The following is a 57,671-nucleotide window of genomic DNA, read 5'->3' as shown; positions in this document are numbered from 1 at the left end:
TCACGCCGCGCTCTTTCGCCACCTCGATGGCCTCCGGGTAGCCCGCGTCCGCGTGGCGCAGCACGCCCATGCCGGGGTCGCTGGTGAGCACGCGCTCGATGCGGCGCGCGGCCTCCGGCGTTCCGTCCGCGACGATGACCTGACCGGCGTGCAGCGAGTAGCCCATGCCCACGCCGCCGCCGTGGTGGAAGGACACCCACGAGGCGCCGTTCACCGCGTTCACCAGCGCGTTGAGGATGGGCCAGTCCGCGACCGCGTCCGTGCCGTCCTTCATCGCCTCCGTCTCGCGGTTGGGCGACGCCACCGAGCCGCAGTCCAGGTGGTCCCGGCCGATGACGATGGGCGCCTTCACCTCGCCCTTGCGCACCAGCTCGTTGAACGCGAGGCCCGCCTTGGCGCGCTCGCCATACCCCAGCCAGCAGATGCGCGAGGGCAGGCCCTGGAACGCCACGCGCTCCTCGGCCATGTTCAGCCAGCGCTGGAGCGAGGCCTTCTGGGGGAACAGCTCGCGCACCACGCGGTCGGTGACGCGGATGTCCTCCGGGTCCCCGGAGAGCGCCACCCAGCGGAAGGGCCCCATGCCCTCGCAGAAGAGGGGACGGATGTAGGCGGGGACGAAGCCGGGGAACTCGAAGGCGTTCTCCATGCCGCCCAGCTCCGCCTGGCCGCGCAGGTTGTTGCCGTAGTCGAAGACGTGGCTGCCGGCCTTCTGGAAGTCGTTCATCGCCTGCACGTGCATCATCATCGACTCGCGCGCGCGGCGGACGTACGCCTCCGGATCCCGCTGCCGCAGCTCGGCGGCGGCCTCCAGCGACAGGTCCGTGGGGATGTAGCCGTTGAGCGGGTCGTGGGCGCTCGTCTGGTCCGTGACGAGGTCCGGCTTGATGCCGCGGCGGTACAGCTCGCGGAACACCGACGCCGCGTTGCCGATGACGGCGATGGAGCGGCCCACGCGCTTCTCCTGGGCGTCCTTCACCAGGGCCAGCGCCTCATCCAGGTCCTTGGCGACGACGTCCAGGTAGCGCGTCTCCACGCGGCGGCGAGCGCGCGTGGGGTCGATCTCCACGCCGAGGAACACCGCGTTGTTCATGGTGGCGGCCAGCGGCTGCGCGCCACCCATGCCACCCAGACCGCCGGAGAGGATGAGGCGGCCCGCCAGGTCGTCGGTGCCGAAGTGGAAGCGGCCGGCGGCGGCGAAGGTCTCGTAGGTGCCCTGGAGGATGCCCTGCGTGCCGATGTAGATCCACGAGCCCGCGGTCATCTGGCCGTACATCATCAGGCCCTTCTTCTCCAACTCGTGGAAGTGCTCCCAGGTGGCCCAGCGGCCCACGAGGTTGGAGTTGGCGATGAGCACGCGCGGCGCGTCCGGGTGCGTGCGGAAGATGCCCACGGGCTTGCCGGACTGGACGAGCAGGGTCTCATCGTCGCCCAGGTTCTGGAGGCTCGACACGATGCGGTCGAAGGAGGGCCAGTCGCGGGCGGCCTTGCCGGTGCCGCCATAGACGACGAGGTCCTCGGGGCGCTCGGCGACGTCCGGGTCGAGGTTGTTCATCAACATCCGGAGCGCGGCCTCCTGGACCCAGCCCTTGCAGGACAGGGTGGAACCGTGGGGGGCGCGGATGACGCGGGACATGAGCGGACTCCTAGAGTGTGGCGGACGGAAAGGCCCGGCACACTACCTGAACCGGGGTGCTTCCGGGCCACCGCGATGTCCGCGTCGCGCCGCGTCGCGTCCGCCGCCTCACGAATGCAGCGAGTCGTCGTCGGAGGCGTCCAGGCCCGGAGTCTGGACGGGGCTGCGTGACGCGGGCCGGTCCACGACGCCGTCCTCGCGGTCGATGCGAATGTCGTTGATGACCTCCTTCACTCCCAGCACGTCCCGGGCGAGCGCTTCCGTCGCGTGCCGTTCATCCTGGCTGCGCACCACGCCGGCCAGCAGCACCACGCCGTCCCGCACGCGGATGTCCACGTCCTCGGCGTCCACCCAGCTCTGCATCAGTCGGTCGCAGAGGTCCGCCAGGATTCGCTCGCTGGAGCGCCGGTAGCCTCGCGGCGCGCGTCCCCGGGGGGGCGCCCTCACAGGGCCTTCGGGCCGGTAGCGCCTACCCGAGAAGCCACCTTGGCCCAGGTCGTGGTCATCCGGCCGTGACGGACTGGTGGAGTACCCATCCCACGGTGGCGCCATGTTCTCCACACCGGGGCCATGGCCCGCGGGTTGTGTGCCCCCGTAGCGGACATCCGTTTCGGCCATGTGGCTGGCGGCACGCCAGGGTCGGCTCCGGTCCATGCCGCCCGCTTCCCGTCGGCGGCGCTCGTGGGCGTCGTCGGCGCCCCCGTGGCCATGGCGCCTCCCGCCGTGCCCCCGGCGCTCTGGTATCTCACGGCCGCCCCGACGTCCTCCCTCCGTCCCCACGTCCTCCAGGACGCCGAGGTAGGGAGGCTCCAGGCGCCAGTCCTCCGCGACTTCGCGGAACGTGCCGCTGGGGCTGTAGCCGGGCCGTCTGGCGATGCGCTCCGGGTCGAAGTGCCGGGCACGGCGGTCCAGCTCCCGGTCCAGGTCGAAGTCGCGGCCATACTCCCGGCCCTGGTCCAGGGCGCGCGCGGCGCGTCCGAAGTCGACGTCTTGTTGGAAGTCGCGTGTGTCCCGGTCCCTCGCGGCGTCCCGGAAGTGTCGCTCGCTGTCGAAGGAGCGTGGAAGCGCATCATCCTCGGAGGCCCAACCGCCTCGGCGGTGGTGGCCCGGGGGCGGCCCGCCCCGCCGTCGCTCGGCGCCTGCGTCGTCCCGCTCGAAGCCGCCCCTGCGTTCTGACCCGCGCCCGTCGCCGTGCTCATCATCCCTGGCGGGGGCGCGGGCCCAGGTGTCCCTCGGATGGGCGTGTTCGTCCTCCCAGCCCCTCGAGTGCCGCTGCTCCCGCTCCCTGTCTCCCCATCGCCGGTCGTCATCGCGCCTGCCGTTCATCTGGATGGCCTCCTCTCGTTGAGCGTTCGCCCAGGGCCTGTCTCCTGACGTTCTGGACCGCGAGCGCCGCTGGCAACGCAGGCAGGCCCCGCCAGAGGTTCGGCCGGGCATGGGGGCCCCGGAGTGGCCGCTGTATGCCGGGAGAGGCGCCAGTCGTTCCATGAGCATTCCCGCGCGGCCAGAGCGCGGTAGAGTCCACAGCCGCGACCGGCCAGCCAGCCAGCCGCGCGATGCCTGGAGGGAGTGTCATGGACGACGGGAGCCGGAACGCACAGGGGCCTGGCGCGCGAGCGTCGTCCGCGCTCACGACGGCAACGCCCTGCGCCCAGCCTCCCGAGGAGGCCCGTGGCCCCACCGTGGGGCCCGTCGCGACGGTGGCGGGCGGCATCCCCGCCGTCATCTCCGCCATGCGGCACGTCTACGGTGAAATGGACGTGGTGCGCGGGACGAAGCTGCTGCTCAAGGTGAACCAGAAGGAGGGCTTCGACTGCCCCGGCTGCGCGTGGCCCGACCCGGGACACCGCTCCATGGCGGAGTTCTGTGAGAACGGCGCCAAGGCGGTGGCGGAAGAGGCCATGTCCGCGCGGGCGACGCCGGAGTTCTTCCGTCGATGGAGCGTGGTGGACCTCGCCCTCCAGACGGACCACTGGCTGGGCAAGCAGGGCCGGCTGACGCACCCGATGGTGCTCCGCGAAGGCGCCACGCACTACGAGCCCCTGTCCTGGGACGAAGCCTTCGCGCTGGTGGCCGAGGAGCTGAACGCGCTCGACACGCCGGACGCCGCGAGCTTCTACACCTCCGGGCGTACGAGCAACGAGGCGGCGTTCCTCTACCAGCTCTTCGTGCGGCAGTTCGGCACCAACAACCTGCCGGACTGCTCGAACATGTGCCACGAGTCGAGCGGCTCCGCGCTCAACGAGACGGTGGGCATCGGCAAGGGCACTGTCACGCTGGAGGACTTCGACCAGGCGGATGCCATCTTCGTCATCGGGCAGAACCCGGGGACGAACCATCCGCGCATGTTGTCGTCGCTCGAGGCCGCCGCGCGACGGGGCTGCCAGATTGTCAGCATCAACCCGCTGCCGGAGACGGGGCTCAACCGCTTCAAGCACCCGCAGGACGTGCTGCACCTCATCGGGCCCGGAACGGCGCTCAACTCCCTGTTCGTTCAGGTCCGCATCAACGGCGACGCCGCGCTGCTGCAGGGCATCGCCAAGGCGCTGTTCGAGATGGAGGACGCGAACCCCGGCTCGGTGGTGGCCAAGGGCTTCATCGACGACAAGACGCTCGGCTTCGAGGCCTACGCGGCCCACATGCGCGCGGTGAAGTGGGAGGACGTGGAGGAGGGGAGTGGGGTGCCGCGCGCGCAGGTGCTCGCGGCGGCGGAGATCCTCGCCCGCTCCGAGCGCACCATCTTCTGCTGGGCCATGGGGCTGACGCAGCACCGCAACGGCGTGGCGTGCATTCAGGAAATCGTCAACCTGGCGCTGCTGCGCGGCGGTATCGGCAAGCCGGGCGCGGGCCTGTGCCCGGTGCGCGGTCACAGCAACGTGCAGGGCGACCGCACCATGGGCATCTGGGAGAAGCCGCCCGAGGCCCTGTTGACGGCGCTGTCCCGGGAGTTCGGGTTCGAGCCGCCGCGGCACCACGGCATGGACGTGGTGGACACGCTGCACGCCATGCACGACGGCCGGGTGAAGGTGTTCTTCGCGCTCGGTGGCAACTTCCTCTCCGCCACGCCGGACACGGAGTTCACCGCCGAGGCCCTGCGCCGCACGCGCCTCACCGTCCACGTGTCCACCAAGCTCAACCGCTCGCACCTGGTCCACGGACGGCGGGCGCTCATCTTGCCGTGCCTGGGCCGCACCGAGCGCGACGTGCAGGCCGGCGGGGCCCAGTTCGTCACCGTGGAGAACTCCATGGGCGTGGTGTCGTCTTCGCGGGGCTCGGTGGCGCCCGCGTCGGAGCACCTGCTCAGCGAACCCGTCATCGTCGCCCGGCTGGCGACGGCGGTGCTGGGGGCGCGCTCTCGCGTGCCCTGGCTGTCGCTGGTGGAGGACTACGACCGCATCCGGGAGCAGATTTCGCGCGTCATCCCCGGCTTCGACGACTTCAATCGCCGCGTGCGGGAGCCGGGCGGCTTCGCGCTGCCGAACGGTCCGCGCGAGGGACGCTTCACCACGAAGAGTGGCAAGGCGCACTTCACGGTGCATGCGCTACAGCCCATTGCCCTGGAGCCGGGACAGCTCCTGATGATGACGATTCGCACGCATGACCAGTTCAACACCACGGTGTACGGGCTGGATGACCGCTACCGCGGCATCCGCAATGGCCGCCGGGTGGTGTTGCTGCATCCCGCCGACATGAAGGCGCAGGGGTTGGCGGCGGACCAGCTTGTCGACCTGCGGAGCCACTTTGAAGGCGAGACGCGGCTGGCGCGTGGCTTCCGCGTGGTGCCGTACAACATCCCGCGCAGGTGCGCGGCCACCTACTTTCCCGAGGCCAACGTCCTCGTCCCCGTGAACAGCTTCGCGGAGAAGAGCCGCACGCCCACGTCGAAGTCGGTGGTCATCAGCATCACCCCGGCCGGAGAATCGCGGGCCCTGCCCGCTGGCGCGGTGGCATGAGGCGCGTGAGAGAGCATGCAGCCCGTCAATGAAACCGGGTGGCCGGAGTCGCTCCGGTCCCTCTATGAGACGGTGACGGGGACGCCCGCGGCGGAGGCCATGGCCGCGTCCACCCAGTGGCGCGAGTCCTTCGCGGCCTGGGTGCGAGGCGCTTCGCTGGATGAGCGCACCCAGGCACAAGCGGCGGCCTGGAGCCGCCTGGACGAGGGCGAGCGGACCCTCGGCGAGCTGTTGTTCCTGCTCTCTTCCTGCAGTGAGTTGCTGTGGCCCTACGCCGTGCCGCCCCGGGGCCTGCTGCCGCGCTTGATGGCGCGGCAGGAGACGATGCTGGCCGCGTTGCTGGAGGTGGGGGACGCGGACACGGCCGCGCGGTTGCGGCGTGAGACGGAGGCCACCGTCACCACGGTGCTGACGCGCATCCTGAAGCGGCACCCGGACGCGCTCCAGTCCCTCGTCGGCGACGCGCCGTGTACCTTCGACGGCCGGGCCCTGCGCTTCCACGGCGCGGTGGAGGTGGACCTGCGCCAGGTGTTGGGCACCGGCGCGAAGTCCGTCGCGCTGCTGGAGCAGCTGCGCGCGCTGATGCCGGCGACGGCGGCGGACGGGCGCGACCGGTTGGCGGAGTTCATCCGGACACGGGCCGCGCGGCTGCCGTGGCGGGAGGCTTCGGAGGTCCTGGCCGAGCGGCTCTTCTCGTTGGCGACGTCGCCGGGGGGCCGCAGCGGCATGAGTGGCTTCCTGGCGTGCTACCCCGGTGGACGCAAGGAGCCGGACTGGTGCGCTCGGGCGGGGCTCTTGCTGTCGCGCACGCTGGAGGTCGGCGGTCCTCCCGAAGTGGTGGAGAACCTGTGCGAGCTGCTGGCGCGCTTCGATGCGCCACCGGTGGACGGCCTGCGCGGGGCGCTGGGCGCTTTGGTGAACGGCGACTTCGAGGCCTCGGCGGACCTGGGCCCCGTGCGCTTCGTGCTCGACCACTGCCAAGCCACGCTGCGCAAGGGCGAGCCGGGGCTGGTGCTCACGCTGCTGTGGCTGGAGGAGCGGTTGTTCCGTGCCGCCGTGCGCAAGGGCGCGCCAGATGCCTTCGACCGCCGCAAGCGCGCGCTGTCGAAGCTCAAGCCGGGGGCGCCGGGATTCGACCAGCTCCACTGGCTGGCGGAAGAATGTGCCGAGCTGTGGCCTCGCTTCATGCCCGGTGCCGTGCGGCCCGGTCTGGACGAACTGGCGGCGTGGCGTCAGGAAGTCGCTGACCGCGTGGGGCGCAAGCCCGTGCTGCGCAAGGCGGCCATCGAGTTCTTCCTCTGGTGCGCGCCGGATGCCGCTTCGTCCGAGGCGGAGCTCACGGTGCTGGCCCTGGTGCGCACCGCGACCGACCGGCGACAGGTGAAGCGGTTGAAGGAGCACCCGTCGTCACGCGTTCGCCTCCGCGTCCGGACGCTCCAGTCCTGGTTCCAGGGCCCGGCGGCGAAGGGGAAGCCGGGCGCCCCCGTGGAGCCTTCGCAGGCTTCAGGCCCCGCGACGTTGACGGAGGCGTTGCGGCACCTGCATGTGACGCGCGCGGTGCCGCTCGGAGGCCGGACGTGGCTGCGTGACCGGGACCTGGAGGAGCTGTTGCTGGGCGCCTTCGGTCGAGTGGAGGCGGAGTTCTCTTCTCGTTATCCGGAGCGCTTCCGCGAGGACACCGCGACGCTCGCGGCGGACCTGCTCGAAGCACTGCGCGCGGAGTTGGCGCGGGTGAAGGCGGACGTCTCCGCGTTGATGGCTCAGGGGCAGCCCTCGCCGTGGGACCTGTCGATGACGGTCCGGCGCCGTGAACCGGAGCCCGTGCCCGAGCCTGTCCCGGTGGACGGCGAGGGGGCTCCGGACGCCGTGCCTCCGCCTTTGGCCGCCGCGCGGTTGGGGGTGGAGGTGGCTTTCGTCCTCGACGTGGCGGTGGGCGACTTCCTGCGCACACGGCGCGTGGTGTCCGTGCAGGTGGTGAAGCTCGAGCAGCGCGGAGAGGGTCAATGGCTGCCCGCCTTCCGGCTGGGCCGGGAGCATCTGGACGCGCAGTTGCTGCGGACCGATGCCGCGTTCTGCCTGTTCCTGGCGCCTCCGTTTCCTCGGGCCGAGTGCTGGGTGGTTCCGTCGCGAACGGTGCGCGCGATGATGGAGTCGCAGCGCTCGCTGTCGGGTGTGCCGCGAGACGGGGTGCAGCGGGTGGCGCGCTCACTGTCCCACTGGCTGTTGGGCGACCTCGTCGGTCTGTGGACGGGGGACGAACGCCCGGAGTCGTTTGCCCGGCTGTCTCGCGTGGAGGACGGGCCGGACTTCGTCGTCGAATGGGGCCTCCGGTAGGTCAAGTGGCCACCGGGCCCGCTGGCGTGGCGTCCACGGTGATAGCGTCCATCCCTTATGAGTCACACCGAGCGACCCCAGGGGGCGGGCCGTCCAGCCGAAGGGGCTGATTCCGTCCAGCAGACGCGGCCCACAGGGACAGGAAGGCCCGGGACCTCGGGCGCTGTTCGCCGCTTCCGATTCACCGTCGTCGAAGGCCCGCAGCCTGGGCAGTCCAAGGACAGCAACGCGGACACGTTCTCCATCGGCTCGCATGGGCTCAACGACTTCGTCATCGAGGAGCCCACCGTCTCGCGCTTCCACTGCGAGGTGAAGGTCGACCACGACGGCGCCCGCCTGCGGGATTTGGACAGCCGAAACGGCACCGTGCTCGACGGCGTCCACGTGCGTGACGCGTATCTTCGTGGCGGCAGCATCCTGCGCCTGGGCCGGGTGAGCGTCCGGTTCGACTTCAGCCCGGAGACGAACCGGCTGCTCATCTCCGACCGCACGACGTTCGGTGAGCTGGTGGGCGCGTCGCCCGTGACGCGCGCCAGCTTCGCCCTCATGGAGCGAGCCGCCGCGAGCGACGCGACGGTGTTGCTGGAGGGGGAGACGGGCACGGGCAAGAGCCGCGCGGCCTTCGCCATCCATCAGGCGAGCGCCCGGGGCTCGGGGCCCTTCCTCACCGTGGACTGCGGCGCCATTCCCGGCAATCTGCTGGAGAGCGAGCTGTTCGGCCACGAGAAGGGCTCCTTCACCGGCGCCATCCAGCGCCGCGTCGGCGCCTTCGAGGAGGCGGACGGCGGCACCATCTTCCTGGACGAGATTGGCGAGCTGCCCGCGGAGCTGCAGCCGAAGCTGCTGCGCGTCCTGGAGAACAAGGAGATTCGCCGGCTGGGGGCCAACGGGTACCAGCCCGTCAACGTGCGCGTCATCGCCGCCACGCACCGGGACCTGCGCGCCGAGGTGAACGCGGCGCGCTTCCGCTCCGACCTGTTCTTCCGCCTCGCGGTGGTGCGCATCATCATCCCCGCGCTGCGGGAGCGGCCCGAGGACATCCCCCTCATCGCGGAGCGAATCCTCACGGCCTTCGGGGCCGGCTCCGAGCAGCTCGCGGCGCTGAGCACGCCGGAGTTCATCGCGCAGCTCCAGCACGCCGCGTGGCCGGGGAACGTGCGCGAGCTGCGCAACCACCTGGAGCGTTGCCTCGTCTTCCAGGACGCCATGCCGCCGGACGCCGAGGAGGTGAGCGCGCAAGCGGTGCTGCGCAGCCTGGTGGACCCAAAGCAGCCCTACGCGGAGGCTCGCCGCCGCGCGCTGGAGGTCTTCGAGCGCGAGTACCTGGATGCGCTCCTCAAGCTCCACGGAGGCAAGGTGTCGCAGGCCGCCACCGCCGCGGACATGGACCGCGTGTACCTGTACCGCCTGCTGCGCCGGCACCGGCTGCGGACGTAGCCACTCAGCGGCTGGCGAGTGCATCCGACAGCAGGACCTCGCCCGCCGTGCCTCCCGAAGCCCAGGACTCCAGGCGCAGCAACTCACCACCCGCCAACCTCGGAAGGCCTTGGGCGTCCGTGCTCAGCTCACACAGGGCCGCGTGCGCATAGACGCGGACTTCCACGCGGTCACCCGCGGCCTCACATGCCTGCCGCAACAGCGCTTCCGCCACCTGGCGCGCTTCCACCAGGGCCGGGACTCGGGCCTCGGAGGTGGGAGGCAGTGACTTCCACGCGAGCACGGCGTTGCCGCTCTCCAGGGCGAGCATCCAGTCACGGGTCTCCAGTTCGGTGAGCGCCGCGTCCAGCGTGGCGTCCCTGGCATCCAGGTCCGCGTCGGTGGGCTCGTCCAGGGCCACCGGGAAGCGGAGGTCCACATAGACAGCCACGGCCCATGTCTCATCCGGAATGGGCGCCAGCGCCGCGCGCAAGGCCTCGAGGAAGGCGGGTACGTCCGGCCAGCGGTCCCCAGGGGCCTTCGCGAGACACCGCTGGACCACGGCGTCCAGTGCTGGCGGTGCGTGCACCCGCTCATCCAGGTGCGGTGGCGGCGCGTGGAGGTGCTGCTCCTCGACCTCCACCACGCTGGTGCCCTCGAAAGGCAGGCTCCCGGTGAGGAGTTGGTAGAGAAGCACGCCCATCGCGTACAGGTCGGTGCGTGCGTCCAGGGCCTGTCCGCGAATCTGCTCGGGGGCCATGGACACGGGCGTGCCGAGCACGGCGCCGCCGGACGTCAGGCCGGCGAGCCCCTCCGGTGGCTCCACGCGGGCGATGCCGAAGTCCACCAGCTTCACCGTGAAGCCCTCCGCCAGGGGGATGACCATCACGTTCTGGGCCTTGAGGTCCCGGTGGAGGATGCCGCGGCCATGGGCGAAGTGCAGCGCGGCGCCCAGTTCCTCCATCACCGTCAGCGCCTCCGCGAGGGAGAAGGGGCCTCGGTGCGTGAGCCACTGGTCCACGCTTTCGCCCTCCAGCCATTCCATGGCCAGCCAGGGGCGTCCGTCGCGAAGGTCGCCGTGCTCGAGCACCTCCACGATGTGGGGATGGCGCAGCGCCCGGAGCGTGTCCGCTTCCTGCTGGAAGCGGCGGAGCACGTTGGTGACGTGGTTGAACTCGGCACGCACCACCTTCACCGCGGCGGGAGCCCGCGTGGACAGGTGCGACGCGCGATAGAGCCACGCGGTCACGCCCGCGTGGACGCGTGACTCGATGACCCAGTCGCCCACCAGCGCTCCGGGTTCCAGCTCGTCTCCGTAGAGCGATATGGCGTGTTCGCGTGGGGGCCCACCGGCCATGGGACGTCCCTCCGTGCCGTTGCGGCGACACCCCGTGCTAACACGGTTTTCGGCCCCAGCGCTGGGCGTGGCCGTCCCGCTAGGGGCTTTCGGTCGGGGCCACCAGCGCGCGGACGCGGTCCGTCCACAGCGGCGCTTCGCGTGCGGTCTCCTCGACCTCCGCGACCCGAGCCAACAGCGTCACCGTATCTCCGGCCTTGCGAGCCGCGCGCGCCGCCCAGACGAGAATCTCCAGCCGCTCATCAGGCGTGGCCAACCGGCGTGACGCTTCCACCAGGTGGGCCCAGGCATCGGCGCCGTAGGGGAGGGCGTCTCGGGCCTCGTTCACGACGCGCCGGACCACGGACAGCATCAGCGCGTCCGAAGGGGACAGACGCTGCCGCGTGTCCGGCTCCTCGAGCCAGGCGAGCTGACGTGCGACTTCGGGCAGGTCTCCCAGTTCGCAGCACAGGCGCGCCACCAGCAGGGCATCCTGGGCCATGGAGCGGGGGAAGAAGCGCTGGCTCAGCACGCCGGCCCGCCGCGCCAGGGGCAATGCCTCCACGGCCCGGCCCTGGTAGCCGAGCAGCAGCGCCAGGTTGAAGGCGGAGGTCCGTTCAATCTGAACGTTGCCCAGCTCGCGTCCCAGGGTCACCGCGCGCTCCAGGTCCGCGTGAGCGCCCGCCGCGTCCCGGCGCTGGACATGCAGCACCATCCGGTTGTTGAGGGCCACGCCCAGGTGCAGGGTGTCGCCGGTCGCCTCGCACAGGGTGATGGCTTCGTCGAAGCGGCGCGAGGCTTCGTCCAGCCGGTCGGTCCACGCCAGCATCGCGCCCAGCATGGCCAGGGCGATGGCCTCCGTCTCCGAGTCCTCTCCGGACCGCGCGGCCTCCACGGCTCGCTCCAGGGCGGGCACGGCCCCGGTGATGTCCTCCCGCCGCACGAGGACGCGCGCCTGGGCCAGGGCATGGCGCGCGGCCAGCTCCGAGGGGACCGCGTCCTTCAGGCAGTGCAGGGCCTGCTCCAGCAGCGCGGTGGAGCCCATCGCGTCGTCCTGCCAGTCGAGGGCGGTGGCTTCTTCCAGCAGCAAGTCCGCCTCGCGCACCACATCGCGGTGGGCCTCGGCCAGCAGGCGGGCGGCGCGCAGGTCTTCCACGGCGTCGTCGATGCGCTGGAGGCGGTAGCGCACGCGTCCTCGTCCCGACAGCAGCTCCAGCCGGACGGCCTCTTCGGCGCGCGGCACCAGTGACAGGGCGGCCGAGTAGTGCCGCTCCGCCTCCAGGAGGCGGTGCGCGTGGCGAGCCGATTCGGCCAGGTTCCAGTGGAGGGCCGTGGCCTGGAGGGAATCTCCGGCGGACTCGGCCAGGCGCGCCCTTCGGGCGGTGGGCGTCGCGGGCAGGGCGCGCAAGGCGGCCGCGCAGATGCGCCGCTTCAGTGGCGGAGGGAGCAGGGCGGTGAAGGCTTCGCGCAGGGTGGTGTGTTCGAAGCGCCAGCGTCGCGGACCGCGGGGTTCCAGCATGCCCGCTCGCGCCAGCCGCTCCATCGCGACGCCCGGGTCCAGCGACAGGTCCAGGGACGCGTCTGTCTCCAGGTGGGCGAGCGTGGCGGTGAGCTCCTCCAGCCGCACGTCGTCTCCCAGGAGCGCCGCGACCTGGAGCGGGGCGCGCATGCCAGTGGGCAGGCCCGACAGGCTTCGTTCGGCGAGCCGTTCATCCGCGCCCGGGCGGTCCGGGGCCAGCCCATTCAGGGCGTCCGCGGCGAGGTAGCCACCCCCATCCGGACGGGTACGGATGGCGCCCGCGCCTCGGAGGGCACGCACCGTCTCCAGCATGCGCAGCGGTGAGCCACCGCTGCGGTCCACCAGCTCTCTCAACACGCCTTCGGCGATCAGGTCTACGGGGCGCAGCCACTGGCGAAGCAGCTCGCGCGCATCATGCTCCGGAAGGGGCGGAAGCTCTCGCTGTTCGGCGTCTCGTGCGCGTTCCCCCAGGTAGGGGCGCAAGCCCAGCAGCCGGTGCCGGCCGGCGAGCACCACGCACAGGGGGGCCCCCTCTCCGGAGAGCGTCGCCAGTTCCAGCGCATCCAGGGCCGTGGGGTCCAGCGTGTGCGCGTCATCGACCAGCAGAACCAGGGGTTGAGCGGCGGCGAGCCGCCACAGGTGCGCTGCGATGGCCCTCGCCACCAGTTGCCTGCGCGCCGCCGGGTGCACGGTGGCCACATCCACCGGGGGACGCGCGTCCGCGAGCAGCCGACGCAGCGCTTCATCCGAGGGTGTCTGGGACGGCAGGCCAAGCACGGTGTTGATGAGGCTTCGCAGGCCGCTTTCGCTCGCGCTGCCTTCATCCGGGAGCGCCTCGACGAAGCGCACGGAGACGCCGGGCGTGCCCTCCAGTTCGCTCCGCCATGTCGTGAGCAGGCGTGTCTTGCCATGGCCTTCTTCCGCCAGCAGGGTGCGCAGCACGGGCGCGCCGTGTGCTTGCGCGCGCGACAGGGCTTCGCGCAGCCACCGCCGTTCCGTGTCCCGGCCCAGGAGGAGGTCAGGAGATGTCAGCGCATCCCCATGCGGCGTGCTGTAGGGCAGATCGCCCAGGTGGGCCCGGGCGCTGGCCGTCAGTGCGACTGTCTCCAGGGTGGAGACGGATTCAGACGATGGCCACCACCGCTCGGGCCGCTCCACCGCCGCGCCACCCACCGTCAATCGGCCTGCACGCTCACGAATGCGCAGCGGTGCGCAATGAAGCGCGAGCGTTGCGTTTGGGGGGAGGGCGGCCTTCAGCACCTCTGCGGCCCGGAGCGCCGCGCGCAGGCCGGCTTCCACCGCCGCTTCGTGGGGGAACGCGAAGAGGCAAAGGCCCGGCTCCACGCGCGCGAGGATGGCGCCGCTTCCGGCGAGGGAGGCCTGCAAGGCGGGTGCATCCAGTGAGGACTTCACACCGAGGACCGCCACCTCGCGCGTGGCTCGGCTGGTGTCTGGGGTGGGGACGGTTGAAGGGCCCGTGTTCGTCCGTGGCGCCTCCGTGGCACGGCGCGGATTCTCCGCCAGGGCGCCGGACACCGCCTGGGTGCCCACCGCATCGCCAGCGCCCTGCAGCTCGCGTAACTCCGCCGCCAGCGCCCGCGCACTGTCTCCCCGGTCCTCGGGCACCTTGGCCAGCAGCCGCTGCACCAGGGTCTCCACCGCCGCGGGCACCGGCCAAGGCGCGAGCGTCCGCATCGCCGGAGGCCGCCGCGAGACATGCCCCTGGAGCACCGCTGCCGCCTCTCCGACAAAGGGGGGCCGGCCACACAGCAACTCAAAGAACATCACCCCAAGCGCATACAGGTCCGCGCGCGCGTCGATGTATCGCGCGTCCCGGCACTGCTCGGGTGACATGTACTCATGGGTCCCCAGCCGCTGACCCGTGCGGGTGAGCCCTGGCGAGAGCCCCGCTCCATCATCCTGGGCCGTCAGCCACGCGAGCCCGAAGTCCAGCAGGACGAGCCGCCCCTCGGACAGCACGACGTTTTCCGGCTTCAGGTCCCGGTGCACCACGCCCGCCGCATGGACCTGGGCCAGCGCCTCCGCCAGGGCTCGCGTCAGCGGGGCCGCATCGGCCCAGGACAGGGCCCCGGCGCCCGGCAGCTTCGCCAACCGCTGCGCCAGCGTCGGGCCCTCGATGCGCTCCATGATGACCACCCGCTCACCGGCGCGGGTCGTGGCCTCGCCCAGCAGCCGTGGCACAGCGGGGGGGCCGATGCGGCGCAGGGCCTCCAACTCCCGCCCCAGCCGTTCGCCCGCGAGCGGCTCCAGCACCTTCAGCGCGACGTCCAGCCCATCCACTTCACGCCGCGCGGCGAACACCCGTCCAAACCCACCGCGCCCCAGGGGCGCTCCCAGGACATGGCCCGCCACAGCCGGAGGCTCTGGCAAGGAGCCTGGGGAACGCGCTTCGACCGGGCCGTGGCGAGGGCAGCGCTCGGCCACGCGGCGATGGCAGGTGGGGCAGCGCATGGGCGTGGGAGCTCGAGGCCGTGAGCTTGGACGGCCACGCCCGGACGTCAGTCACTCATCTCCGGCAGCTCGGGCAGCACATCCGGGTCCAGCTTCAGAATCACACACAGGCGCGTCAGGGTGGGAATGGTCGGCACCATCACCCCGCGTTCCACCCGAGCGAGCACTTCCACGGGGATTTCCAGTTGCTCGGCGACCTCCTCCATGCCGAGCCCCGCCTGCTGGCGGGCGGCCTTCAGTGCCGCCCCGAGCACCTCGGCCCTTTCCCTACGACTCGTCGTCATGGGCCGAGCATGACGCCTTCTCGCGTTCCCGTCATCCAATTCACCACATGCCGGTGCGCTGCCGCACGGACCCGAACATTGCCCGGGGGGCGGGCGGCCGGGGCAAGCCCCCCGGGCGTCCGCAGCGACTGTGCGGCCCAAGGGGAGGGTGGCCAGGGTGTCCGGACGTGCGCAGGCTGGGCGACTGGGGTTGTGGCATTGGCGCGGGGCGGGGGCTGTGTTAGTTCGCCCCTCCCCCCGGTGTCCCGCCAGAAAGAGGAGAAGCGAATGGCCCGCCGTCAGGTCCGTGTCGTCGGTGCGATGCTCCAGAATGAGCAGGGGCGCTACCTCATCACCCAGCGCCCCCCCACCGCGTCACTGCCCCTGCTGTGGGAGTTCCCCGGCGGGCGCGTGGAGGAAGGTGAGGAGGACGCCGAGGCTCTTGCCCGGGAAATCCAGGAAGAGATGGGCGTGGAGGTGGACGTGCTGGGTCAGGCCATGCACACCCACCACGAGTACCCCAACTACGACATCGACTTCCGCGTCTTCCACTGCCGGCTCTCGCGGCCGACGGATGAAATCCAACACCTGCGCGTGCATGACCACCGCTGGGTGGCGTTGGAGGAGATGTCCGCGTACCGCTTCCCGGACGCGGATGCGAAGACGTTGGCGAAGCTGCTCGACCTGGACAACTGACGTGCCGCGCCGCCTCCTCCTGGCGCTGCTGGCCGGAGTGCTGGGCGCGTGCTCCCGCTCCAAGCCGCCGCCCGCGCCGCCTCCACCCGAGGTGACGAACCAGGTCCCTGCCCAGGGCGTGCCGGGGTGCACGCTCTACAGCGAGCCTCAGCGGTCTGGCGCCGTGCCCGACGTGCTGCCCGAGCTCTCCGGCCTGGCCGCCAGCCAGCGACACCCGGGTGCATTCTGGGCGCACAACGACTCCGGCAACGGCTTCGAGCTGTTCGCCATGGACGCGAAGGGCGCCATCCTCGCCCGGCTGACGCTCACCGGGGCCACCCCTCGCGACATCGAGGACGTCACGGTGGGGCCCTGCGCCCCGGGGGCGTTGCGCGGCTGCGTCTATCTTGCGGACATCGGTGACAACTTCGCGCGCCGGGAGCAGGTGCGGCTCTACCGGCTGCCAGAACCGGAGGCGATCGAGGACGCCACGGTGCCGGTGGAGGTGCTGCCCTTCATGTACCCGGACGGGCCCCGCGACGCGGAGTCGGTCATCATCGACGCCCGCTCTGGCCGGTTGGCCGTCATCACCAAGACGCTGGACTCCCTGGGAGAGGTCTTCGCGCTGGATGGCCTGCGCGCGGAGACCCCCATCCAGGCCCGGAAGCTGGGGACGTTGACGGCGCCGCTCGGGATGGACCGGGCCACCACCGCGGCCTCCCTGCATCCCTCCGGTGAGCGGCTGCTGCTGCGCACCTACTCGCGCGCGTACGAGCTGCGCCGCCCCGGCGCCGCGCGGCTGGAGGACCTGTTGCAAGGACAGCTCGTCGAGGTTCCGAGCGGGAGCCAGGCCCAGGCAGAAGCCATCACCTTTCTGCAAGACGGCAACGGCTATTTGTTGGGCACGGAGTTCACTGGCCAACCCTTGTGGTTGATCGGGTGTCGCTGATTCGCCGCAAGGGCCCGCACATGCCGTGAAGCCCGCCTGGCGGGTTGACGGTATGGCAACGGTGAACATCTTTGGCCCGCCAGGGAAGACGCCTCGCGGTCACTGTGTCCGCGTGGGCGGGGGAGGGGGAGGGTCGAGCGTGCCGACGATGAAGCCACAGGATTTGCCGCCTGGGATGGGCCCACGCGGAAAGAAGACAGACAAGCCAACGCCAACGGGGAAGGGGTTCAAGTTCGGCTCACCGTTGGGCTACATCCTGTTGCTCGTCCTGGGCTTCCTGCTGTTCCGCAACGTTTTCCAGGACGCGGGCGTGCGGCGCGTGAGCTACAGCCAGTTCCGCGACGGGGTGGAAGCCGGGAACTTCAGCCGGGTCCAGATTTCGAACGAGTGGGTGAAGGGCTTCCTCAAGGACACGGCGCAGCCGCCGCCTCCGACAGATGGGGAGCGCACGCTGCGCGGCGAGCCGAGCGCCCTGCCGTGGATGGCCTACCGCGTCGCCGGTGACGAGGGGCTGGTGCCGTTGTTGGAGCAGAAGGGCATCCAGTTCGAGGCCGTGCCGCAGTCAGGGCTGGGCGAGGCGCTGTGGATATGGCTGTTGCCCCTGGGGCTCTTCTTCCTCTTCTGGAGCTTCATGATGCGCCGGGTGGCCGGCGGCATGGGGCAGGGCCCGCAGAGCGTCATGAGCTTCGGGAAGACGCGCGCCAAGGTGCAGGCCGAGGCCGATACCGGCGTGGGCTTCAAGGACGTGGCGGGCGTGGACGAGGCGGTCGACGAGCTGCGTGAAATCGTCGAGTTCCTCAAGACGCCCGAGAAGTTCCGCCGCCTGGGCGGGCGCATCCCCAAAGGGGTGCTGCTGGTGGGCCCTCCGGGGACGGGCAAGACGCTGCTGGCGCGAGCCGTTGCGGGCGAAGCGGGCGTCCCCTTCTTCAGCCTGTCGGGGTCCGAGTTCGTGGAGATGTTCGTCGGCGTGGGCGCCGCGCGAGTCCGCGACTTGTTTGCCCAGGCCACGGCGAAGGCGCCGTGCATCATCTTCATCGACGAACTGGACGCCATTGGCAAGAGCCGCAACTCGGGCGTGGCCGGTGGACATGATGAGCGTGAGCAGACGCTCAACCAATTGCTCGCGGAGATGGACGGCTTCGACAGCCGCGCGGGGCTCATCATCCTGGCGGCCACCAACCGTCCGGAGATCCTGGACAGCGCGTTGATGCGTCCGGGCCGCTTCGACCGGCAGGTGCTGGTGGACCGGCCGGACAAGCGGGGCCGCGAGCGCGTGCTGGAGATTCACGCCAAGGGCGTGAAGTTGGGACCGGACGTGGACCTCAAGGCCATCGCCTCGCGCACCCCGGGCTTCGCGGGCGCGGACCTGGCCAACGTGGTGAACGAGGCCGCGCTCCTGGCCGCGCGCCGCAACCGCGACGCGGTGATGCGGGCGGACTTCGAGGAAGCCATCGAGCGCGTCGTCGCCGGTCTGGAGAAGAAGAACCGCCGGATGAACGAGCGTGAAAAGGAGATTGTCGCGCACCACGAGGCGGGCCACGCGGTGGTGGGGTGGATGCTGCCCCACGCGGAGCGGGTGACGAAGGTGTCCATCATCCCGCGTGGTCTGGCGGCGCTGGGCTACACCATGTCGCTGCCGCTGGAGGACCGCTATCTCATGTCGCTGGACGAACTGCGCGACAAGATGGCGGGGATGATGGGCGGCCGGGCCGCGGAGGAGATCTTCATCGGGGAAATCTCCACCGGCGCGTCCAACGACATCCGCCAGGCCACGGAAATGGCTCGGATGATGGTGCGGGACTACGGCATGAGCACGCTGGGGCCGGTGGCCCTGAGCGCGGAACATGGCCCGGGCTTCCTCCGCTCGGCGGGCGTGCCGGAGACGCGCAGCTACTCCGAGCAGACGGCGCGGATGATTGACGAGGAGGTGCGCAAGCTCGTCAGTGAAGCGCTCGACAGGGCCCGTCAGGTGCTGACCACCCACAAGGACAGGGTCCAGGCGCTGGCGGCCCGGCTCCTGGCCGTGGAGGTGGTGGAGGAGGACACCATGGTGACGATTCTGGGGCCCAAGGTGCTGGCGCAGCGCGGCCTGCTGCACCCCGAGGCGCGTCAGGTCATCTCCGCGCACCCGGTGGACGTCGGGGGCAAAGACGACCAGACGCCGCCCACGCAACACTCGGACGCGCTCGACTCCTGAGGCTTCGGCTGGCTGGGCGCCTGCCCTCCTGCCGTCCCGAAGCCCACCGCCACCGCGACGTCCTGCGGCGACCGGTGGGCGAAATTATCTTTGGAGGAAAGGAGGCGTCGCCGTGGAGAACAGGATCGGTAAGAGCTACATCGCCCGCAAGGCCCTCTTCGCGAAGGGGCTCAAGGAGGGCCGGCTCACGGTTCAGGAGATTGAGGAGGCCCTGCCGGCGGGAACCCTGACGGCGGCGGAGCGGTGGCTCCTCTATTACTCGCTGCGGGCCGCCCAGGTGGAAATCATCGACGAGGTGACAGGGCAGGTGGACCACGGCTTCATGGCCGAGTCGCCCGCCGCGCCGCAGGAGCACTAGCTCGCTCCCGCGTTGACAGGGGCCGTCTCGCGGTTAGGTTCCGGGCAGCAGTGACTCCCTACCTTTCGCGCGCGACTGCGCACCCACCATCGCCTCAGGTTCGACATGGCCGGTAACACCCGCACCGACGCAGCCCCCGAAGCCACCCAGCAGCCCCCCTCCGCCAACGGCGAAGGACCTGTTTCCGCCGCCGAGGAGACTTCCTCCCAGCAGCAGGCTCCGGAGGAGCACGCGGCTGCCGGTCAGGACGCGGAGCGGGCGCGGATGGCCGCGGAGCTGGAGACGCTTCGCAAGAAGTTCGACATTGCCGTCCGCGCGGTGCAGGCCGCGGAGAAGGACCGCGAGGATTTCAAGCAGCGCGTGACGCGGGAGCGTGAGCGCATGCTGGACGTGGAGCGCGGCAACGTGGCCATCACGCTGCTGGAGGCCATTGACGAACTGGACCGGTGCCTGTCCGTCAGCGCCCAGGACACCTCGCCGCTGGCCGAGGGCGTCCGGATGATCCGTGCTGAACTCTTGCGCAAGGCGCAGTCCACGGGCATCGAGCGCCTTGAGGTCGTCGGGCAGCCCTTCGACCCGAACACGGCCGATGCCGTCGACATGGAAGTGACCGCCACGCCGGACGAGGACCACCGCATCGTCGCCGAGCTGCGTGCGGGCTACCGGCTGAAGGACCGCATCATCCGCCCGGCCCGGGTGAAGGTGGCGAAGTACGTCGCCCCCGTCCAGGCCTGACGCCGCCGTCCAGGGCGCCCCCCTCACGGGAAGGGGGCGCCGGGCCAGGCTGTTGAGACCGTTCGACCATGGTCCGCCGTGTAGACTGCCGCTCCGTGCTCTCCCGATTCTTCTCCCTGTGTTTGGTGCTGGCGCTCGTCCCGGTCGCGGCGGCCGCCGAGGGTCCTCTCGACGCGTGGCTCCCCGCGCGGGCCCGGGAGCATGCCGCGTGGTTCGCCGCGCAGGCCGCGGGGGGCGAGGGGCAGACGGGCGGCCTGGGCCTGTGGCGCGAGCGCGCCGAGGGAGACCCGGGCATCCCGCACTTCGTGCCCCCGTCCTCGCTGGCGCCGTTGATCAGCGCGGTGGAGGCGGGCGTCGTCAACATCACCACCGTGGGGCCCCGGGCCGGTGGCCTGGAGGGGATGAAGAAGTCCACCGGCTCCGGCTTCGTCCTGACGCCCGACGGGCTCGTCGTCACCAACAACCACGTGGTGGCCAGCGCGCAGCAGATTGCCGTGCGTCTGGCGGATGGCCGCGAGTTCGCCGCCTCCGTGGTGGGGCGTGACGCCTCCACGGACGTGGCGCTGCTGCGGCTCAGCGGCGTGGACCTGGGCAAGCTGCCCGCCGTCTACCTGGGGGACTCGGACCGGATGGCGGTGGGGGACTGGGTGGTGGCCATAGGCAACCCCTTTGGGCTGGACCACTCCGTGTCCCACGGGATGATCTCCGCCAAGGAGCGCGTGCTGGGCGTGGGCCAGTTCGACGACTTCATCCAGACGGACGCGCTCATCAACCCCGGCAACTCCGGTGGGCCCCTCTTCAACATGAAGGGGGAGGTGGTGGGGGTGAACACCGCCATCATCAGTCAGGGGCAGGGCATTGGTTTCGCGGTCCCCAGCAACCTGGTGAAGGAATTGCTGCCCAACCTCCGGGAGAACGGCAAGCTGGAGCGTGGGTGGCTGGGCGTCGTCATCAATGACGACGGGAGCCATGGTGGGGGTGAGCGCCAGGCCCCGCTGGTGAAGGACGTCTACAAGGGCAGCCCCGCCGCGGCCGTGGGCATCCGCCCCGGCGACCGGCTGGTGGCGGTGAATGGGCGGCCCATCGGCTCCTACCTGCAGTTGTTGCGCAAGGTGGCGCTGCTGGCTCCGGGCACCGAGGCGCGCCTGTCGCTGACGCGGGGCACCGCGACGCAGGAGGTGACGGTGCGGCTGGTGGCGCGCCCCGCGCAGGAGGCCACCGAGGGGCTCATCCAGCGGACGGCCAGTGAGGAGGAGATGGGGCTGGTGATCCGCGACCTCACGCCGGAGGTGGCCGCGCCCCTGGGGGAGACAGCCTGGTCCGGCGTGCTGGTGTCGGGTGTCACGCCGCGCAGCCCAGCGGACTCGGCTGGCCTGCGGGCGGGCGACGTCGTGACGGAAGTGAACCGCCGCCGGGTGAAGGACGTGGCCGGGGTGCGCGCGGCGCTGGGGAAGGGGAGCGCCGGGGTCAGCATCCTCCTGCGGGTGAAGCGGGGCGAGGCGCTCCAGTACATCGCCATCGCCCGGTGAGGTGACGCCCGCCTAGCGCTTCTTGGCGTCCTTGCCGTTGAGCCACAGGCCCATGGCCTGGCCGCTGCGGCCCTCGGTGATGAAGATGGCTTCGATGCGCGCCGTCACGCCGTGGCTCTTCCCGCCGCCCTTCTTCGGCAGGGTCCACACGCTCTGCGGGGTGAAGACAATCTGTGCCCGCACCGAGCGCGTGGAGAAGAGGCGGTTGAACATCTGCAGGTTCCACCCCGCCGGCATGTCACCGGTGACGGTGAGGTAGGGGAGGATGGGGTTGCCGTTGCCGTCCGTCTTCTTGGGCGCCCCGTGGGTGAGCGCCGAGCTGCCGCCGGGGAAGAACGGGGTGATGTTGATGCTGTACTCGCCCGTGCCCAGCGAATAGGGCCCCGGGGTGAGCATGGTGGCGTCGTCCTCGGTGACGATCATGTACAGCCGCTTGCCCTGGTACTTCTTCCGGAACGCCTCCGCGTTGGCCTTGCACTGCGAGTCCACGAAGGGGCCGTCGCACGCGCCCACGAACTTATCCAGGAAGGTCCCCAGCCCGCCCAGCGGCTCGGCTTCGTCACGCAGCTTGGCGAAGCGAGGGTCCGCGTCCGCCAGGGCAAGCGCGGGCGCGAGGAAGAGGGCGGCGGCGAGGAGGATGCGATTCACGGGCGAGGTCTCCGGGGAACAGGGGTTCAGCCTGGAATCGTGCCATTTCGGAGAGCGTCCGGCACTCGTTACATGGGTGTGTGAGGGTGGATGTAGGTGAAGAACTTGCCTACATGTGGCTACCGTGTAGGTTGCGCCTGTCACCACCTGTTCCGGGAGCCACCCCCATGTTTGAGCGTCCTCACGAGCGCCGTTCCCACCTCCGTTTCGACAAGGTCTTCACCGTCTACCTCACCACCCAGGATGGGATGCTTCGGGGGGTGGGCCGCAACATCAGCGCGCGGGGCATGTTCGTGGAGGTCCGGGACCAGGTGGGCCTGGGCGAGAAGCTGAAGGTGACGTTCGCGGGCGAGGACGGGACGGAGATGACGTGCCTGTGCGAGGTTCGCTACCAGGTGGCCCTGGCCTTCGGGCGCAAGGACGGGCGCGAGGGCAGCAGCCGCGGCGTGGGGCTGCGCATCGTGGCCTATGAGACGCAGGACGACGCGCCCCTCCTGTTGGTGGATCGCGAGCGGGTGATGCACTGAGGTTCGCCCGGGGCCCGTGAGGGGCTTCGCGGCCTGGCGCTTCCCGGAACAGCAGCGGGGGCCGCCCAAGCCAACCTCGGGGCCCGGCGAAAACGAAAGGGCACGGCCTTCCAGATGGAGGACCGTGCCCTTCGTGTTTCCAGCGGTGGGCGGGTGCCCGTGCCTTCGACTACTGCGAGAAGCCCTCGAGGAGGTAGTGGGCCTCGATGCGCTTGAGCGCCAGAATCATGGCGGCGCAGCGGGTGTCCACCGCCTCACCGATGCAGTACTGGCGGCTGTCGTGCATCTCCGTCTTGCGCGGCTGGTTGCGCGAGATGTCGCGGATGATGCGGTAGTTGCGCTTCATGGCGCGCTCGAGCCGCTGGTCGACCTCGGCCTCGCTCCAGCGCTCCATGCGCTTGTTCTGGATCCACTCGTAGTAGCTCACCGTGACACCACCGGCGTTGGCGATGATGTCCGGGATGAGCTCGATGCCGCGCTTCTCCAGGATGCGGTCGGCCTCCGGGGTGGTGGGGCCGTTGGCGCCCTCGGCCACCAGCTTGACGCGCAGGCGCTCGGCCACGTCGGCGGTGATTTCGCCGCCCAGGGCCGCGGGGACCAGGATGTCCGCCTGGACGTCCCAGAGGTCCTTCTTCTCGATGCGCTGGGCGCCCGGGAAGCCGAGCACGCTGCGCTTGAGGTTCTTGGGGTCCTGCACGTAGGCGGAGAGCGCGGTCACGTCGATGCCGTCACCATTGAAGATGGTGCCGTCGGCGTCGTTCACCGCGAGCAGGCGGGCGCCCATCTGCGACAGGATGTTGGCGGCGTGGCTGCCCACGTTGCCGAAGCCCTGGATGATGAACGTCTTGCCCTTCACGGACTCGCCGCGGTCGGCGTAGTAGTCCTCGATGCAGAAGGCGACGCCCTGGCCGGTGGCCTTGTGACGGCCCTCGGAGCCGCCGATGCGCACGTCCTTGCCGGTGACGATGCCGCGCAGGTTGTGGCGCTCGCGCTCACCGTCCGAGTACTGGCGGTAGAGCAGGGCCATGATTCCGGGGTTGGTGCCCACGTCCGGCGCCGGGATGTCGATGTCCGGGCCAATCATGCTCTTGAGCCGGTACATGAAGCGCAGGGTGATGGCCTCGATCTCCTCCCGGCCGTACTCGCGCGGGTCGATCTGGATGCCGCCCTTGCCGCCGCCGAACGGAACCTCGGCGATGGCCGTCTTCCAGGTCATCTCCGCGGCCAGGGCCTTGAAGAGGTCCAGGGACACCTCGCGGTGGTAGCGCAGGCCGCCCTTGTAGGGGCCGCGCGCCTGGTTGTGCTGCACGCGGTAGGCCTTGAAGCGCTGCGACTCACCGGGGACCAGCTGGTACACCTTGCCGTCCGGCAGACGCAGGTGGCCCTGGCGGATGTCCACGTCCGAGCCCAGCAGGGCGCGGCCGTTGAGGATGATGTTGCCGTTGGCCAGCAGCTCCAGGCCTTCCTTGTTACGGACCTGCGTCTCGGGAAGGTTGGAGAAGGTGCGCGCCTTCTCCTCGGAGAGCGGGACGAGGCGGTCCTTCAGCTTCGCCGTGACGTAGAAGATGTGCTCGTAGTCCGGCTCCTCCAACTCGAGGCGGACGCGCTTGTCCAGCGCGATGAGGTCCGCGGCTCGATGGAAGATCTCCATCGCCTCGGTGTAGACGGTGCGCTTGGGCGTAGGGGCCGGGGCACGCATGAAATTCTCTTCGCTGGCCATGACGGGAGATGCTCCTTGTCGCGTCGCCGCTCGTGGGCGAGGCACGTGGGGGTAGCGGGGCCCTTATGTACATAGGCGCTCAGAGACTTCAACCGCGCCAAGCACCCGTCCTCTCTCAAGAATCTGGAGCGATAACGGGCACTTATGTCAACGCGATGTGTCAGCTGCGACAGACGCGGTGTGTCATCCGTGTCAGGGTGGTCAATCGTGGGGATGGTTGGAAAACCAACGATGCGGGCGCGCGGAAAACGGGCGGGGTGGAGGGGAGGGTGAGCACCCGCCTTCATTTCTGCTTGCCGGACATGCGCCACCATGGTACTCCCCGCGCACCTGTCGCGCCGACATAGCTCAGCGGCAGAGCAACTGATTCGTAATCAGTAGGTCCCCAGTTCAATCCTGGGTGTCGGCTCCAAGAAGAGAGAAGGGCTGGTTGCTTCGGGCAGCCAGCCCTTTTCCTTTTTCCGCCACGATCAGCGCTCGGGCGTTGCTTCAGCCAGGCCGGAGGACGTTCGACTTCGGCGTGTTCGCCTGCGTGAGGTGTGGCGGCAGGCGGCGAGTGCTGGCCTACGTGAGCGACGCGGGAGGGGCCGGCGTTGTGCCCCATGGGGCCGAGCGGCTTCTCCACCCGCTTGGCTCACTGCTCCGGCGGCCCCCTTCAGCGGCACTCCTCGGATCCTCCGCTCCAGCCCTCGTCACTTGTAGTCGGCCCACTGCCTGTCATTCGGCGACGAGTTGGTCGAGCGCGTGAACGTCGCGCTCTTCCCCACTGCGTCCGCATAACCGATGGTCCGGTCCAACGTGCAGCGAAGCGCGTCGTTGCCGTCTACCATGAGGCCTTGGCAGGTCATCAGGTCGCCAAGCTTCAACGAGCCTCCACTGACACTCCAGACGCCGGTGCGTTTGAACATGCGGGAGAGAGGAATCTCGGCGGTGTAGCCATTGGAACGCACAGTCCCTTCGCCCTCGGCGTAGTAGAGGATGAAGCTCTTGTCTTGCTTCAGGAAGGCGGTCGCGGCGAACAGGTTGATGCCATCCCGCTGGGCGGGGAACTCAGCCGCGCCCCCCGGGGCGCCAGCGTATTTCTCATAGGCGAACTGTGCGAAGTACTCGCTCGCGGGTCTGCCATTCACAGTCGTTTCCGTGTCAGTCCCGCCTCCTCCATTTCCATTTCCGTTTCCGTCTCCATCTCCGTTCGGATTGGACGGCTCCGAGTCACCGCCACAAGCAACGAGAAGGGCCCCGAGGGAGAGTCCAACAATCGCGCACGGCCAACGCATGAACGACGTATTCACAGGATGAGTCCTTTGATGCGAGGGTTTGTTCTCGCGAGCTGCGGCCCTGAACTCGCGGCCCCAGCAGTGCGAAAATGCCGACGAGCACTCGCGAGCGCCATCGGCCCCCCTGGGACCGCGCATACGGCGAGTTGATTCACGCGAAACATATTACTCGGACGATTTCATACTTTGAGAATCCGGAGGGGAGGAGGCGACTGTCGCACGCGCTCGATGCGGTGCTTGTGTCCCTCGCTCAATCGCGGAAGGGCCATCTTCGCGACGCGCTTGGAGACCGCGACGAAGGCGTGGCGGTCGTGGAACTCGAGCTTGCCCACGTCCGACGCGGTCAGCCCACGCCGCCCCGCGCGTCCCGCCCGGCCGATGTGATGAACGTACGCCTCGGGGTGTGGCGAAGCGCACCGGCAGACCCATCGTGCTCGACAACGGGGTGCCCTTCATTTTCCGCCTCGCCCGGACTGCCCTCGAGGCGGCGCTCCCCTATGTCCGCGCCTTCCGGCTGCCGAAGTGCACCTTCGAGGCGCTCAACTGGAGGAACTGGGCCAAGCTCAACCTGTCCACCGAACCGGGCCAAGCCCACTCCCCATGCAGAGTTCGCTGAGTCCGAAGCCGCGCAGACGTGGGCACTCGCGTACACGGTGCCGTAGCGACGAGCAACTACTGCTGCGTCGCGAGGTGCTGCTCGAGTCGCGCGAGCGTCTGATTGCCACCTTCGATTGCGTACTTCGCCGCCTGTTCGCGCGCTTCGACGGTGGGCATCGTGTGCTGCAACGTGACGCGCGTCTTTCCCGCTTCATCCTTGAAGGTGACGACTGCCTTGAACATCACCTCGCCCTCCTTCGAACCGTGCTCCCACTCGAGCCGCTCGTTGGGGACTACCTTCGTGTAGACGATGTGGTTCGGGAAGTCGGTGCCATCAGGCCCGTGCATGGTGAACTTCCACGCGCCACCCGGACGCACATCTTTGCTCACCGTCGTCGTTCGGAAGCCGTCCGGCCCCCACCAGTTGGAGATCATCTTCGCGTCGGTGAACGCCTGAAAGACCAGCGCGCGCGGGGCGCTGATCAGCCGCGAGATTTCCAGCTGCCGCTTCGCGAGTTCGTTGAGGTCGAGCGCTGCATTCATGTGTGTGCTCCTCATTTGGGCTTCTTCGGGGTTGGAGCTTTGCGGGCGCGCGCCGGGCGCTTCTGCCCTTGGAGGTCAGCGAGGTAGTCCTCGAGCCGGTCGAAGCTGCCCTCCCAGAATTCGCGGTAGTGCTCGAGCCAGGCGTTCGCGTCCTTCAACGGCTTCGGTGCGAGTCGGCAAGGCCGCCACTGCGCTTCGCGGCTCCGCGTAATCAGCCCCGCACGCTCGAGCACCTTGAGGTGCTTCGTCACGGCAGGGAGGCTCATTTCGAAAGGCTGCGCGAGCTCCGTGACGGAGGCTTCACCCTTCGAGAGCCGCGCGAGGATCGCGCGCCGGGTCGGGTCGGCGAGTGCGGCAAAGGTGGCGCTGAGTGGGTCGAGCGGCATGGCGTAATTAACCAAATGGGAAATTAACCACATGGTTAATTAAACGCAATCGCGTTCGTACGAATCGCGCTGAACGGCGCACGACGCAGTCGGAATCTCGAGACGGCGCGCGAGGAGGCAGCAGGTGCGTCCACCGCGATAGCGTGGAAGGTGCGGGCCCTGCTGGCCTTCCTGCACCAGCGCCCCATCGTTTTGTCGCTCAAGCCCAGCTCGGTCGCCACCATGGACCGGCTGGCGCCCTGGGCCGCTCGGCCCAGGATGCCGTCCCCCCACCCGCGCCTTGAATGCCCGCGTGAAGCAGGCCCTCGGCCCGCGCCCCTCCGTCTGCTTCGCCTCCGCCCTCTCTCCTCCTCTGCCGTCTTCTCCAGGTCCATGGCCCCGGAGCACCGCATGGCGGCGGCCTTACGTCAGCGTTCCGCAGGTTCGCGTCGCACGTGAGTTTGGGGTGTCCGAGGCCGCAGTGAGTAAGTGGGCTGCACGGCTACGTTCGGGCGGCCTGCGTGCGCTGCGTGCACGCAGGCACCCAAGGGGGGGCAAGTCCCGAATCGTGTGTGTGGGTCGAGGAGGGGCAGGGAGGAACGCTCCCTGGAGGCATCATGCTTCGGTGCCCAGGTTTGATTTCAGCAGGTCTGTGACGAGGGCGGACACGGCGCTGGAGCTGGTGTACTCCGCCCGTGCAGGTCCGGGCTCACGTCGCCTTGCGTCCGACGAGCTGCACCACGGCAGCCCTTCCGGTGTGCAGTGTCCCTTCGCGGACCTCGCGCGTCAGCTCACGGAGCACGGGCAGCTCCAGCCCCGCGAAGTCCTCGCGCAGGGCTTCCGCCGTGTAGAGGAGCTCCTCGACAGGCGGACCGCCCGTGCGGAAGGCCAGCTGAGCGGGCGTGTACGCTTCGAGGAGGACCAGTCCACCGGGGCGGAGGCTCTGTACCAACGCGCCATGCACCCGTCGCCGCAATGCGGGGGGCAGGTGACAGAAGATGACGATGGCCGCGTCCCACGCCTCCGGTTCGAAGGTGAAGTGCGTCAGGTCGCTGACGCGCGTCTCGATGTTGACGCCGCGCTCGTCTGCCAGCCGCTTCGCCTTCTGGAGTCCCACGCTCGACGCGTCCACGGCGGTGACGGCGTGGCCCAGGGAGGCGAGGTAGACGGCGTTGCGGCCCTCGCCCTCACCAAGGCTCAGCACGCGCCCGCCGGGAGGGAGGCGCGAGGCCATCTCCACGAGGAAGTCGTTGGGCTGGGTGCCATAGACATACGCCGGGTGACTGAAGCGTGCGTCCCATTGAGCGGCTGCGTCGGGGGGCTGCTCGGCCATGGTGTTCCTCCTGGAGTTCTGCGTGACGTCAGTGGGCATTCTGCGTCGTGGTGGCGCCGCCCCCCAGCCCCAACGCTTCCCGGTTCTTGAAGAAGATGAAGATGCCCATCACGACGAGGAAGCCGGAGAAGGCTGCCTTGAGCGTCGCCTGGGAGACGAAGTGGGACGCCCAGGTGCCCAGCAGGATGCCCACCACGGCGATGGCCGTGAAGATGCCAAGGGAGACCCAGGGCACCTCGACGTGGCCGAGGTAGCCGGCGAAGCCCACGAGGGAGTTGAAGGCGATGACGAGCAGGCTGGTGCCCACCGCCTGCTTCATGGGCAGGCCCACCAGCAGCACCAGCGCCGGGACGATGAGGAAGCCGCCGCCCACGCCGACCAGGCCGGTGAGGCCCCCCACCCCGAGGGCGGCCAGGGCCATGAGGGGGAAGGACGCCTTCCGGGGCTCGGGCGCCTGTGCGGAGTCCTTCCGGCCATTGCGGAACATGAAGACGGCGGAGATGAGCATCACCGTGGCGAAGAGCAGCAACTGCGTCGTCCCGGAGATGAGCGCGGACAGGCGCGCCCCTGCGTAGGTGCCCGCCATGGCCACCGCCCCAAAGACGAGGGCCGCCTTCCACTGGACGTTGCCCTTGCGCCAGTGGCTCGCCGCGCCGAAGAGGCTGGTGACGCCCACCACGGCCAATCCCATGGCGATGGACTCCTTGGCCCCGAAGCCCAGGACGTACACGAGGATGGGGACGGTGATGATGGAGCCACCGCCGCCGAGCAGGCCGAGCGACAGGCCCATGAGCGCCGCGAGCGAGAAGCCGAGAAGGGGCATGGTGTCCGTCCTGTTGCGACGCGCGCTCAGCCTTGGGGCCGCGGCACGAGCGGTTCGCGCACGGCGAGCATCCCGCCCGCCAGGTTGAAGAGGTGTTTGAAGCCGCCATGGGCGAGCAGCCGCGCCGCCTGCGCGGAGCGCCCGCCTGAGCGGCAGATGAGCAGCAGCGGCGCCTCGCGCGGCCACGCGCTGGCGGCGGCCTCGAGCGTGCCCAGGGGGACGAGCTCGGTTCCGGGCAGGTGGCCCAGGGGGCCGGTGTACTCGTCCGGTTCGCGCACGTCGATGCGCCGCACCTCGGGGCCGAGCGTGTCGATCTGCGAGGGCGTGATGTCCTGATAGGGGGGGTGTGTCGTCATGGTCGGGACTCCAGCGAAGTGGCCAGGGGACTCAGGCCCCCTGTGGGGAGGGCGCCGTGTGTCCACAGGCGCGGTTGGCCGGGACGGCGGCGTCAATCAGCTTGGGCTTGGGCAGGTTGAGGTTCTCCATGATGTGGATGAACTCCTCCCGGCTCTTGCCGGCCACGCGAGGGTTGTGCCGCTTCTCCTCGGCGATGCTCGTCACCGTGCGGCCCTTGTAGTCGTGGCCGGGGTAGACGAGCGTCTCATCGGGGAGGGCGAAGAGGACGCGCGTGAGGCTGTCGTAGAGCTGGCTCGCGTTCCCGTTCTGGAAGTCGGTGCGTCCGTTGCCACGCACGAGCAGCGCATCCCCGGTGAAGACGCGGTCGCCGAGCAGGTAGCTGATGCTGTCGTCCGTGTGCCCCGGGGTGGCGAGCACCTGGAAGACGAGCTGACCGACGCGCACCTCGTCCCCGTGGCGGACCTGGACGTTGGCGCAACTGGCTCCGTTCACGCTCCCCACCACCGTGGCCTGCGTGCGCTCCCGCAGCACGCCCGACGCAGTGATGTGGTCGGCGTGGACGTGGGTGTCGAAGACGTGGGTGAGGGTGAGGTCCAACTCGGCGACCAGTTGAAGGTCGCGGTCGGCCTGCTCGAGCACGGGGTCGATGAGGACCGCCTGGCGCGTGGTCTCGTCGCCGATGAGGTACGTGTACGTCGAGGACTCGGAATCGAAAAGCTGCCGGAAAATCATGTCGAAGCCTCCTGTCCATGAGAGCCCGGGGCGTGGAAGAAGGATTCAGGCCCTGCTGAATCCCGTTCTCAGGCCCTGCTGAATCCTTTTTTTGGAGCCTGGCTCTCACGCGACATGACTTCCTCCATCCTCCTTCCTCTCCTGGGCGGGGCCCTCATCGGGCTGAGCGCCTCCCTGTTGCTCCTGGCCAACGGCCGGGTCGCCGGCATCAGCGGCGTGGTGGGCTCTCTGCTGGCCCCCGTACGCGGTGACGTGGCCTGGCGCGTGCTCTTCTTCGCCGGGCTGCTCTCCGGGGGCCTGCTGCTCGCCTGGGTGCGCCCCGGCTCCTTCCCGGCGCCCTCGACCCCGAGCGCGGGCGGCCTCTGGCTGCTGGTGGGGGCCGGACTGCTGGTGGGGTTCGGCTCGCGGCTGGGCAACGGCTGCACCAGCGGGCACGGCGTCTGCGGCATCAGCCGGGGCTCGGTCCGCTCCATCTCCGCCACACTCACCTTCATGGCCACCGGTGTCCTCACCGTCTTCCTGGTCCGGCACGTCCTCTAGAGAAAGTCCCCATGCGTACCTCCCTCAGTGCGTTCCTCAGCGGCATCATCTTCGCCCTCGGCTTGGGCCTCGCCGGCATGACAGACCCGGCCAACGTCCTCGGCTTCCTCGACATCGCAGGCGACTGGGACTACCGGCTCGCGTTCGTGATGGGAGGCGCCATCGCCGTTCACGCGGCGCTGCGGCCCCTCATCCACCGGCGCGCGCAGCCCCTGTTCGCCACCAAGTTCCCCGCGTTCCCCGCCAGCAAGCCGGACGCGAAGCTCCTCGTGGGCTCGGCCCTCTTCGGCGTGGGCTGGGGGCTGGGCGGCTACTGTCCCGGTCCCGCGCTCACCTCGCTGGCGACCGGGGCCTTCCCCTTGCTTGTCTTCGTGCCCGCCATGTTCGCGGGCTTCTACCTCGCGCAGGTGGTTCAGGCGCGGAGCTGCGTGGGGGCACCGCGTCCAGGGACTCCGCGCGTGGGCGCCACGCCCGCTCAATAAGCCCCGTGTCCGTCACCGGGAACCTTCCACCCGCCAAATTGTGTCCTCATGACCGTGAGCGCCCGCGCCTTCATTGAACGTGCCCTGGAGCACCTGCCCGTCTTGAGGCGGGTGGGGCGTCGGTTGACGGGCAGCGCCGCGGAGGCGGATGACCTGGTACAGGAGACGCTGGCGCGCGCCCTGGAGCAGCGCGGCGCGCTGCGGGAGACCGAGCGCCTCAAGGCCTGGCTGCTCGCCGTACAGCGCACCGTGTTCCTCAACTCCCGCCGGGGGCTACGGCCTCACCTGGAGGTGCTGGAGGGGGGGCTGGGCCGGGCGCTGCCTCCGGAGCCGTCCGCGGACCTGGAGGCGGAGCTGCATGCCCGCACCTTGAGTGCGGGGATGCAGGCGGCGCTCGACTCCCTGGCGCCGGAGTGGCGCGACACGTTGTGGCTGCGGGAAGTCGAGGAGCTGAGCTACGAGGAGATCGCTCAGGTGCAGGGCTGCCCGGTGGGCACCGTGCGCTCGCGGCTGGCGAGGGCGCGGCTGGCGATGCTCGACTTCCTCGAGAAGGAGAAGGTCCATGGAAGCCTGTAGCCCCCAGTGGCAGGAGCGTCTCTCCGCGTGGTTCGACGGTGAGGTCCAGGCGCATGAGCAGCAGGCGGTGGCGCACCACCTGCCCCGATGCCCGGGCTGTGCCCGGGAGGCTGCCCGCTATGCCTCGCTGCGGCAGGCGCTCAGGGCGGAGGGCGCCGCGGAGCCGCGAGTGCCGCCCGAGCTGGCGGAGCGTGTCACGCGGTTGGCGCCGCGCCCCCGGAGGCTCTTCCCCACGCGGAGGCTGGCGGCGGGCGTGGCCGCGGTGCTCGCGTCGGTGGGAGTCCTCTGGACGTCATGGCCCAGCGGCATGAACGAGGCGCTGGCGATGGACCTCGAGCGGCACCACCTCAAGGCCTTCTCCCGGATCGCCCCCTGTGAGTTCGAGTCCTCCGACCCGGCCGAGGTGAAGGCGTGGGTGGAGCAGGAGGTGGGCTATCCGGTGGATGTGCCGGTGGTGCCAGGCGCGACGCTGCTGGGGGCCCGTCGCTGCCGGTTGCATGGAAAGCTCTCCGCCTCGTTGCTGTATCGGCACGAGGGGGGCAAGGCGATGACGCTCTTCCTCCCCCTGCCGGGCTCGGCGGCGGCGCAGGAGGCGGCCCGCTTCGCTGGTGACGGGCCTCGGTGCACGCAAGGGCCCGTGGGCGAGCGCATCTGCGTGCTGCCCGGTGTGGGCGAGCGGGCCGCGCTGGCCGTCTCCGAACTGGAGCCCGCGGTGCTCCTGGCCGCGCTGGCCCGCCTCTCTCCCTGAGGCGGCTGGGGCGGGGCCCTTCCGGAAGCGGCGGCGGGACCGTCCCCGCCGGCTGTTGGGGGCGCCGGGAGTGCGCGCGCCTGCGTGCCCTTGTCGCGGCCGGGCGGCCGGGCGGGGCAGGCGGTGAATCCTCTGGCCGTCGCCACGGCTCTCACCAGGCTGTACGCACTTCCCGGGGGCCAGTGGCCCCCGGTGTCGCTTGGAGCCGCGCCATGAAGGTCATTTTCGTCGTCATCGCCGTCGTGTTCATGGGTCTCGTCTTCACCGCTTGTACGCGCTCGCGTCCAGGTGACGCCGCGGCGGGGGCCGAGGCCCGCCGCAGGGTGGAGGCGGGCGCCACGTTGGTGGATGTCCGCACGCCCGAGGAGTTCGCCGCCGGTCACATTCCTGGCGCGGTGAACATCCCGGTGGATGAACTGGCACGGCGGTTCGGAGAGCTTGGCTCGCAGCAGACGCCCCTGGTGGTCTACTGCCGCAGTGGCGCGCGCAGCGGCCGTGCCGAGCGCCTGTTGAAGGAGCAGGGGTTCCAGGACGTCTTCAATCTCGGCTCCATGTCGACGTGGAGGTGATGCGCGAGGTGTTCGAGGTGAGCCGCCGTCCGGGAACTTCGCGCGGCGTACCTCGTGTCATCTCCGCTGTCTCATTCACCCCTCGCAAGGTGCTCCATGATGTCCCGTCTCCTATCCGCGCTCGGCGCGCTGCTCGTCCTGGCCTCCGGCTGTGCTTCACCCCGGCCGCCGGCCACCGCCAGCGCTCCGACGCCCCAGCGTCAGCAGCTCACCGTCCTCTACGTGGCGGACCTGCATGCGCAGATGCGCGCCCACCCGGAACTCTTCTGGCGCGATGGGAAGGAGCGCATCGAGATGGCGGGTGGCTTCGCCCGCGTCGCCGCCGCCATCCAACAGATCCGGGCCGAGCGCGGCGGTGACGTGCTGGTGCTCGACGCCGGCGACACGATTCAAGGCTCGGGCGCGGCTGCCCTCACCGAGGGCGGCGCCCTCATCGAACCGCTCAATGCGCTCGGCCTGGACGGCGCGGTGCCCGGCAACTGGGAGGTGGTGTACGGCCCCGCGGTGCTGCGCCAGCGCGCCCGTGAGCTGAAGCACCCGCTCTTCGCTGCCAACCTGCGTGATGCGGCCAGCGGTGAACGGCTCTTCCCGCCGTACCTGGTGAAGGAGGTGGGCGGGGTGAAGGTGGCCGTGGTGGGCTTCACCGACCCGGACGTCCCGCGCCGTCAGCCCCCGGGGTACAGCAAGGGGCTGCGCTACGACGGCCCGGAGGCGCTGCCGGAGCTGGTGCGCGAGGTGCGCGAGCGCGAGGGCGCCCAGGTGGTGCTCTTGATGTCGCACGTAGGGCTCGCCAAGGCCGTGGGCATCGCCGCCCGGGTGTCTGGCGTGGACGCCCATCTGTCCAGTGACACGCATGAGCGCACCTATGTCCCCATCGAGCAGGCTGGAAGCTGGGTGGTGGAGCCCGGCGCCTTCGGCTCCTTCCTCGGCCGGTTGGACTTGTGGCTGGAGGACGGGAAGGTGGTGGACCGCCGCTGGGAGCTCATCGAGCTGACCGCGTCGCGCTTCCCCGAAGACCCGGAGATGGCGCGGCTCGTGGACGCCGCGCTCGCGCCTTATGACGAACAGCTGTCCTCGCCGGTGGGGCACACCGACGTGACGCTCGCGCGCTATGCGGTGGTGGAGAACCCGCTGGACAACGTGCTGGCTGACGCCATCCGCGCCGCTGGCGGGACGGAGATTGGCCTCTCCAACGGCTTCCGCTTCGGCACGCCGCTGCTGCCCGGGCCCGTGCGCGAGGCGGACCTGTGGAACTTCTTTCCCATCACCAACAAGCTGAAGACGGGCAAGGTGAGTGGCCGTCAGCTTCGCGCCTTCTGGGAGCAGGAGCTGGAGAACGTCTTCGCGAAGGACCCGGAGAAGCGCTTCGGCGGGTGGCTGCCGCGCCCCTCGGGGATGACGGTGCGCTTCCGCTCGGAGGCCCCCAAGGGGCAGCGCCTCCTCTCCCTGGAGGTCGCTGGCGAGCCGGTGGTGGACGAGCGCCTCTACACCGTGACGGCCTGTGAGCGGGAAGGGGACTCGCCGGACATGCTCTGCCGTATCCCCGGCGTCCAGGACCCGCGGGTGCTCGACGTGGACGCGCACGAGGCCGTGCGCCGCTTCCTCGCCGGCAAGCCGCGACTGAGTGCGTCTCTGGAGGGCCGCGCGGTGGGCGAGGACCTGCCGGCCGTGCTCCGCACCCAGCAGGTTCAACCGTGAGCGCGACTTCCCCCCACCGTCCCCCCGAAATGACCGCACCTCTCGCCGCTTCCAACTCGACTTCCTCCGCGCCTCCGCCTGGGGGCCCCTGGCGCCGGCGACTGCCGGGGCTCGGGCTCGCCGCATCACTGGCGGTGGTCAGCTACGGGCTGGCCACGCTCCCCGGCCTCAAGGTGGTGGGGCCCCTCACGGTGGCCCTGCTGATTGGCATCTCACTGCGCACGGCCCTGGGGCTGGCGCCCAGCCTGATGGAGGGCACGCGCTACTCGGCGCGCACGGTGCTGCGGTTGGGCATCGTGCTGATGGGCGCGCGGCTCGACTTCGGGTTGGTGGCGAAGGTGGGCCCACGCGTGCTGCTGCTGGCCCTGGCCGTCATCGTCGGCGGCATTCTGGGCATCCGCTGGGTGACGAAGCGCTTCGGCGTGCCGGAGAAGCTGGGCACGCTGCTGGCGGTGGGGACTTCCATCTGTGGCGCCAGCGCGGTGGTGGCCGCCAGCTCCGTCACCCGCGCGGAGGAGGAGGACACCACGCTGGCGGTGGGGCTGTGCGGAATCCTGGGCACGGTGGGCGTCCTCTTCTACGTCTTCGTGGGGCCGCTGCTGGGGCTGAGCACCGCGCAGCTCGCCATCCTGTCGGGCGCCACGTTGCATGAGGTGGCGCAGGTCATGGCCGCGGCCTTCACCTGGGGCACCTCCGCCGGGGACCTGGGCACGCTGGTCAAGCTCACCCGCGTGGTGCTGCTGGCCCCCGCGCTCGTGGTGCTGGGGCTGGTCTCCGGCGCGGGCGGGCAGGTGCGCTACTCGCTGAAGGAGCCGCCCATCCCGTGGTTCGTCATCGGCTTCCTCGCGGTGGGCGTGCTGGGCACGGTGGGCGTGGTGCCCGCCGCCGCCAAGGCGTGGCTCTCCACCGCCAGCGTCTTCCTCATGGTGATGGCCATGGCGGCCATGGGGCTTGGCACCCACCTGAGCATGGTCCGCCGCGCGGGCATGCGGGTCGTCTACGCGGGCCTCGTTGGCTTCGCCGCCCTGGCGCTGGCCGCCTGGGGGCTCATCCATGTGCTGTCCATCCAGTAGTCCTCGAACCCGTCTTCCTCGAACCACTTCGGAGTCCATCCAGATGAATCGCATCCTGTCGTTGCTCGTCATCTCGCTCGTCACCGCGCCCCTGGCCTCGTTCGCCGCGCCGCCGTCCCAGCCCGCGAAGAAGGAGGTGCCCGCTCGCCAGGGCAAGCTCGTCTTCGTGGCCACCACGGGCCTGGAGGACCTGGGCACCCTCTCCAGCTCCCTCCGTCACGTGAAGAACGCCAAGGAGTCGGGCTACCTCTCGGACGTGGTGTGGCTCACCTACGGCCGCGCGGTGGTGGCGCTGGACCCGACGGTGAAGGCCGTTCCGGCGGAGGTCCGCGAGGCGGCCCAGGCGGCGAAGGCCGCTGGCGTGCGGCTGGTGGCGTGCGGCACCGCGCTGAAGAAGTTTGGCATTGACCCGAAGGCGCTCCAGCCCCAGGCCGACGTGGTGGACGACGGCGTGGCGGAGCTGTCGCGGCTGGTGGCCGAGGGCTACCAGGTCATCCGCTACTAGCGAGTCGTGGCCCCCATGGAGCGCGCGACGCGCGGGACGCGGACCGTGCTGTCCCTCTGCCTGGTGGCCCTGACCGGCCTGGCGCGGCCGGGCCGGGCAGAGGAGGTGGTGGAGGAGGGGCCGCGGCTGGAAATCAGGGAGGCGCTCCAGGTCCGAATCGACCAGGGGCTGAGCGACCCGGGCGCCGCCGCCGTGAGCCTGCGACGTGGGCGGGTAGGCCTCCACCTGACCGGGTCACCGTGGGTGCGGGGCGGACTGGAGGTGTCGTTCGATCGGCTCGTCCTCCTGCCCGGTCCGCTTCAGGGGCCGCCGCTGGCCCTCCACGAGGCCAGCGTCACCTTCACCGTGCTGCCCCAGCACGCCTGGCTCAGCGTGGGCCTGTTCCGTCCGCAGGTGGGCCGGGAGAACCTCACCAGTGGCTTCGAGGTGGACTCGCTGGACAAGGCCATCACGCAAGGCCCCCTGCGCGAGCACCTCACCGGGACGGAGTCGGGGCGCGCACCGGGAGTGGACGTGGGGGGCCTGCTCCGCGGTGAGGGCTGGAGCTTGCGCTATGATTCGGGCGTGGTGGTGTACCGCCCCGGGCCGGAGGGGGCGTGGCGACCACCCCTGCTCGTGGCCCGCGCCGCGCTCACCCTGGGCACGCCCGAGGCGGAGACGTATTCCCTCAGCCTGCCTATGAATGACTTCGGCCTTCGTCCGGGCCTCACCCTGGCCCTGCAAGGGAGCACGGAGCCCGGGGGCGACGCACGCTCCTGGGGCGTGGACGCGCTCCTGCGCCTGCGCCCGCTGGTGCTCTCGGCCGAGCTCCACCAGGTGGCCTCCCCCCGGGGACACGCGCTGCTCGCCCACGTCCGCGCGGGCCTCAACCTGCCAGGGCCGGGGGGCACGGTGCTCGAGCCGTGGGCGCTGGTGGCGCGAGTCTCGGGCGGCGCCCTGGCGGATGCCCCGGGCGGGGCGCGGCTGGATGCCGGGCTCAGCTGGTATCTCCGCCGGCAGGCGCTTCGCGCCACCCTGGGCGGGAGCTGGCGGCCTCCCGGGCACGGCGCGTCCGGAGGTCAACTCGGCCTGTCACTTCAGCACCGACGCTAGGTATTGCGCGATGTAACCTCCTGGCGCCATCCAGGAAGGCATCCTGGTGGCTGGGCGTTCTTCCGATGAGGAGGCGAAGGGCGGATGTCGACGCGAACCGATGAGCAGTTGATGGAGGCCGCGCGCGCTGGCGACGACAAGGCCCTGGACGAGGTCCTCGCCCGCCACGAGAAGCAGGTCTACCGCTTTGGCCTGCGCATGTGCGGCTCCGAGGAGGACGCCATGGAGGTCCTCCAGGAGACGTTGTTCTCCGCCTTCCGGGGCATCCACGCGTTCCGGGGGGACGCGGCGCTGTCCACCTGGTTGTACCAGGTGGCCCGCACGCACTGCTTCCGCCTGCGCCGCCGCCGCGTCGGCGCGCCCGAGGACTTCCAGCCGCTCGACTCGACCGCGGCCACGAGCGTCGCGGCGGAGGAGGCGACGCCGGACATGGTCTCCCACGCGCGGCAGATGGGCGAGGTGTTGCAGGCGGCCATCCTCGCGCTGCCGGAGGCGCATCGAGAGGTGCTCATCCTCCGGGACGTGGAGGGGCTCACGGCCGAGGAGGCGGCCAGCGTGGTGGGCATCGAGGTGCGGGCGCTCAAGAGCCGGCTGCACCGCGCGCGGATCCAGATGCGAGAGCACCTCGCCACCCTCCTGGGGGAGGGCGGTCACGGACAGGGCGCGGGGTGTCCGGAGCTGGCGCAGGAGCTGTCGGAGTTCGCCGCGGAGGAGGTGGACCAGGCCGCCTGTGTGCGCCTGGAGGAGCATCTGTCCCGCTGCTCCCGCTGCAGCGACGCGTGTGACGCGCTCAAGCGCACGGTGTCCCTGTGTCGGCGCATCCCCGGGGATGATGTCCCCGCGCCCGTGCGCGCGGCGGTACGGCAGGCGCTGTCACGCGCGCTGCCCGCCTGAGCCCGCTCGCCTTGGAGCACCGGGAGCCCCGGGGGGGCGCGGCCTACGGGGCTGAACGGGCCTCCTCGGCGGCGGGCGCCGCGAGCGCGGAGTAGATGTCGAACCACGCCAGGTACGAGCGCCAGGCCGGGTCACGCAGCTCGAGCAGGGTGCGGCGCGCCTTGCCGAGTCGCTGGGGCACGTCGAAGGGCAAGCCCCCGTCGCCCTTCACATTCAACTGTGCCGCGAACCAGAGCACGTCCAGTTGCCCTGGATCGACGTTCGCGTGCGTCCGCGCGACCAGCGAGTCGGAGTGCTTCAACGCCTCGCCCAGCCAGCGCGTCGCCCGTGCCGGGTCCTGCTGGTCCACCGCGTTCTCCGCCAGCCGCAGCTCCGCCAGCGTCACGGCGCGGATGTCCTCGTCGCGGTCCAACTGGTCGAATTGATCCAGGTACAGCTTGCGCCGCGTTTCGAGCGCCCGCGCCGCGGCGTCCAGGCGTCCCAGCCGGGTCTCCGCGTTCGCGCGCAGGCCCGAGGCGATGAGGCGGTAGGAGCGCAGGACATGCTCGGGCGTGGAGTGGGCCCACTTCAACGCGCTCCGGACACCGGGCGTCGCCAGGTCTCGCTCGACCTGCTCCAGGTCCTCCAAGGTCCGCTGCGGCTGACCCGCACCCAGCGCCGCGGCGCCGCGCGCCAGCCGCACCACCATCCGGTTGCGCAGGCCCTCTTCATCCTGGGGGCGCGCCTCCACGAGCGGCAGCTCCCGGTCATAGAGCGTCAGCGCCCGGTCGAAGCGGCCGGCGGCGAGGTTGTAGAGCGCGGCGCGGTCCAGGGCCAGCGGGAGGAACCTGGACAGCCGCTGCGTGGTCTCCACCATGGCCAGGGCCTTGTCCGCCGCCTGGGCCGCGTCGGCTTCACGGTCGACGTGGAGCAGTGCGTGGGCCCGCGCCATGGACACCGCGAGCCCCGCCCAATTGTCCACGTACGGCAGCTTGTCCCGCTGTTCGAGGTAGCCCAGGGCGATGTGGAAGTTGCCCACCTGCGTGTGCAGCAGCCCCAGCGCGCCGAGAATCATGGCCCGGTAGCGGACGTTGTTCCGCATCAGGTCCAGGGCCACCATGTAGTGGCGGTTGGCGCGCTCGGCGGCGGCGGGGTTGCGGTTGCGCAGGAAGTCCTCGTGATGGATGGCGCCCAGGAGCGCCTGCACCACGCGCTGGTTCTTCAGCGCCGGCCACTCGGCACGCAGCTCCCTCACCGCCGAGGTCACGGCCTGCGCATGGGCATCTCCCTCCAACTTGGAGAGCTGGCGCGCGGTGACGTAGGCCTTCACGAAGTGCGCGAGCGGCTTCGCCATGTTCGGAGCGGTGGTGGTGACTTCCTTCTCCACCACGTCCGGACTGACGCCGGCTCGCAAGCGCAGGTTCATGGCTTCGACGGCGCTTTCCAGCGAACCCGTCCGCTGCGTCACCAGGTCGAAGTCCGCGCGCGCCATGTCCTGGCGTTGCCGCGCCAGCCGCCGGTAGGCGCGGCCCATCAGCGCGCGGCGAAAGAGCCGCTCGGCGCGGCGTCGCTCCTCGCTCCCCGGTGGCGTGTCGTCGATGTAGACCATCGCCAGCGATTCCATGATGCCATCGGCGCCGAGCCCCGCCGCCCGCTCCACGGCGTCCTGAACCAGGACCCGTCTGCGCAGCGGGTCCTTCTGCTGCCGGTAGAATTCGATCAGCGCCTCCCGCACGGCACGAGGAGGCCGCTCGCTTCGGAGCGCATTGATGTGGCGGCCCAGCTCCAGCGCGTACGCGTAGGCCGAACCGGCGGGCGCCGTCGTGAGCGCCTGCGCCATCGCCGCGTCCGCCTCGTCGTAGGGGCGTCCCCGGTACAGGGCGCGGACCGCGGCACGCGCGAAGTCGAGCTGGTCGTCGGCCGGGAAGATGCGGTGCTCGGAGAGCCGCCGGCCCGCTTCAATCAAAGGCTCGCGCGCATCGAGCTTCCGGTACAGCGCGTCCGCGCGCGCGTGATACGCCTCCAGCACCGCGCGCGGCGTGGTGTCTGCGATTTCGGCCGCCTCCAGCTCCTTCCGGGCCCGCGTGAAGTCGCCCGCGTCATCCGCCAACTCGCTGCGCACCACGCGCTGGAAGACAGCGGCCGCGGGGCTGCGCGCGTTCGCGGGCTCCAGCGCGGCCATGCGCTTCTGCTCCGCGACACTCAGCTCCTCCACCATGCGGCCCCGCTCGCGCTCCTTCATGGCGCGCCGGTGGTCGATGAGGGCGCGGAGCGGTTCCTCCAGGCCCGCGGTGGCGGGGTCGCTCACCGAGCCCAGGTGGCGGGCGTAGAACTCCGCCGCGCTGAAGTCCTCGTAGGCCAGGTGCAGCATGCTCATGCGCATCATCAGCAGGCGGCGAAGCCTGGGCCGCGTCTCGAGCAGCAGCCGGTGGCGATAGAGCAGCAGCTCATCGGCGCGCCGGCCCACCATCCTCAACTCTCCGCTGAGCCGGCGCGCATCCCAGGCACTGGGGACCTGGCCATCCAGCGGCATCTGGTACACGTCCAGGGACTGCGCGCGTGAACAGGTCGCCGCCAGAGACGTGGCCGCGGGCGCCGGGTACTGGCAGTTCCAGGACGCACTGGTGAGCTGGTCCGGATTGGCGGCGGCGGCTTGCTCGGCGGCGTCGTCACGCTCCGTCGCGAAGGGCACCCGGAACAGCACGCCGCTGTCGCTGGCGTCGATGACGCCATCCGCATTCGAGTCCGTGAAGAACTGCACCACGTACAGGTAGCGCCCATCCCGTGAGAACGTCGGCTGTCCCGTCTGCCCCGGGATGTCGAGCGACAGCGGGACGGGCTTCGCGCCGGGGGCATCCAGGCGCAGCGCCTCCAGGTGGGGCGCGGCGCGCGCGGCGAAGCCGGGGCCCACCTGCCGCACGGAGCGTTCGATGGGGACGTACACCAGCCAGCGCCCATCCGGGGAAAGGGTCGGGCTGGTCAGGTTCCGCTCGAGCAGGGGCGTCACGCGCCACTCGCCGCCCAGCTCGACGCGCGACAGGTGGAGGTCGCCCTGGATGGTGGTCCGGCTCACCAGCGCGATGTGCGAGGTGTCCATCCACTCCGCCTGGAGGGCGTTGGCGTCTCCTTCGAGGCACCGGCGCTCTTTCGCGGTGGGCAGCTCGCGTACGCACAGCTGGCCACCGGCCTGGTCGCGGAACGAGATGTAGAGCAGGTGCTTGCCGTCGGGACTGATGCGCGGCCACGTGACATCCGCGCCTTCGTCGAACAGCCGGCGCTCGCGTCCGCGCTCCAGGTCCTGCGTGAAGATTTCGGTCGCGATGCTGCGGTTGGACGCGAAAATCAACGTGTTCCCGTCAGGCGTCAGTTGCCCCAGGAACTGGTCGCCCACGCCGACGGTGAGCCGGGTGGGCGTGCGCAGCCCTCCATCGTTCTCATCGTCCTGCGCCCAGACGCTCCCCGCGATCAGCGTCACCAGGGCCACGACGCCCCGTCTCCGCCGCGTCAGCACTGCTTCTCTCCCCAGGTCCCATCCTCGGCCTCGACCCAACCGCCGCAGACGACACCCTCCGCGTGCGCCTTGTGCCAGTTCCGGCGCAGCGTCTCTTCCGGGACGTCGGGGCGGGCCGACCGCATCCACTTCCAGAGCAGCTGACGGGAGCGATTCACCCGCTCGACCAGGGCCACGTCGTCGGCTGTCATGCGCCCGGCCTGGCAGCGGCGCCGGGTATTCACCAGCAGCCCGTCCCGCCCTTCACCCACGCAGTGGCGACGGAGCAGGTCGTCAACGCGGTCCGCGGGCGTCCTGCCGATGTTCTCCACCAGCGGCGTGGGCTGGATGCCCAGCTCTTCCAACTGGTTGGGTGTGAACGGCGCCGGCGTGGGGTTCATGCCCGCGCGAGCCAGCCGCTGCTCCACGTCCTTGAACGAGCCCGCGGCCTGTTCCTCGAGCGCCGTCGCGCGGTCCACCATGACAATCTCCGGCGCGCTGATGCACCCGGGCGTGGCGAGGGCGGCCCACAGCAGCAACCCACGGTGTTTCATGGCGTGGTCTCCGGAGGAGTCATGGATTTGATGAGCTGGTCGACGATGGGGCCCATGGGGATGCCTCGGATTTCGTCGATGCTGAGCAGCTTCGCCAGGCCGCCCATGGTGATGCGCAGGCTGCCGAAGCCGTGGTTGAAGCTCACCCGCACGTGCTCCGGGTAGCCCAGCCGCAAGGCATAGCGGACCCGGTTGGTGGCGGGGTTGACATGGCGGGGGTCTTCGATGTCGAGCAGGTCCAGCAGGTGGCGGTTGCCAATGCGCAGAATCTCCGCGCGGCCATTGATGCTGCGGTCCTTCGCGGAGATGACCACGGCGGCATTGCCGTCGAAGGGCTCGCCTCGGGATGACTGGACCCCGGTGGCTCGCACGCGGGCCTCCAGGGTGGAGTGCTTGCCTTGCCAGTCCAGGAGCCACTGTCCGGTGATGCGCCCACCGCGAACCCCCATCTCCAGCTGCGTCATGGAGACGACGTGCTGGTTGATGGACAGGTTCCCCGCCAGGGGCGCGACGGCGACGAGCGGCGTGCTGATGCGTTTGGCGGACACGTACCCGCTGCGGGAGAGCAGGGGATGCTGGTCGGCGAAACGAAGCATCGGGTACGGGTTCACGTCGATGTCGCTCAGCAGCCGCAGTTGTCCCTCGCTGAACTCGAGGTTCTCGGTGAGCGGGACGTTGCCGTCCATCCCTTCAATCTCGAACCCCTGCTCGGGCAGGCGCAGGTTCAAGTCCTGGAGGAGCAGGTTGGAGACGGTCCGGAAGACGGTGAGGTCGGGGGAGCCCACGCGGAAATCGACGGTGACCTTGCCGCTTCCCTCCAATATCCCGGGGCGCGCGAGCCTGGCCATGTCCTGCGACAGCTCGCCCCGGAGCCCCAGGCGGCGCCGGTCCTCGCTGAGGTCGAGCCGCCCCCGGACCTTCAAATGGGTGCTGGTCCCCGCGTTGCTCAGGTGGAGCTGGGGAACGTGGATGACGCCCGTGGGCTTGCGCCGCGCGGAGAACGTCGCTTCCACGTCCTGGACCGGGTAGGGCAGCGCCGGTTTCTGTTCCAACGCGCGGAGCTTCAAGTGCTGCTTCAGCTCGATGTCGTCCGCTTCCAGCACCTCCGTGAAGCTGGCGGTGGTGTCGCTGGTCAGCTCCGAGAAGGACAGCCGCCGATCGCTCATTCCGACCGTGAGCTTCTCCACGCGCAGGTCACTGTGAACGGTTCGTCTGGGACCTTCGACGCGAGACGCCAACTGCCAATGCAGCGCGGGAACGTTGAGTGACAGGGCGTCCTGCCTCCAGCGCAGGCCCCGCGCGCTCACCACCGCCGTTCCATCGAAGCTGGCGGTACGCGCAGGGGCCGGGGCGAGTCGCGGCGTGCCATCGGCTGTGACGCCCGTGAGCACGCCGCGAAGCGTGCCGTGCAGCTCGATGCCCACCGCGAGCCGCCCGGCATCCAGCTCCGGGGGCACCTGCGCCATGGCCAGCAAGGGCGCCAGAGGGCCCAGTGGGGGGATGTCGCCCTTCACGTCGACGCGGAGGGCGCGGGCCTTCCGGTCGAACGCCGCCGCGGCGTCCAGCATGACCTTCGGCCCTTCATGACTGGTGAGCACCAACCGGACCGCGGGCTTCCGGCGGTTGAGGTCCAGCGTCAGCGTCTGATGCTGGAGCCCCAAGTCCTTCTCACCAGCCCGGAGCCCTTCGATTCGCAGGTCCACGTCGCCCTGGTGGCGCCAGGCGTCACCCCGCGAGCGCACCACGACGGCGACGTCGCTGGCCGTCACGTTGTCCCACGCGGGCCGTTGCAGCTTCAGCTCCGTGCGGTGCTCCAGCCGTGGCGCGGGTGAGAAGAGCGCCTTCACGCTGCCCTTGGAGTCCAGGCGCACGCCCAGGTGCTGCCACGGAATGCGCGCCGCGACCGGGTCGGGAATGAAGGGGCGGGCGGCGGCGAGGTCCGGTGTCCGAGCGGCCAGGGTGTAAGACACCGCGTCGGTGTCCTTGGTGGCATCCAGGGACGCCTGCAGGTCGCCGACGTCGAGCACGAACTGCGCGCGGCCTCGGCTGAGCTGGGGCTCGTCGAGCCGCGGGAACGCGTCCGACGCATCGAACTTCACGCGCACGGGGCCCTTCAGCAGCGTGCGCCCATCCGGCGACGACACATGGAGCGCCCCGACGGGCACGTTCGCGCTCAGTGCGAGGGGAGGCGCCGCCGCCAGCGGCGCGCTGAGCTGGAAGCCCATCCGTTCGGCCTGCGCTCGCAGGTCCGGAGTCCGGAGGTCCAGGGACTCCACCATGCCCGACAGGCTCGCGTCCCCGGCGACCTGGAGCGGAGAGGAGGGCTCTGGGCGGAGCTGATGGCCCTTCACTTCACCGTGGGCCTTTGGAATCCGCAGGGCCGTGGGGCCTCCCACGTCGAGCCCATCGATTCCGAACGTCAGCTGCGCGGAGAGCCCCTGCCGCGGATCAGGCGTCGCCACCAGGGTGACGCGTCCTCCGCCGAGCGCCAGCCGGACCGGCTCACCGGTCATCCGGAGCGACGCGACGTCCACGTCCAGGCCCAGTCTGCCGCGAGGCCCCAGTTGAGGCATCGCGCTCAGGGTGACATCTCGTGCGTCCAGCTTGACCTTGCCACGCTCGAGCGTGAACGGACGCCATTCGGAAGGGATTGCCGCCAGCAGCCTTCCCAGCTCGATGTCCGCCAGGGCGCGCGTCACGACCGGGGGCTCGCCCGCGGCATCCGGGAGCACGGCCTGGGCCTCGAGCTCCGCGCTGTCCGTCAGCCGGGTGCGCTCCAACTCCACGGCGATGTGGCGCTTCTCGGTGTCGAACCGCGCGGCCACCGCGCCGTGAAGCAGCGATCGGACCGAGAAACGTGGGTCGAAGGACTGCTGGGTGACATCGATGTCCACCTGCGCGCGAGCGGCCGAAGCGCCAGCCTCCATCGAAAGGGCGAACGCCAGCTCCGCGAGGGCCGGGGGCGTGGCGGAGCCTTCGTGGCGCAGCGCCAGCGGCAGCGGGGCACCCGCCTGGCCCAGGTTCGCGAAGACCTTCCATTCCCCGTCGTGATGCTTCGCTTCGACCCGCGCCGCGAGCCCGCCCAGGGACCAGCGCTCGGCGACTTCGCCACGCTGGACGCGGACGTAGCTCAGCGACACGCCCGACACATCGACGTGCCTGACAGGAAGCGGCGCTCCCAGGAGGTCTGTGACCTGCTGGGAGGCACCCACTGGCGTTTCAATGGGCGGCGGCGCTGGGGCTTCAGTGCTCCTCAGTCCTGTGAGGGAGGTGGCGCCTGAATCGTCAGCGACCAGGGCGAGCGCCACGTCCCGCACCACCACCCGCTCAATCCGGACGGGGCCGGTCACCAGCGCACGGGGGGACCAGTGCGCCTCCAACGCGCCGACGCGCAGCAGCTCCGGGGCGGCGGTATGGAACGGAGCGGGCGTCCGCACCACCAGCCCACCCAGCTTCAACCCCGAGAGGAGCTGGACCTGGGCGACCTGGTAGTCCACCTGGAGCCCGGTGGCCGCCTCCACCTTGGAGACAATGGGCTGCTTCAGCCAGGGACTGTCGAGGTTGCGCAGCACCACCCCGGCAGCGACCAGTGTCAGCGCGGGGAGCACGACCAGGATTGTAAAAACCACGCCCGCGATGATTCGAGCCCACCGCCGGCGAGGACGTTCAGCTGTGGTGGAATCCATGTGGCCCGGTTGACGCGCGCGGCCATCATGGTCGGGGGCCTGTACGAAGTCGAGGAGACGTTGTGGGCGGCCGTGGGCGGTTGCACGGACGGTGTGGGGACGGCCGCCAGTCGCGCTGGCGGCCGCCGTTACTGCCTCAAGGCGCCTGCGTCAGTTCCCGGAGTGCGCGCCGGTTGAGCTTGCCGTTGGGCGTCCGGGGCAGCTCGGGCAGCACGCGGACCTCGTCGACAATCATGTAGCGAGGCAACCGCTCCGCGCAGTGCTTCTTCACCTTGAGCAGGGAAGGGGGCTTGCTGGCGCCGCTGACCACGAAGGCCACCAGCCGCGCTTCCAGGCCGGAGCCGGTGGCAATCACGCCTGCCTCGCGGATGTCCGGGTGCGTGAGCAGCGCCGCTTCGATTTCGCCCGCTTCGATGCGGCGCCCGCGCACCTTCAGCATGTTGTCGCGGCGGCCCAGGTATTCGAACGTGCCGTCTGGCAGCTCGCGGCAGCGGTCCCCCGTGGCATACGGCCCGCTCCCATGGCGGGGCTGGCCCCAGTAGCCCAGCATCACCGTGGGGCCTTCCACCATCAGCTCGCCCACGCCGTCGCCTTCCTCCCGCGCTTCCTCTGAGTCCGGCGGCGGACGGGCCAACCACACGCGGTTGCCACAGCTCGCGCGCCCAATGGGCACCGGCTCGGTGCGGTGGGGCGAAATGTCCGTCACTTCATGGAAGGTGCAGACGTTGGTCTCCGTGGGGCCATAGAGATTGAAGAACCGCGCCTGCCGCAGGTGCTCACGAAGCGGGCGCAGGTGCCGGATGGGGAACGGCTCGCCCGCGAAGAGCACGGCGCGGAAGGGCAGCGCCCCATGCTTCAGCAGCCCGCCTTCCTGCATCATCAGCATCAGCGCCGACGGCACCGAGTACCAACAGGTGAACCGCTCGCGGAGGACCAGCTCCACCAGCTTCTCCGGCGCGAAGGCCAGCGCCTCCGGGATGAGCGTGACGGACGCGCCACCCATGAAGGCCGCGTACAGGTCCAGCACCGAGAGGTCGAAGAAGAACGGCGCGTGGTTGCTGAAGCGGTCCTCCGGCGTGGTGCCCAGGAGCGCATGGCACCACTCGATGAAGGCCATCGCGTTCCGCTGGCTGATGCACACGCCCTTGGGCGCTCCCGTGGAGCCTGACGTGTAGAGGATGTACGCCAGGTCGTGGTCGCCCGAGCCGTGCGGCGGCAGCGGCTCAGACGAGAAACCGGACAGCCGGTTCCAGCAGATCTCGGGCCCCTTGTCGTCCACCAGCAGGTAGCGCAGCCGGCTCACGCCGGCGTTGTGGAGCTCGGACGCGCGCGTGGTGGTGGTCACCATCACGTCGATGCCGCAGTCGTCGAGGATGAGCCGCGTCCGCGTCGCGGGGTTCAGCGGGTCCATGGGGACGTAGGCGGCGCCCAGCCGGGCAATGCCCTGCATCGCGGCGACGGCGCGCACGGACTTCTCCGTCCACAGCCCCACGCGGTCTCCCTTCTTCACGCCCAGCTCCTGGAGCGCGCGGGCGATGCGGTTGGCGAGCGCGTCCAGTTGGCCGTAGGTGAGGGTCCCATCGGGGCCCTTGATGGCGATGGACTCGGGAGCCTTCGCCGCTGCACGGATGACGATTTGGTCGAGTGTCATAGGCCGAGCTGGTTGGCGATGATGTCGCGTTGGATTTCGGAGGTGCCGGAGAAGATGGCGCTGGGAATGGCGTCACGCAGCACGCGCTCGATGCCCGTTTCGGCCACGTAGCCCATGCCGCCGTGAATCTGGATGGCGTCCAGGCCGCTCTGGATGGCGGCCTCGCTGATGGCCAGCTTGGCCAGGGACACTTCCATGACGGCGTCCTGGCCTCGGTCCATCTTCCAGCAGGCCTGGTACAGCAGCAGCCGGGAGGCCTCCAGCCGCTGCTTCATGTCCGCCAGCTTGTGGGAGATGGCCTGGTTCTTCCCCAGGGCCTTCTTGAACTGCTTGCGGGTCCGGGCGAAGTCCGCCGTCTGTTCGAGCACCCGCTCCATCACGCCCACGTAGGCGGCGAAGAGGCATGCGCGCTCCCATTGCATGGAGCGCTTGAACATCGCCGCGCCCTGTCCCTCCGCACCCAGCCGCGCGGACTCCGGGACACGGCACCCCTCCAGGTAGATGGGGGCAATGGGCGACGTGGACAGCCCCATCTTCTCGAAGGCGCGCCCGACGGACAGGCCCGGCGTGTCCTTCTCGACGAGGAATGCGCTCAGGCCCATGTACCCATGGGCCGGCTGCGTGGCGGCGTAGACGAGGAAGACGTCCGCGGAAGGGCCATTGGTGACGTAGCTCTTGCCGCCGTCGAGCACGTAGCCGTCGCCGTCCCGCACCGCGCGCGTCTTCAGGGCAAACACATCCGAGCCCGCTTCGGGTTCGGAGATGGCGTTGGCGCCCACCCATTCCCCCGAGCACAGGCGGGGCAGGTACCGGGCCTTCTGCGCGTCATCCCCGCTCTCCAGGATGGGCATCACGCAGGCGAAGAGGTGCGCTCCCACGGAGAACACCAGCCCGGTGTCCACGCAGCCACGCCCCAGCGCCTCCATCACCCGCGCGGTGGTCAGTGTGTCCAGCCCCAGTCCGCCATGCGCCGCGGGCACGGGCAGCCCCAGGAAGCCGAACTCACCGCAGCGTTGCCACGAATCGCGTGGCAGGACTTCCTTGCTGGGCTTTGCGGCCTCGGGCAACTGCGCTCGCGCGAAGGCGAGGGCACGGTCATAGAGCTCCACCTGCTCGTGAGTCCAACTGAAGTCCATGTTTTCCTGATGTTCCAACGGGTGACAGCAACGAGGGGGCGCGCTTCGAACGCCTTGCGCTCGCGCTGCATGGCCCTCGGAGATGGATGGTGAGACGTGAGAGGAGTCAGGCGAAGTCTCGCGTGCGCGGGAACGAGTCGTCAAGAACCTCGGGGATGGTGGTCGAACAGTGTGTCTTTGGGGGTGGCGCTGGATGGGATTGAAGTGCGGGGTCCGGTAAAACCTATCTGCTGGGTCTGGCCCGGGGTGGACTCAATGAGTTACAAATGGGCCGGGACGCGATTTTCCGCTGCCGCGGCGGACCTGATTTCGAGATCCGGCCGCGCACCCTTCATCAGCGGGGAAACGGGCTGAAATGAGGCCGATGATCCGCCCCTCCAGACCATGTATTCCGTTTCGTTTCACTACCCAGTGCACTGGGTGCGGTGTCACTCATTCCCGCTGAGAGCGCACGCATCAGCGCACTCCAGCCTATGGCCGCGGTAAAATTCTACACGCGGCTGACCTGGTCGAAGTGGCTGATCACTCATCTCAGACCAGGGTATGGGACAACCTGGTCGGTGATTGACTGGTTGGGTCGTGAGCAGTTTGCTTCGGGCATGGAACGTTGCGTCGTTTTGGATTTGCCTGGATTGAGCGCGAGGTATGTCGGCCCCTCGACGCCAAACATGCAGGCATTCGTGGAGCGGGGGCGCATGGTGCCGCTCCAGCCCATCCTGCCGGCGCTGAACTGCACCATGCAGGCGACGTTCCTGACCGGAAGATACCCCAGTGAGCACGGAATCGTCGGAGATGGATGGCTCCACCGGGAGCTGGGAGAGGTCCGCTTCTGGCCCCAATCCGACGGGCTCGTCCAGACGCCGCAGCTCTGGGACGCCGCCCGCAAGCTCGACCCGAGCTTCACCTGCGCCCGCGTGTGCTGGTTCATGAACATGTATTCGAAGGCGGACTACGCCATCACGCCGCAGCCGTCCTTCACCGCGGACGGGCGGGTGGTGCCAGACGTGTTCACGGAGCCGCTCCACCTGCGCAAGCCGCTCGTCGATGCGCTGGGGAACTTCCCTGCGTATGACTACTGGGGGCCCCGCTACAGCATCCGCTCCTCGGAGTGGATCGCCGACGTCGCCATGTGGCTGGAGCAGCGGCACGGCCCCACGCTCTCACTCGTCTTCCTGCCGCACCTGGACTACACGCCGCACACGTTTGGACCGGGCGCGAAGGAGATCCACAAGAGCCTCCGGGAGATCGACGACGTCGTCGGGAAGCTGATTGGCTTCTACGAGTCGCGCGGCGTTCACGTCATCATCCTCTCGGAGTTCGGCGCGGTCCCCGTGTCTCGGGCCGTCCACCTGAACCGCCTCTTCCGCCGCCGAGGGTGGCTGGCGATCCGGGACGAGGGCGGCCGTGACGTCGTCTATCCCAGCGGCAGTGAGGCGTTCGCCGTCGCGGACATGCAGATCGCGCACATCTATGTCCGGAACCCGGCGCTCCTGGACGAGGTCAAGGCGCTGGTCGAGGCGGAGCCCGGGGTGGCCCAGGTGCTCGATGCCGAGGGCAAGCGGGCCCACCATCTGGACCACCCACGCTCAGGCGAGCTGGTGGCCCTGGCGGAGCCGGAGGCCTGGTTCACGTACTTCTACTGGCTCGATGACGCGCGTGCGCCGGACTACGCGCGCACCGTCGATATCTACCGCAAGCCGGGTTACGACCCGCTGGAGATGTTCGTGGACCCGAAGCTCGGTCTGCGAATGCTGGAGCTGGGGGGCAGTGTCGTGAAGGAGAAGCTGGGCGTCCGCTCGCGACTGGAGGTCGTCTCGATGGACGGCTCCCTCCTCAAAGGGGCGCATGGCCTGCCCACCGGCCCGGAGGATGGGCCGGTGCTGATGACACGACATGGTGAACTGATCGAGGCAGAGACACTCCACGCCACGCAAGTCCACGACCTCATCCTGGCGCACCTGACCGGACAGCAGGCGGCGGCCTGAACGGCTTCCGCGAGCAACCTGGGCGTTGACGCTGCAAGAGGCGGGACACGGCATGAACAAACTTCCTGGGAGCGCCATTGTCATTGGCGCCAGCATGGGTGGGCTCAGCGCCGCGCGCGTGCTGGCGGACCATTTCGAGCGCGTCACCGTCATTGATCGGGACGTGCTCCAGGACGGCCCGCGCCAGGGCGCGCCCCAGGCCCATCACATCCACGTCCTGCTGCGAAAGGGCGTGGATCTGCTGGAGCAGTACTTCCCCGGCCTCGTCGAGCAGATGAAGGCGGACGGCATCGAGCCCTTCGACTTCACCCAGGACCTCCGGTGGCTGCAGTTTGGTGACTGGATGCCGCGCCACCGCAGCGGCATCGTCTTGTACCCGCAGACGCGCTGCTCCCTGGAGCGCTACCTGAGAGAGCGGCTTCGCGCCTGCTCCAACGTGGAGATCCTGGAGTCGACCGCCGTGCGGGCGCTGCTGGCCACGCCGGACGGGCGGCGGATTCTCGGTGTCCAGACGCAGGACCGCCAAACGGACGGCGGCGCGGTGACGAACCGGCTCGCCAACATCGTCGTCGACGCGAGCGGGCGCGGTTCGCAGCTGGGCAAGTGGTTGTCGGAGTTGGGGTTCAGCCCGCCGGAGGAGAGCCGGCTGCCCATCAACCTCTGCTACGTGTCACGCCTCTTCGAGCAGCCGGAGACCGCCAGGGACTGGCGCGGGCTGTGGATCACCCCGCTGCCGCCTGACAAGCCGCGCGGCGGGGCGATGCTGGGCGTGGAAGGCAATCGCTGGATTGTGTCCCTGTTCGGCTACGAAGGACACCACCCGCCCCGCGACGCGGACGGGTTCGTGGAGTTCGCCCGCAGCCTCCGCGAGCCGGACATCTACGAAGCCATCAAGGACGCGAAGCCCGTCTCGGACGTCGCGATGTACCGGGTGCCGGACGTGAAGTGGCGCCACTTCGAGCGCATCCGGGACTTCCCCGCGGGGCTGCTCGTCCTGGGGGATGCGTGGTGCTACTTCGACCCCGTCTTCGGCCAGGGCATGTCGGTGGCGATGCTGGAGGCGAACCTCCTCAACGAGGCGCTGCACCAGCTCGACAGCCTGGAGGCGGTGACCCAGTCCTGGACGGCGTCCTACCTGCGCACGGGCGCGCAGTGGCTCCAGGGCCTCTGGTTCTTCGTGACGGCGGAGGCCATGCGGCATCCCCACGTCCCCGGCGAGCGGACGCGGCTCATCAAGCTGGCTCAGTGGTACGTGGAGGAGCTCTACGCGCTCAACCACGAGCATCCGGAGATCTACCAGGAGTTCCTCAAGCTGATGCACGTCCAGGCGGGGCCGGAGTTCCTCCTGCGCCCGGACATCGCCTTGCGGCTCGCGAAGCGGGCCTGGCGGAAGAAGTCCGTGGCGGGCTCCGGCAACGAGGCGCTGTGGCCCGCCAGTCGGGTGGCGTTGGGGGCGCGCTACGTGGGGCGGGTGCTGGCCAACCTGGTGGCGCCTCAATGGGTCGGCCCGCGTGATCGCATCTGCCACTTCGACACGGAGCTGCTGTGGAAGCCGGACAAGACGCTGGGGTGGTTCGTCCGGGATGCCCTGGGCGCCCAAGGGCTGCTGAGTGAGGCCGCCGAGGTGCGGCGGTTCCTGGAGTACTGGCTCCCGGTGCAGGGCCTGGGCATCGCGAAGAAGGCGTTGATTGAGTTCTCCTATAACGCGGACGAGCCCGGCCTGGGCTTCATGCTCTACAGCGACAACGGGACGGTCACGCAGGCCTTCCGGGAGTACACGCGTCAGCTCGGCATCTCCAACGAGGGCGTCGAGCGGTCCGTGGCCATCTGCGAGACGTTCCGGTCATCGGACCTGGGGCTGGTTCGCGCGGAGTTCAAGCCCGGAGGCCCCACCCGGTATTCCATTGCCGCCAGCTGGCACTTCGACCCCATGCGCGGGCACTCCGGCTTCGATGAGGCGATGAGCCGCTTGCCGGAGCGCTTCCGGGCAGGGCCCTTCGCGGAGCGGGTGAAGTCCCATGCCTCCGCGCTGCGGACCGAGTACTACCCGCTGTTCCTGGGACTGAGCTTCCTGGAGGACGGAACGCTCGAATCCAAGATGTACCTGGTGCGCTTCGACGAGCAGCGGCCTCCCTTCCAGTCTGGCTCGGAGCTGTGGCGCTTCCTCCAGGACATGGGCGTGTCCGCCCCGGAGCTGGAGCGGGTTCGTCAGCTGAACGCGCTGCTCTGGGAGCACTCCGCGGACAAGATGACCCAGGTCGCCATCGAGGCCTCCGAGTCCCAATCCCAGCCCAAGCGCGTCAACCTCATCTACAGCGGGATCCAGACCTCAGCGGTTCTGGAAGCCATCTCCCGGTTCGGGTATCCCGAGTCCTCGAAGCAAGCCGTTCGGAACTTCGAGCGGATGATGCAGACCGATCGCGCGAAGTTCGTCGCGGTTCGGGTGGGGCCAGAAGGATTGAGTCCGCGCCTCAAGCTGTACAAGCACGCCCTCTTCGATTTTGGCGACCTGTCCGTGGTGGAGGACGGAGGGCTCGGGCCGCGTGATTCCACGCCGGCCGCCGTAAAAGATGTTCCGGATGTATGTCTTTATTGATTCTTGTTGATTGAGAGTGAAGTTCAAACAGGTGAAGAGTCTGAGCGGCTTTCGAGCCGCCGGCGGAGCCGTGCCCTGATGTGGTGTGAATCCATTGCTGTGATTGGACTGGGGCTGCGTCTCCCCATGTCGGACTGCCCGCGTACGCTCTGGCAAATGCTATGTGATGGGATTGATGCAACGGGAGACATCCCGTCCGGGCGCTGGCCTTCGGACGCGCTCTTCGACGCGGCACCTGATCGCCCCGGGACGATTCGCAACCGCAAGGCCGGACTGATTGAAGGCGTGGAACTGGCCGACCCTGCGGCGTTCCGGCTGTCGAAGCGGGAGCTGCGGCAGATGGACCCGCAGCACCGCCTCCTCTTCGAGTGTGCATGGCATGCGCTGGAGGACGCGGGCCTGCCCTTCGACGCCGTGCGAGGGAGCCGCACGGGCGTCTTCATGGGCGTCAACTTCAGCGACTTCCAGCGGATGCTGGCGCGGGACTGGTCCGCGCTGGATGGCTATTCCGTCCTGGGGACGACGGCGTCCTTCGCCGCCAACCGGCTCTCCTACGCGTTTGATTTCCGGGGGCCCAGCACCGTGTCGAGCGTGGGGTGCGCCTCCTCGACGGTGGCCCTCCATGAGGCGTGCCGCAGCTTGGCGCTCGGCGAGGTGGAGATGGCCCTCGCCGGGGGCGTCGAGCTGATGCTGTCGCCGGACAGCAGCATCATGCTGTCCCAGGCCGGCGTGTTCTCCGAGCGGGGGCAGTGCCGGACCCTGGATGCCCAGGCGGACGGCTACGTGCGCGGGGAGGGCGCTGGCGTCGTCGTCCTCAAGCGCCTGTCCAAGGTGGAGCCTGGTGATCGCGTGTACGCGGTGATTCGGGGCAGCGCCGTCAATCACAACGGCCGGAACGAGTGGATCATGGCGCCCAGCGCCTCGGCGCAGGCGGACGTCATCCGGCAGGCGTGTGCACAGGGCGGGGTGCAGCCGGCGAGCATCGACTACATCGAGCTGCACGGTTCGTCGTTCCTCAAGGGCGACGCGGCCGAGGCGGAGGCCATTGGGGAGGCGCTCGGGACGCAGCGGCCGTTGCCCTGCAGGCTCGGCGCCATCAGCAACAACGTGGGCTACCTGGGCGCTGCGGCGGGCATCGCGCAGTTCATCAAGGTGTGCCTGTCGCTCCACCACCGGACGTTGGCGCCGACGATTCACGTGGATGCGCCCAACCCGCTGGTCTCGTTCGACGCGCTCGGGCTGAGCATCCAGACGGAGCTGGAGCCCTGGTCCGCGCGGGAGCCGGGCGTGCCTCTCCGCGCGGGCATCGTGTCCACGTCCCTGGGGGGAGCCAACGGCTTCGTGGTCCTGGAGGCTGCTCCGGCCGCGGCGCTGGAGCGGAAGCGAGCGCCGGTCCATTTCCTGGCGCTCTCGGCGCTCTCTCAGGACGCGCTCCGTCAGCGGGCGCTCCAGCTTCGGGACTTCCTCTCCGCGACGCCGGACTCGGTGGCGACGCTGGAGGACATCTGCTTCACGGCGGCGCTCAAGCGTCAGCACCACCGGCACCGCGCCGCGGTGATCGCGAGCGACCGGGAGGGGCTGGTGGCGCTCCTCGATTCGCTTGCGACGTCGAGCGAGACGACGCTCCTGGTTCAGGAGGGCGTGCCGCTGGAGCAGGTGGAGGCCGGGCGTGTCTTCGTCGCGGATGGGGCGGTGCTGCCCGAGGTGTTCCCGGTGCGTGCGGGGCGCTGCGTGAGCCTGCCGGTCTACCCCTTCCAGCGGCAGCGCCTGTGGCCCGAGTGGCTTTCACCCGATGAAGTCTGCCGCTCACCCAAGGACGCGCGGCCGGATGCCGCCGCCCTGCTCCAGTCCGCCGCGGTGGCCGCCGGGGATGCTTCCCGCGTTCCCGATGTGCTTGGGGAGCCCCAGATGCGGGCGTTCCTGCGTGGGCACCTCGCGGACGTGCTGGAGGTCGAGCCCGCGACGCTCGATGTCCAGGGACGGACCTTCTTCGAACTGGGCCTGAACTCCATTGGGGCCACGTTGCTGAAGGAGCGCATCTCGCGGGCGCTCGAGCTCCGGCTGTCGACGACGCTCTTCTTCGAACTGCCCCGGCTGGAGCCGCTGGCGAAGCGGCTGCTGTCCCTGCTGGAGGCGCGGCGTGGCCGCCTGCCGTCGGACCCGGGCGCGGTGAGCGCGCCCGAGCAGGAGGAGCAGGGCCTGATGGAGCGCATTGCCGGGCTGTCCGAGGACGAAGCGCGCGAGCAGATCGCCCGGACGCTGGCGGAACTCAGCAGGGAGGTCGCGTGATGAACCGCAAGGACGGATTCATGGCGGAGTTGTCGCCACTCCAGCAGGCGCTGCTGACCATCGAGAAGCTGCAGAAGAAGCTGGCCACGGCCTCGAATGGCGAGCGGGAGCCGATTGCCATCATCGGCATGGCCTGCCGTTTTCCGGGGGGCGCCACCAGCCCCGCGAAGTTCCGCGAACTGCTGTGGGGGGCAGGGGAGGCGCTGACGGAGATACCCAGCGACCGGCGGGCGCTCCAGGGGCTCTATGACCCGGACCCCTCCAGGCCCGGGAAGCTGTCCATGCGCCGCGCCGGCTTCGTCGACGAGGTGGACCGGTTCGACGCGGAGTTCTTCCACATCTCCCGGCGTGAAGCCGAGGGCATGGACCCGCAGCAGCGCTTCTTCCTGGAGGTGAGCTGGGAGGCCCTGGAGGACGCTGGCATCCCCCCGCACCAGCTCCAGGGGACGCGGACCGGTGTCTTCGCGGGCGTCCACGCGAAGGACTACGCGTTCATCACGGGGGGCGGGCTGGAGAAGGTGAGCGCCCACTACTCCACGGGTGTGGACGCCAGCTATGTGCCGGGCCGGCTGTCGTACCTCCTCGGGCTCGAAGGGCCGAGCATGGCGGTGGACACCGCGTGCTCGTCCTCTTTGTCCGCCGTGCACCTGGCGTGTCAGAGCCTGCGGACGGAGGAGTCGACGCTCGCCATCGCCGGAGGCGTGAAGCTCATCCTGGCGCCGCAGCTCAGCGTGTTCCTGTCCAAGGCGGGAGCCCTCTCCCCCAGCGGCCACTGCCGCACGTTCGACCGGGACGCGGACGGCATGGTGCAGGGGGAAGGCTGTGGCGTCGTCGTCCTGAAGCGGCTGCGGGACGCCGTCCGGGATGGCGACCGCATCCTCGCGACCTTGCGTGGCACGGGCATGAACCACGACGGCGCGAGCGGTGGTCTCACGGTGCCGAACGTCGGAGCGCAGGAAGCGCTGTACCGGCGCGTCTTGCAGCGCGCGGGCATCGAGCCCGGGCAGGTGGACTACCTGGAAGCGCACGGGACGGGGACGCGGCTGGGAGACCCCATCGAGCTGGACGGCGTGTCGCGCGTCTACGGCGCATCGCGGACGCCGGAGCGCCCGCTGTGGATTGGCTCCGTCAAGCCGAACATCGGTCACACGGAGGCCGCGGCCGGCATCGCGGGACTCATCAAGGCCGTCCTGGTGCTCCAGGCGGGTGAGGCGCCTCCCTCCATCAACTTCGAGCACCCGACTCCAGAGTTCACGTGGGAGGGCTCAGGGCTCGCGGTGCCTCGCGCGCGCACGCCCCTGGCGGAGAAGGACGGCCCTCATCGCGTCGCCGTGAGCTCGTTCGGGATGAGCGGTGTGAACGCGCACGCGCTCGTCGAGGCGTACGCGGAGGCCGCCCATGCCGCCGTGGACGCCGGGCCGTTTGTGCTGCCGCTCTCCGCGCGCTCCGAGCCCGCGTTGCGCACCCTGGCTGTGTCATGGCTCCGGTATGTGTCGGAGGCCGGTGCTGGAGCGCGGCTCCAGGATGCGTGCTTCACGGCGGGCGCTGGACGCTCACACCATGCGCACCGTGCGGTGCTCGTGGCGAGGACGCCCGAGGCGCTTCGCACGGCCCTTCACGCTGTCGCGGAGGGACGCGATGCGCCGGGTGTCGCTCGAGGCTCGAGCGGGGGCGAGCCCGTCTTCCTCTTCGGCGACACGGAGCCCGAGGCCAACCGGTTGATGCGTGAGTTGCTGGGCCGGGACGTCTTCCGAGTCCACGCGGAGAAGGTGGACGCGGTCCTCCGGCAGGTGGCGGGTTGGTCCGTCATCGAGCAGGTCGCGGGAGCTGTCTCTTA

44 protein-coding genes, 1 tRNA gene and 1 pseudogene (1 of these 46 running past the window's edge) are annotated in these 57,671 nt (G+C 69.9%); 27 read left to right on the top strand and 19 right to left on the bottom strand.

All coding sequences use genetic code 11. The features are described from left to right. Together hutU and HNV26_RS38915 are read right to left on the bottom strand one after the other, a co-directional pair. On the bottom strand, window positions 1-1,633 hold the 5' portion of the coding sequence (hutU, locus tag HNV26_RS07195; RefSeq protein ID WP_171440765.1) for a urocanate hydratase. It extends 23 nt beyond the left edge of the window; 1,633 of the gene's 1,656 nt are visible here — the first part of the coding sequence; its start codon is at window positions 1,631-1,633; the stop codon falls past the left edge of the window. 108 nt (window positions 1,634-1,741) lie between these two features. Continuing rightward, the gene (locus HNV26_RS38915) at window positions 1,742-2,959 is read right to left on the bottom strand and encodes a BON domain-containing protein (protein ID WP_171440764.1); all 1,218 of its coding nucleotides are present in this window, start codon (window positions 2,957-2,959) and stop codon (window positions 1,742-1,744) included. A gap of 248 nt (window positions 2,960-3,207) precedes the next feature. Here HNV26_RS38915 and HNV26_RS07185 point away from each other — a divergent pair, with 248 nt between their 5' ends. Genes HNV26_RS07185 through HNV26_RS07175 form a run of 3 tightly spaced genes read left to right on the top strand, consistent with a single transcriptional unit; the run spans window position 3,208 to window position 9,357 of the window. Then, on the top strand, window positions 3,208-5,586 hold the full coding sequence (locus HNV26_RS07185; protein WP_171440763.1) for an FdhF/YdeP family oxidoreductase: 2,379 nt from the start codon (window positions 3,208-3,210) through the stop codon (window positions 5,584-5,586). 15 nt (window positions 5,587-5,601) lie between these two features. Beyond that, window positions 5,602-7,920 (top strand): hypothetical protein, encoded by a 2,319-nt coding sequence (locus tag HNV26_RS07180; RefSeq protein ID WP_171440762.1) that lies wholly within the window; start codon window positions 5,602-5,604, stop codon window positions 7,918-7,920. A gap of 57 nt (window positions 7,921-7,977) precedes the next feature. After that, window positions 7,978-9,357 (top strand): sigma 54-interacting transcriptional regulator, encoded by a 1,380-nt coding sequence (locus tag HNV26_RS07175; protein WP_171440761.1) that lies wholly within the window; start codon window positions 7,978-7,980, stop codon window positions 9,355-9,357. A 4-nt stretch (window positions 9,358-9,361) separates the two neighbouring features. Here HNV26_RS07175 and HNV26_RS07170 read toward each other — a convergent pair whose 3' ends face one another. From HNV26_RS07170 to HNV26_RS07160, 3 genes are all read right to left on the bottom strand, one after another. Further along, window positions 9,362-10,693, bottom strand: coding sequence for a serine/threonine-protein kinase (locus HNV26_RS07170; RefSeq protein WP_171440760.1), 1,332 nt, complete (start codon window positions 10,691-10,693; stop codon window positions 9,362-9,364). A 79-nt stretch (window positions 10,694-10,772) separates the two neighbouring features. Then, window positions 10,773-14,564, bottom strand: a complete 3,792-nt coding sequence (locus HNV26_RS07165; protein WP_366816801.1) for a serine/threonine-protein kinase — start codon at window positions 14,562-14,564, stop codon at window positions 10,773-10,775. Window positions 14,565-14,710: 146 nt separating this feature from the next. Continuing rightward, window positions 14,711-14,947 carry a helix-turn-helix domain-containing protein gene (locus HNV26_RS07160; RefSeq protein WP_013940940.1) on the bottom strand — a complete coding sequence of 79 codons (237 nt, stop codon included), beginning with the start codon at window positions 14,945-14,947 and terminating at the stop codon, window positions 14,711-14,713. 267 nt (window positions 14,948-15,214) lie between these two features. Here HNV26_RS07160 and HNV26_RS07155 point away from each other — a divergent pair, with 267 nt between their 5' ends. From HNV26_RS07155 to HNV26_RS07130, 6 genes are all read left to right on the top strand, one after another. Beyond that, window positions 15,215-15,622 (top strand): (deoxy)nucleoside triphosphate pyrophosphohydrolase, encoded by a 408-nt coding sequence (locus tag HNV26_RS07155; protein ID WP_171440758.1) that lies wholly within the window; start codon window positions 15,215-15,217, stop codon window positions 15,620-15,622. 1 nt (window position 15,623) lies between these two features. Continuing rightward, window positions 15,624-16,550 carry a hypothetical protein gene (locus tag HNV26_RS07150; RefSeq protein WP_171440757.1) on the top strand — a complete coding sequence of 309 codons (927 nt, stop codon included), beginning with the start codon at window positions 15,624-15,626 and terminating at the stop codon, window positions 16,548-16,550. Window positions 16,551-16,725: 175 nt separating this feature from the next. Then, complete coding sequence (gene ftsH / locus HNV26_RS07145; protein ID WP_171440788.1) at window positions 16,726-18,747, top strand: ATP-dependent zinc metalloprotease FtsH; 2,022 nt, start codon at window positions 16,726-16,728, stop codon at window positions 18,745-18,747. A 112-nt stretch (window positions 18,748-18,859) separates the two neighbouring features. Beyond that, complete coding sequence (locus HNV26_RS07140; protein ID WP_090490757.1) at window positions 18,860-19,105, top strand: RNA polymerase sigma factor region1.1 domain-containing protein; 246 nt, start codon at window positions 18,860-18,862, stop codon at window positions 19,103-19,105. Between the two features lie 105 nt (window positions 19,106-19,210). Next, window positions 19,211-19,840: a nucleotide exchange factor GrpE gene (locus tag HNV26_RS07135; RefSeq protein WP_171440756.1), complete on the top strand. Its 630-nt coding sequence runs from the start codon at window positions 19,211-19,213 to the stop codon at window positions 19,838-19,840. Between the two features lie 68 nt (window positions 19,841-19,908). Then, window positions 19,909-21,369: a trypsin-like peptidase domain-containing protein gene (locus HNV26_RS07130; protein ID WP_171440755.1), complete on the top strand. Its 1,461-nt coding sequence runs from the start codon at window positions 19,909-19,911 to the stop codon at window positions 21,367-21,369. A 12-nt stretch (window positions 21,370-21,381) separates the two neighbouring features. Here the strand turns inward: HNV26_RS07130 and HNV26_RS07125 are convergent, their stop codons facing one another. Beyond that, window positions 21,382-22,017 carry a DUF6066 family protein gene (locus HNV26_RS07125; RefSeq protein ID WP_171440754.1) on the bottom strand — a complete coding sequence of 212 codons (636 nt, stop codon included), beginning with the start codon at window positions 22,015-22,017 and terminating at the stop codon, window positions 21,382-21,384. A 167-nt stretch (window positions 22,018-22,184) separates the two neighbouring features. Between HNV26_RS07125 and HNV26_RS07120 the strand changes: the two genes are divergently transcribed. Beyond that, complete coding sequence (locus HNV26_RS07120) at window positions 22,185-22,544, top strand: PilZ domain-containing protein (protein WP_013940932.1); 360 nt, start codon at window positions 22,185-22,187, stop codon at window positions 22,542-22,544. 169 nt (window positions 22,545-22,713) lie between these two features. On the opposite strand, the gene HNV26_RS07115 is transcribed toward HNV26_RS07120, so the two are convergent. Further along, window positions 22,714-24,264 (bottom strand): Glu/Leu/Phe/Val family dehydrogenase, encoded by a 1,551-nt coding sequence (locus HNV26_RS07115; protein ID WP_171440753.1) that lies wholly within the window; start codon window positions 24,262-24,264, stop codon window positions 22,714-22,716. A gap of 337 nt (window positions 24,265-24,601) precedes the next feature. Between HNV26_RS07115 and HNV26_RS07110 the strand changes: the two genes are divergently transcribed. After that, a tRNA-Thr gene (locus tag HNV26_RS07110) sits at window positions 24,602-24,676 on the top strand. Between the two features lie 280 nt (window positions 24,677-24,956). On the opposite strand, the gene HNV26_RS07105 is transcribed toward HNV26_RS07110, so the two are convergent. Then, the gene (locus HNV26_RS07105; protein WP_171440787.1) at window positions 24,957-25,394 is read right to left on the bottom strand and encodes a hypothetical protein; all 438 of its coding nucleotides are present in this window, start codon (window positions 25,392-25,394) and stop codon (window positions 24,957-24,959) included. Window positions 25,395-25,944: 550 nt separating this feature from the next. On the opposite strand from HNV26_RS07105, the gene HNV26_RS07100 reads away from it, so the two are divergent. Then, on the top strand, window positions 25,945-26,157 hold the full coding sequence (locus HNV26_RS07100) for a hypothetical protein (protein WP_171440730.1): 213 nt from the start codon (window positions 25,945-25,947) through the stop codon (window positions 26,155-26,157). A 56-nt stretch (window positions 26,158-26,213) separates the two neighbouring features. Here the strand turns inward: HNV26_RS07100 and HNV26_RS07095 are convergent, their stop codons facing one another. Beyond that, window positions 26,214-26,681: an SRPBCC family protein gene (locus HNV26_RS07095; RefSeq protein ID WP_140863800.1), complete on the bottom strand. Its 468-nt coding sequence runs from the start codon at window positions 26,679-26,681 to the stop codon at window positions 26,214-26,216. An 11-nt stretch (window positions 26,682-26,692) separates the two neighbouring features. Beyond that, a complete protein-coding gene (locus HNV26_RS07090; protein WP_301338447.1) occupies window positions 26,693-27,100 on the bottom strand; it encodes an ArsR/SmtB family transcription factor in 408 nt (135 codons plus the stop codon). A 259-nt stretch (window positions 27,101-27,359) separates the two neighbouring features. Here HNV26_RS07090 and HNV26_RS39215 point away from each other — a divergent pair. After that, window positions 27,360-27,581 (top strand): annotated as a pseudogene (locus tag HNV26_RS39215) (hypothetical protein); the annotation flags it as partial. A gap of 174 nt (window positions 27,582-27,755) precedes the next feature. Here HNV26_RS39215 and HNV26_RS07085 read toward each other — a convergent pair. The 4 genes from HNV26_RS07085 to HNV26_RS07070 are packed head-to-tail and all read right to left on the bottom strand — an operon-like array spanning window position 27,756 to window position 30,291. After that, on the bottom strand, window positions 27,756-28,379 hold the full coding sequence (locus HNV26_RS07085) for an SAM-dependent methyltransferase (RefSeq protein ID WP_171440752.1): 624 nt from the start codon (window positions 28,377-28,379) through the stop codon (window positions 27,756-27,758). A gap of 28 nt (window positions 28,380-28,407) precedes the next feature. Continuing rightward, on the bottom strand, window positions 28,408-29,202 hold the full coding sequence (locus HNV26_RS07080; protein WP_171440751.1) for a sulfite exporter TauE/SafE family protein: 795 nt from the start codon (window positions 29,200-29,202) through the stop codon (window positions 28,408-28,410). Between the two features lie 26 nt (window positions 29,203-29,228). After that, window positions 29,229-29,558, bottom strand: coding sequence for a rhodanese-like domain-containing protein (locus tag HNV26_RS07075; RefSeq protein ID WP_171440750.1), 330 nt, complete (start codon window positions 29,556-29,558; stop codon window positions 29,229-29,231). Window positions 29,559-29,589: 31 nt separating this feature from the next. Then, window positions 29,590-30,291 (bottom strand): MBL fold metallo-hydrolase, encoded by a 702-nt coding sequence (locus HNV26_RS07070; RefSeq protein ID WP_171440749.1) that lies wholly within the window; start codon window positions 30,289-30,291, stop codon window positions 29,590-29,592. 114 nt (window positions 30,292-30,405) lie between these two features. On the opposite strand from HNV26_RS07070, the gene HNV26_RS07065 reads away from it, so the two are divergent. The 10 genes from HNV26_RS07065 to HNV26_RS07020 all read left to right on the top strand — a co-directional run bounded on the left by HNV26_RS07065 (window position 30,406) and on the right by HNV26_RS07020 (window position 38,468). Continuing rightward, window positions 30,406-30,831 carry a YeeE/YedE family protein gene (locus HNV26_RS07065; protein WP_171440748.1) on the top strand — a complete coding sequence of 142 codons (426 nt, stop codon included), beginning with the start codon at window positions 30,406-30,408 and terminating at the stop codon, window positions 30,829-30,831. Between the two features lie 11 nt (window positions 30,832-30,842). After that, window positions 30,843-31,313: a DUF6691 family protein gene (locus tag HNV26_RS07060; RefSeq protein WP_171440747.1), complete on the top strand. Its 471-nt coding sequence runs from the start codon at window positions 30,843-30,845 to the stop codon at window positions 31,311-31,313. Between the two features lie 48 nt (window positions 31,314-31,361). Then, window positions 31,362-31,889 (top strand): RNA polymerase sigma factor, encoded by a 528-nt coding sequence (locus tag HNV26_RS07055; protein WP_171440746.1) that lies wholly within the window; start codon window positions 31,362-31,364, stop codon window positions 31,887-31,889. Continuing rightward, entirely contained in the window at window positions 31,876-32,637 is a 762-nt protein-coding gene (locus HNV26_RS07050) for an anti-sigma factor family protein (protein ID WP_171440745.1), read from the top strand. The genes HNV26_RS07055 and HNV26_RS07050 overlap by 14 nt, the downstream gene beginning before the upstream one ends. 212 nt (window positions 32,638-32,849) lie before the next feature. After that, window positions 32,850-33,206, top strand: a complete 357-nt coding sequence (locus HNV26_RS07045) for a rhodanese-like domain-containing protein (RefSeq protein ID WP_171440744.1) — start codon at window positions 32,850-32,852, stop codon at window positions 33,204-33,206. Window positions 33,207-33,305: 99 nt separating this feature from the next. After that, window positions 33,306-34,904: a bifunctional metallophosphatase/5'-nucleotidase gene (locus HNV26_RS07040; protein ID WP_171440785.1), complete on the top strand. Its 1,599-nt coding sequence runs from the start codon at window positions 33,306-33,308 to the stop codon at window positions 34,902-34,904. A 29-nt stretch (window positions 34,905-34,933) separates the two neighbouring features. Next, window positions 34,934-35,977 carry a YeiH family protein gene (locus HNV26_RS07035; RefSeq protein WP_171440743.1) on the top strand — a complete coding sequence of 348 codons (1,044 nt, stop codon included), beginning with the start codon at window positions 34,934-34,936 and terminating at the stop codon, window positions 35,975-35,977. A gap of 43 nt (window positions 35,978-36,020) precedes the next feature. Further along, window positions 36,021-36,482: a DsrE family protein gene (locus HNV26_RS07030; protein ID WP_253816312.1), complete on the top strand. Its 462-nt coding sequence runs from the start codon at window positions 36,021-36,023 to the stop codon at window positions 36,480-36,482. Window positions 36,483-36,497: 15 nt separating this feature from the next. Further along, window positions 36,498-37,574, top strand: a complete 1,077-nt coding sequence (locus tag HNV26_RS38910; RefSeq protein ID WP_171440741.1) for a hypothetical protein — start codon at window positions 36,498-36,500, stop codon at window positions 37,572-37,574. A gap of 84 nt (window positions 37,575-37,658) precedes the next feature. Then, a complete protein-coding gene (locus HNV26_RS07020; protein ID WP_171440740.1) occupies window positions 37,659-38,468 on the top strand; it encodes a sigma-70 family RNA polymerase sigma factor in 810 nt (269 codons plus the stop codon). Between the two features lie 43 nt (window positions 38,469-38,511). Here the strand turns inward: HNV26_RS07020 and HNV26_RS07015 are convergent, their stop codons facing one another. From HNV26_RS07015 to pigA, 5 genes are all read right to left on the bottom strand, one after another. After that, the gene (locus HNV26_RS07015) at window positions 38,512-41,958 is read right to left on the bottom strand and encodes a hypothetical protein (RefSeq protein WP_366816800.1); all 3,447 of its coding nucleotides are present in this window, start codon (window positions 41,956-41,958) and stop codon (window positions 38,512-38,514) included. Next, complete coding sequence (locus HNV26_RS07010; RefSeq protein WP_171440738.1) at window positions 41,952-42,491, bottom strand: DUF1318 domain-containing protein; 540 nt, start codon at window positions 42,489-42,491, stop codon at window positions 41,952-41,954. The genes HNV26_RS07015 and HNV26_RS07010 overlap by 7 nt, the downstream gene beginning before the upstream one ends. Further along, a complete protein-coding gene (locus HNV26_RS07005; RefSeq protein WP_171440737.1) occupies window positions 42,488-46,177 on the bottom strand; it encodes a hypothetical protein in 3,690 nt (1,229 codons plus the stop codon). Before HNV26_RS07005 ends, HNV26_RS07010 begins: the two co-directional genes overlap by 4 nt. A gap of 136 nt (window positions 46,178-46,313) precedes the next feature. Beyond that, a complete protein-coding gene (locus HNV26_RS07000; protein WP_171440736.1) occupies window positions 46,314-47,828 on the bottom strand; it encodes an amino acid adenylation domain-containing protein in 1,515 nt (504 codons plus the stop codon). Next, complete coding sequence (pigA, locus tag HNV26_RS06995; protein WP_171440735.1) at window positions 47,825-48,964, bottom strand: prodigiosin MBC biosynthesis dehydrogenase PigA; 1,140 nt, start codon at window positions 48,962-48,964, stop codon at window positions 47,825-47,827. The genes HNV26_RS07000 and pigA overlap by 4 nt, the downstream gene beginning before the upstream one ends. A gap of 599 nt (window positions 48,965-49,563) precedes the next feature. Between pigA and HNV26_RS06990 the strand changes: the two genes are divergently transcribed. From HNV26_RS06990 to HNV26_RS06975, 4 genes are all read left to right on the top strand, one after another. Beyond that, entirely contained in the window at window positions 49,564-50,949 is a 1,386-nt protein-coding gene (locus HNV26_RS06990) for an alkaline phosphatase family protein (protein WP_171440734.1), read from the top strand. A 52-nt stretch (window positions 50,950-51,001) separates the two neighbouring features. Continuing rightward, complete coding sequence (locus HNV26_RS06985; RefSeq protein ID WP_171440733.1) at window positions 51,002-53,545, top strand: NAD(P)/FAD-dependent oxidoreductase; 2,544 nt, start codon at window positions 51,002-51,004, stop codon at window positions 53,543-53,545. Window positions 53,546-53,671: 126 nt separating this feature from the next. Next, a complete protein-coding gene (locus HNV26_RS06980; RefSeq protein WP_253816310.1) occupies window positions 53,672-55,834 on the top strand; it encodes a beta-ketoacyl synthase N-terminal-like domain-containing protein in 2,163 nt (720 codons plus the stop codon). After that, window positions 55,834-57,671 (top strand): type I polyketide synthase (locus HNV26_RS06975; protein ID WP_171452780.1); only part of this gene is annotated, 1,838 nt, incomplete at its 3' end. The genes HNV26_RS06980 and HNV26_RS06975, both read left to right, overlap by 1 nt.

The organism is Myxococcus xanthus (assembly GCF_013116825.1).
GTDB lineage: Bacteria > Myxococcota > Myxococcia > Myxococcales > Myxococcaceae > Myxococcus > Myxococcus xanthus_B.
Note: the sequence above shows the minus strand (reverse complement) of the source record. Positions and strands in the feature narration are given on the sequence as shown.

Coding starts and splice junctions, on each gene's coding strand:
- HNV26_RS07180 (WP_171440762.1), top strand. CDS start 5,602: ATGCAGCCCGTCAATGAAACCGGGTGGCCGGAGTCGCTCCGGTCCCTC.
- HNV26_RS07030 (WP_253816312.1), top strand. CDS start 36,021: ATGAATCGCATCCTGTCGTTGCTCGTCATCTCGCTCGTCACCGCGCCC.
- HNV26_RS07120 (WP_013940932.1), top strand. CDS start 22,185: ATGTTTGAGCGTCCTCACGAGCGCCGTTCCCACCTCCGTTTCGACAAG.
- HNV26_RS07175 (WP_171440761.1), top strand. CDS start 7,978: ATGAGTCACACCGAGCGACCCCAGGGGGCGGGCCGTCCAGCCGAAGGG.
- HNV26_RS07170 (WP_171440760.1), bottom strand. CDS start 10,693: ATGGCCGGTGGGCCCCCACGCGAACACGCCATATCGCTCTACGGAGAC.
- HNV26_RS07090 (WP_301338447.1), bottom strand. CDS start 27,100: ATGTGGTTAATTTCCCATTTGGTTAATTACGCCATGCCGCTCGACCCA.
- HNV26_RS07115 (WP_171440753.1), bottom strand. CDS start 24,264: ATGGCCAGCGAAGAGAATTTCATGCGTGCCCCGGCCCCTACGCCCAAG.
- pigA (WP_171440735.1), bottom strand. CDS start 48,964: ATGGACTTCAGTTGGACTCACGAGCAGGTGGAGCTCTATGACCGTGCC.
- HNV26_RS07040 (WP_171440785.1), top strand. CDS start 33,306: ATGTCCCGTCTCCTATCCGCGCTCGGCGCGCTGCTCGTCCTGGCCTCC.
- HNV26_RS07020 (WP_171440740.1), top strand. CDS start 37,659: ATGTCGACGCGAACCGATGAGCAGTTGATGGAGGCCGCGCGCGCTGGC.
- HNV26_RS07050 (WP_171440745.1), top strand. CDS start 31,876: ATGGAAGCCTGTAGCCCCCAGTGGCAGGAGCGTCTCTCCGCGTGGTTC.
- HNV26_RS07060 (WP_171440747.1), top strand. CDS start 30,843: ATGCGTACCTCCCTCAGTGCGTTCCTCAGCGGCATCATCTTCGCCCTC.
- HNV26_RS07080 (WP_171440751.1), bottom strand. CDS start 29,202: ATGCCCCTTCTCGGCTTCTCGCTCGCGGCGCTCATGGGCCTGTCGCTC.
- HNV26_RS07135 (WP_171440756.1), top strand. CDS start 19,211: ATGGCCGGTAACACCCGCACCGACGCAGCCCCCGAAGCCACCCAGCAG.
- HNV26_RS07010 (WP_171440738.1), bottom strand. CDS start 42,491: ATGAAACACCGTGGGTTGCTGCTGTGGGCCGCCCTCGCCACGCCCGGG.
- HNV26_RS38910 (WP_171440741.1), top strand. CDS start 36,498: ATGGAGCGCGCGACGCGCGGGACGCGGACCGTGCTGTCCCTCTGCCTG.
- HNV26_RS38915 (WP_171440764.1), bottom strand. CDS start 2,959: ATGAACGGCAGGCGCGATGACGACCGGCGATGGGGAGACAGGGAGCGG.
- HNV26_RS07035 (WP_171440743.1), top strand. CDS start 34,934: ATGACCGCACCTCTCGCCGCTTCCAACTCGACTTCCTCCGCGCCTCCG.
- ftsH (WP_171440788.1), top strand. CDS start 16,726: ATGGGCCCACGCGGAAAGAAGACAGACAAGCCAACGCCAACGGGGAAG.
- HNV26_RS07045 (WP_171440744.1), top strand. CDS start 32,850: ATGAAGGTCATTTTCGTCGTCATCGCCGTCGTGTTCATGGGTCTCGTC.
- HNV26_RS06990 (WP_171440734.1), top strand. CDS start 49,564: ATGGAACGTTGCGTCGTTTTGGATTTGCCTGGATTGAGCGCGAGGTAT.
- HNV26_RS07055 (WP_171440746.1), top strand. CDS start 31,362: ATGACCGTGAGCGCCCGCGCCTTCATTGAACGTGCCCTGGAGCACCTG.
- HNV26_RS07005 (WP_171440737.1), bottom strand. CDS start 46,177: ATGGATTCCACCACAGCTGAACGTCCTCGCCGGCGGTGGGCTCGAATC.
- HNV26_RS07160 (WP_013940940.1), bottom strand. CDS start 14,947: ATGACGACGAGTCGTAGGGAAAGGGCCGAGGTGCTCGGGGCGGCACTG.
- HNV26_RS06985 (WP_171440733.1), top strand. CDS start 51,002: ATGAACAAACTTCCTGGGAGCGCCATTGTCATTGGCGCCAGCATGGGT.
- HNV26_RS07075 (WP_171440750.1), bottom strand. CDS start 29,558: ATGACGACACACCCCCCCTATCAGGACATCACGCCCTCGCAGATCGAC.
- HNV26_RS07130 (WP_171440755.1), top strand. CDS start 19,909: ATGGTCCGCCGTGTAGACTGCCGCTCCGTGCTCTCCCGATTCTTCTCC.
- HNV26_RS07070 (WP_171440749.1), bottom strand. CDS start 30,291: ATGATTTTCCGGCAGCTTTTCGATTCCGAGTCCTCGACGTACACGTAC.
- HNV26_RS07000 (WP_171440736.1), bottom strand. CDS start 47,828: ATGACACTCGACCAAATCGTCATCCGTGCAGCGGCGAAGGCTCCCGAG.
- HNV26_RS06980 (WP_253816310.1), top strand. CDS start 53,672: ATGTCGGACTGCCCGCGTACGCTCTGGCAAATGCTATGTGATGGGATT.
- HNV26_RS07095 (WP_140863800.1), bottom strand. CDS start 26,681: ATGAATGCAGCGCTCGACCTCAACGAACTCGCGAAGCGGCAGCTGGAA.
- HNV26_RS07085 (WP_171440752.1), bottom strand. CDS start 28,379: ATGGCCGAGCAGCCCCCCGACGCAGCCGCTCAATGGGACGCACGCTTC.
- HNV26_RS07155 (WP_171440758.1), top strand. CDS start 15,215: ATGGCCCGCCGTCAGGTCCGTGTCGTCGGTGCGATGCTCCAGAATGAG.
- HNV26_RS07185 (WP_171440763.1), top strand. CDS start 3,208: ATGGACGACGGGAGCCGGAACGCACAGGGGCCTGGCGCGCGAGCGTCG.
- HNV26_RS07065 (WP_171440748.1), top strand. CDS start 30,406: ATGACTTCCTCCATCCTCCTTCCTCTCCTGGGCGGGGCCCTCATCGGG.